Here is a 56326-nt window from a genome sequence, read left to right as displayed (position 1 = left end):
CGCGGCGGTCGGCGCCGCCGGTCTGCTCTACGCCGCCGGCTTCGAGGCCCGCTCGTTCCGGCTGCGACGTGTCACCGTCCCCGTACTGCCTCCCGGCTCCCGCCCTCTGCGCGTACTCCAGGTGTCCGACATCCACATGGTGAGCGGTCAGCGCAAGAAGCGCGCCTGGCTCCAGTCGCTGGCCGGGCTGCGACCGGACTTCGTGGTCAACACCGGTGACAACCTGTCAGACCCCGAGGGCGTACCCGAGGTCCTGGACGCCCTCGGCCCGCTCCTCTCCTTCCCCGGCGTCTACGTCTTCGGCTCCAACGACTACTACGGCCCCAAGCTGCGCAACCCGGCCCGCTATCTGCTGGAGAAGACGCAGGGGCGGCACGGGCTGAACGGCAACGCGCCCGCCGAGGGCGTCGTCCACAACCCCTGGGAGGACATCCGGGACGCCTTCGACGCGGCGGGCTGGCTGGACCTGACCAACACCCGGGGCAAGCTGAAGCTGGACGGCCTGGAGCTGGCGTTCACCGGTCTGGACGACCCGCACATCAAGCGGGACCGCTACGAGAAGGTGGCCGGCGGGCCCGACCAGGACGCCGACCTCTCGATCGGCGTCGTCCACGCCCCCTATCTGCGCTCCCTGGACGCCTTCACCGCGGACGGCTACCCCCTGGTCCTGGCCGGCCACACCCACGGGGGCCAGCTGTGCGTCCCCTTCTACGGCGCCCTGGTCACCAACTGCGACCTGGACACCGACCGCGTCAAGGGCCTCTCCACCCACCAGTCCGGCGGCCACACCTCCTACCTGCACGTCTCCGCCGGCTGCGGCACCAACCGCTACACCCCCGTCCGCTTCGCCTGCCCGCCGGAAGCGACCCTGCTGACCCTGGCCCCCCGGGAGGCGTAGCCGCCGGGCCCCTCCCGGCCCCGGGCCTCTGATCACGGTTGTTGATCACGGTTTCGTACGGTGGAGTGATGTCTGCCCCGTACTCGACGCATGTGCCCGCCTCCGCGGTCGTCCCCCCGGTACGCCGTCCGTACGCCGCCGTCTTCCGCCTGCTGATCGCGCTGGCGGCGGCCACGGGCATCGCCATCGACCTGTCGTCTTCTTCTCCGAGCCGGATGCTCGGCCACTTCACCATCCAGAGCAACCTGCTGGTCGCCCTCGTCCTGGCCGTCTCCGCCCGCCGCGCCTGGTCCGGCCGCCCACCCCTGCGGCCCGCGCTCACCACGGCGGTGCTCCTCTACGCCCTGACCGGCATCCCTCTGACGACGCCGGGCGCGGCCTCCGGCTGGCACACCCTGGCCGACCTGCTCCTCCGCACCGCGGTCCCGCTCGCCCTGCTGGCCGACTGGTTCCTGCTCACCCGCCCCGGCGGCCTGCGCGCCCACCACGCGCTGCTCTGGCTCCTCTACCCGGCCGCCTACCTGGCCTTCACCCTCATCCGCGGCGCCGCCCTCTCCCCCGGCACCCCCGCCCGCTACCCGTACCCCGTCCTGGACGTCCCCGCCCACGGCTACGGCGGCGTCCTTGCCGACGCCCTCCTCCTCGGCGCCTCCATCCTTGCCCTGGGCCTCGCCCTGGTCGGCCTCGACCGCCTCCGCCCGGCGGTGCGCGAGCCCATCAACCGGATTTCGCCTCCGGGCGCGGGTGGGCTAGAGTAAACGTCGTCGCCGAGAGACACGGCGACATCGGGGTGTGGCGCAGCTTGGCAGCGCGCTTCGTTCGGGACGAAGAGGTCGTGGGTTCAAATCCCGCCACCCCGACGCTGGTCAGAGGCCCATTCACGTGATCGTGAATGGGCCTCTCTCGTGCCCGGGGAGCCAAGCGTTTCCGATCCAGCCACTACGTCAGCCTCCCCGGAGTCATGCGCCTCGCCATCCTCTTGATCCCTCGGCAAAGATCACGTCCATTTACTCAGCACCCTTAGTGATCACGGGCCGGAGCTGCTTGCGGTAGAAGACCTCCGTGGTCGTCTGACTGCTGTGTCCGACCAACAGCGCGATGCTTTCCAGCGGGACGCCGTGGTCTGAGAGCAATGACACGAAGCTGGTCCGCGTTTCCCGGGTTATCCACTCGTCTGGCTTCAGGTCGACGCCCGGCGTCTTGACCGCTTTGACGATGATGGCGCGGAAGTCACGTCGGACGTTGGCCGCGTCGAATGGTTCGCCGCTCCGGGTTGTGAAGACGAGACCGGTTGCGCTCCATTCCTTCCCCTTGGACACACGTTCGTCCTTGTGCCATCGCATGTGTTCCTCGAGCGCTTCGACCACCATCCTCGGCAGCCGCGCCCCAAGCGACGCTGGGAAGTCAGGCCAGGTGCCGAACGACTTCTACCAACCGATCATCGCGGCCCTTTTCGGCACAGATTAACCCACGCGTTCTTCCCGGCACCCGCACGGCGGGATGGAGACGCGGTAGTCCTGGCAGCGTCCAGCATGCCGACGCTGGAGATCGCGAGCCGTCTCAACAGGTCCGATGACGACAAAGCCACGCTCGATGCTCTGCGGGTCACAGTAGACCGGCTGGCCTCAGAGTACCCGTTTACCGAGTGAACAGCTCCTCATTGAGGAACGGCAATTTCTGTGCCGTGTCGTCGAACTCCATACGAAAAGCCTCACGCTCGCGCAGCACCGCGAGGTGCTCGCGGTGTCTGGTTGGGTCGCCCTACTGGTCTGCTGTGTCGAGTACGACACCGGCGCACGCCACGCGGCTGAGTCGACGCGCCAGGCGACCCTCTCCCTCGCCAACGAGGCTGACCATGCGGAGGTCGCAGGGTGGGCGCACGAGCTGCGGGCGTGGTTCGCTCTCACCACCGGCGACTACCGCGGCGTCATCGCAGCGGCGCAAGCCAGGTCCGAAAGGGCAAAGCACCACGGCGTGGCCGTACGGCTTGCAGGCCAGGAAGCCAAGGCGCGAGCCCAGACAGGGGACCGTCGGCAAGTCGAAGTGGCATTGGACAAGGGCGGCGGTTGCTCGAAGGAATTCCGTACCTCGAGAACCTGGGTCCACCACTTCGTGATGGACCCAGCCAAATTCGAATTTTACGCCATGAACTGCTACCGCCTGGTAAGCGAAGGAAAACTTGCATGCACACTCACCGAAGAAGTGCTGAGGGCGGGACAGAATTCGACGGCACCGAGCCCTCACCGATGCACAAACACAGAAGTACGGGTCACCCTCGGAGTCACGGCCGCGCGTGAGGGCGACGAGGAGCAAGCACTCATCATGGGGGGAGCGGGCCCTCGAAGGGACCGTCAGTCGGTACCCTCGCTCATCAGGATCAGCCGCGAGCTCGCTGCCAATGAAGCATCGCTACACCTCGGAGCCAGCCGCACGGGCTACCTCGCTCGACTGCATGCGCTAGGGCAGAAGAAACCCGGGTTCCCGCCTCAGTACCCATCCAAGTCTTGCACAGGCCCGACTTAGTACTTGAATGGGTCGGCGCAACCACGGAGCCGCAAACGAACATGCGTGGGCAAGAAGTTCTTACACTCGCCGTACAGGTCATCCAGCCCTTTCTCTTGCAGTTTTCCTCTAAGGATGTCGTAGAGATCCAGTAGTCGAATCACATCTCCGACCGCATATTCAAGTTGCTCATCGCTCAGCGAATCAGCCGTCCAATCCGTAAAGCGAATACGCTTGTCAAGAAAAAGGCCAAAGTGGCGCGCCATAAGGTACTTCAGCGAATACTTCTCTGCCATTTCCCCTGGCGAAAGAATCTTAGCGGCGATCTTAGTGCAGGCCACATTATGCGGTTCGACATCCCACGCATGCGCCATGAAGGAAAGGTCAAACGGAGCGTGATGGAAAACCTTCTCCACACGCGCATCCGCAAGGAGACGTGCCAGCAAGGGCGGCACCCTGCCTGCTACACCAGTAACGATGAACGTTCCAACCCCAGGCGAATGTAGTTGACACGTTCCAATCATCGCCTCTGCCGGTTCCAAACCATTCGTCTCAATATCCCATGCCACGCGACCGCTCTCGGCCAATCGGCGATATATATCGAGAGTGAGGTCACGGGGCATCACGCGAACTGGCCCCGAAGCAGGAGCATCACGGGTAAAGTTTGGTACTGACACTGAGCACGCCCTCCAAGTCATCCTTGAAGAATTCATAAAGAGATCCGCCCTCGCGGCATGTGAGAGCCGGGACGGAACCACTACGACTGTCTTTGTGATGGTAGAGGGTGACCACGAAGCGCTTATCTATTCGATATGCGGTGAAGGCCCTAAAAACAGGAGTTGTATAGATCTCCACCCGTCCGGTGTGATTATTGCCATCAAGTTGCTTATACCCATCAATCGCCTCATTAAGCTTGCTACGGACATCGGGCTGAGACATATTGAAGCGGGTCGAGAGCAGCTTGACGCAGGCGTTGTCATTGGGGTCAGGGAGACACACTCTGATCTTCGTGTCGCTCTGTGTTGCCAGATGCTGAAGGTGCACGTGGTGTGTGTTCCGCCATGTCGTAGCCCATGCGGCGAAGACATCAAGCTGCTTCGCTGATCCCAACGAAGCGTCCCAATCGACAACCTTGGTGTAGTCGGTGCTGATGGACTCGACACCGGAGACGTAGATGTCGTGCTTCAGCCTGACCACTTCCAACATCTCTTCAAAGAACGAGCGGCGACCGACCAGATCCCAGATTGTGGCGAGAGCAACTGAAGCGATCAAGAGCCCGCCAGTCTGGTTGGCGAGAGTCCCGAGCGACTGGTGCTCCTTGAACCAGGCAATGCCCGAAGCCCACAGCAATGCCCCACCTACGGCTACGGTGATGCCGGCCACGAGCCAGTACTTCAGGTTCGTGACCAAGCGGTACACGTTGGGAGTCGCCATCCATCGCCCTCTCTCATCTCGGCAGACGCTATCTGCTGCCACTGACAACGAAGGCAGGCCGCTGCCACTGCCCCCTTGTGCGAAGCCGACTGTATCGGCAGGTGTCGGGTCGTCTGAGGTAGTTGTCCCAACTCGCGACACCGCGCAGCCCCCATGGGGGCGACCCCTCACAATGACTCCCAAGAGGGCGCAGGATGGGGGCGGGCGTCTGGGGCCAAACAAGACGGGCCCACCAAGTCCGTCCCAGACGGTAGTGGACGATGACGGAGCCGAACGCGCAGAGCAGCACTCCCAATGCAAAGTCGCACAAGGGCTGATCGCGTTCGGGACGAAGAGGTCGTGGGTTCAGGTCCCGCCGCCCCGACAGTGAAGTACCAGGTCAGGGGCTTGATCCAGTGAGTGGATCAAGCCCCTGAGAGTTCCTGGAAACCGTTGGGGAGAAATCTGGGAGAGGATTCTTTTCGGCTTCTTCCAGGAGCAGTCTGCAGTGCCCCAGAAAGAGCGGCGCCTACGCGCCCTCGGATCTGCGCCTTCGCGAATCCGGGGCTCGTAGCTGACCAGGAACACCGCGGAGGATCGCCCCAACGGCCGTCAGGAACACCGCACACGGCGGATCATCGCTCAGCGTCTCGTCCCGACCACGCCCGTGCGCTCGCATAGCGGGTAGGGGCATTGCGGGAGGACCGCAGCTGGCCACGGAGGCAGGCATCGCCGTCGGGACGCTGAGCCGTCTGGAGAGCGAGGGAGCGATCCAGCCAGGGTCGCGTCACCGTCAGCTCGGTCGCCGAGGCACTAGAGATCTCCCTCGATGAACTCTTCCACAAAGTCCGGGCCTCTGGTCCGCTGGGGACGAAGGCCGCATGCGCCCGGTGAAGGCTGAGGTGCCGCGACCGCCGGATCGGGGCGGTCGCGGCAGCGCGAGAGGGCGGGTCAGGACTCCGGGGTGCCGCCGAAGCGGGCGCGGTAGGAGTCGAGGTCTTCCTCGGTGATCTTGGCGAAGAGGACGGGGGGGACGGTGAAGGGGGTGCCGGGGGGGATGGAGGCGAGGGCGCGGGCCTGTTCGGGGGTGGCCCAGGTGGCGGTGTCGGACTCCAGGGCGAAGGCGCCGCGCATGGCGGCGGCCGTGGTGGGGATGAAGGGCTCGGAGACGACCGCGTAGAGGTGGATCAGGTTCATCGCGGTGCGCAGGGTGAGGGCGGCCGCGTCGGGGTCGGACTTGATCTCCAGCCAGGGCGCCTTCTCCTCCAGGTAGGAGTTGCCGGCGGACCAGAGGGCGCGCAGGGCGGCGGCGGCCTTGCGGAACTGAAGGGCGTCCATGTGCTCCTCGTACTCGGCGAGGAGGCGGGCGATTTCCTCGCCCAGTCGCGTCTCCGCCTCGCCTGCCGCGTGTCCGGCGGGGACCTCGTCGCCGAAGCGCTTGCGGGAGAAGGACAGGACGCGGTTGACGAAGTTGCCCAGGGTGTCCGCCAGGTCCTTGTTGACCGTGGCGGTGAAGTGCTCCCAGGTGAAGGAGGAGTCGTCGGACTCGGGGGCGTTGGCGATCAGGAAGTAGCGCCAGTAGTCGGCGGGGAGGGTGGCGAGGGCGGCGTCGGTGAAGACGCCGCGCTTCTGCGAGGTGGAGAACTTGCCGCCGTAGTACGTCAGCCAGTTGAAGCCCTTGACGACGTCGACCTTCTTCCACGGCTCCCTGACCCCCAGCTCGGTGGCAGGGAACATCACGGTGTGGAAGGGGACGTTGTCCTTGGCCATGAACTGGGTGTAGCGGACGGTGTCGTCGGCCTCGTACCACCAGGACTTCCAGTCCCGGGTCTCGCCCGCGGAGGCGGCGTCGGCCCACTCCTTGGTGGCGCCGATGTACTCGATCGGGGCGTCGAACCAGACGTAGAAGACCTTGCCCTCGGCGGCCAGCTCCGGCCAGGTGTCCGCCGGGACGGGCACGCCCCAGTCCAGGTCGCGGGTGATGGCGCGGTCGTTGAGCCCCTCGGTCAGCCACTTGCGGGCGATGGAGGAGGAGAGCGCCGGCCACTGGTCGCCGACGGTGGCGATCCAGGCCTCGACCTCGTGCTGCAGCTTGGACTGGAGGAGGAAGAGGTGCTTCGTTTCGCGGACTTCGAGGTCGGTGGAGCCGCTGATGGCGGAGCGGGGGTCGATCAGGTCGGTGGGGTCCAGGACGCGGGTGCAGTTCTCGCACTGGTCGCCGCGGGCCTTGTCGTAGCCGCAGTGCGGGCAGGTGCCCTCCACGTAGCGGTCGGGCAGGAAGCGGCCGTCGACGGGCGAGTACACCTGGCGGATGGCGCGCTCTTCGATGAAGCCGTTCTCGTGCAGCCGGCGCGCGAAGTGCTGGGTGATCTCGACGTTCTGCTGCGAGGAGCTGCGGCCGAAGTAGTCGAAGGCCAGCTCGAAGCCGTCGTACACGGCCTTCTGGGCGTCGTGCGCCTGGGCGCAGAACTCGGCGACGGAGAGCCCGGCCTCCTTGGCGGCCAGCTCGGCGGGGGTGCCGTGCTCGTCGGTGGCGCAGATGTAGAGGACGTCGTGACCGCGGCGGCGGAGGTACCGGGAGTACACGTCCGCCGGAAGCATCGACCCGACCATGTTGCCCAGGTGCTTGATCCCGTTGATGTAGGGAAGCGCGCTGGTTACCAGGTGTCGAGCCATCCTTGGATGCTCCATTTCATGGATGAGGGGGATGAGGGGGCGAGTGGGCCCCGGGGCCGTCGCGTGCGCGTCACGGCGGGTGACGGGGCGGTGCGGGCGGCAACCGCCATCGTAGCGAACGGGGCCCATCCCGATCCCCCGGGTTTCCACGCGGGCGGAAGGACGGTCAGCCGGTGGAGGGCTGGGTGGAGGGCTTGGTGAGGTGGCTGAAGGCGTCCAGGTTGCGGGTGGACTCGCCGCGGGCGGTCCGCCACTCGTACTCCTTGCGGATGGCGCTCGCGAAGCCCAGTTCGAGGAGGGTGTTGAAGGCTCCGTCGGCCGCCTCCAGGACGGAGCCGAGCAGGCGGTCGATCTCCTCGGGGGTGAGGGAGGAGAGGGGGAGGCGGGCGGTGAGGTAGATGTCGCCGAGGGGGTCGATCGCGTAGGAGACGCCGTAGAGCTTGAGGTTGCGCTCCAGCAGCCAGCGGTGGACGCCGGCCTCGTTCTCGTCGGGGTGGCGGATGACGAAGGCGTTGAGGGAGAGGGAGTGGTTGCCCACCCGGAGGGAGAGCGTGGTGGAGAGCTTGGCGGTGCCGGGGAGGGTGACCACGTAGTCGCCGGGGCGGGGAGACTCCCAGGTCAGCTCGGCGTCGGTGAGGGCCGACTCGATGACGGCCGCGGAGGAGACGGAGGAGTCGGAGGAGTCAGACATGGCGCGAGCGTACGTGACGGCGGTGTTCGTGCAGGGCGGCGGTGTAGACCTCGGCGGTGGCGGCCGCGGCGGTGTCCCAGCCGAAGGAGCGGGCGTGCCGCGCCGCCGCCCGGCCGAGGCGGGCCGAGAGGGAGGGGTCGGTGGTGAAGGGGCGCAGGGCCTCGGCGTAGGCGGCGGGGTCGTGGCCGGGGACGAGGAAGCCGGTCTCGGCATGGCGTACGGCGACGGGGAGGCCGCCGACCGCGGCGGCGACCACCGGGGTGCCGGCCGCCTGGGCCTCGATGGCGACCAGGCCGAAGGACTCGCTGTAGGAGGGCATGACCAGGACGGAGGCCGCGCGGAACCAGTCGGCGAGGCGGTCCTGGTCCACGGGCGGGTGGAAGCGGACCACGTCGGCGATGCCCAGCCGGGCGGCGAGCTTCTGGAGCTTCTCGGGCTTGGCCAGACCGCTGCCGCTGGGCCCGCCGACCACGGGGACCAGCATCCGGCCGCGGAGGGTGGGATCGTGGTCGAGGAGGAGTGCGGCGGCGCGGAGGAGTATGTCGGGGGCCTTGAGGGGCTGTATCCGGCCGGCGAAGACGGGGATGAAGGCGTCGGGGGGCAGCCCGAGGCGGGCCCGCGCGGCGGCGCGGCCGTCGGCGGGGCGGAAGCGGTCGAGGTTGACGCCGGGGTGGACGACGGCCGTCTTGTGAGGTTCGGCCTGGTAGAAGCGGACCAGCTCGTCGGCCTCTTCGGCGGTGTTGGCGATCAGGCGGTCGGCGGCGCGGACGATCTGGGTCTCGCCGATCACCCGGGCCGCGGGCTCGGGGGCGTCCCCCTCCGCCAGTGCGGCGTTCTTCACCTTGGCCATGGTGTGCATGGCGTGCACCAGCGGCACCCCCCACCGCTCGGCGGCCAGCCAGCCGACGTGCCCGGAGAGCCAGTAGTGGGAGTGGACCAGGTCGTAGTGGCCGGGCCGGTGCCCCGCCCAGGCCCGCATCACCCCGTGGGTGAAGGCGCACAGCTGGGCCGGCAGCTCCTCCTTGGCCAGCCCCTCGTACGGACCGGCGTCCACATGGCGTACGAGGACCCCGGGCGCGAGTTCGACGGCCGGGGGCAGGGCGCCGGTGGTGGCCCGGGTGAAGATCTCCACCTCGATGCCGATGGCGGCCAGCCGGCGGGCCAGCTCCACGATGTAGACGTTCATCCCGCCGGCGTCCCCGGTGCCGGGCTGGTGCAGCGGGGAGGTGTGGACGCTGAGCATGGCGACCCGGCGCGGGGTGCGCGTCCGGCCGGAGAGGCCGGCCAGGCTCGGCAACCGGAGCCGGTGGGGGGACGACAGGGAGCCGGCGATCCGGGACGCGTACTGGCTCACGGGGGCGCGGGTCCTTCCGCTGCGGGGAGAGGGGGAGACTTCAGGAAGAGGGGAGACTTCAGGAAGAGGGGGACTGCGGGGACTTCAGGAGAAGGGGACTGCGGGGACTGACGGGGCTGCGGTGGTCGGGCGGGACTGCGAGGACTGACGGAGACTGCGGTGGTCGGGCGGGTGGCACAAGGGCGCGGCACACGGGCGGTGTCATCAAGCTCAACAGCGAGCGGTCCTCCCCGCATTTCCGCTTTGCCAATTCGTTGCATGGGGCATGGGGCATGGGGAATGGGGCGTGCGTGCGGACGGCCTTCCGACCGCCGGGGGCCGGGTCCTGCCCCGTACCCTCGTGCCATGGCCCCGCGCACCACCCGTCCGGTCGGCACCGCCACCCGCGGGACCACCAACCCCAACCGCCTGCGCCGTATGGACCGCTGGATCGCCGCCGTGCACGGCCCGGCGCTGCGGCGGGCGGAGCGGGCGCCGGTCGCGGTGGACCTCGGTTACGGGGCCGCGCCCTGGACGGCCGTCGAGCTGCTGGCGCGGCTGCGCACGGCCGACCCGAGGGTCCGGGTGGTCGGGGTGGAGATCGACCCGGAGCGGGTGGCCGCCGCCGGGCCGTACGAGCGGGAGGGGCTGCGGTTCGCGCACGGCGGCTTCGAGGTGCCGGTGGACGGCCGGCCCGCGCTGATCCGGGCGGCGAACGTGCTCCGGCAGTACGAGGAGGACGAGGTCGCCGCCGTGTGGGCCCGGCTGTGCGGGCGGCTGGCGCCGGACGGGCTGCTGGTGGAGGGGACCTGCGACGAGGTGGGGCGGCGGCATGTGTGGGTGGCGCTGGGGCCCGAGGGGCCGCGGACGGTGACCTTCGCGACCCGGCTCGGCTCGCTGGAACGCCCCTCCGACCTGGCCGAGCGGCTGCCGAAGGCGCTGATCCACCGGAACGTGCCGGGCGAGCCGGTGCACGCCTTTCTGCGTGACTTCGACCGGGCGTGGGCGGCGGCAGCGCCGTACGCCTCGCTGGGGGCCCGGCAGCGGTGGATCGCGGCGGCCGGGGCACTGGCCGGCGACTGGCCGTTGGTGGACGGCCGCCGCCGCTGGCGCCAGGGGGAGGTCACGGTGCGGTGGGAGGCGTTGGCGCCGGTGCTCAGCTGACGCCGGGAGCGAGGGGAAGGTGGACGTGGACCACCTTGCCGTCGGGTGTGGCGGTGGTGGCGGTGTGCGCGGCCAGTCGGCGGACCGTGGCCCAGCCGTAGCCGCCGACGGCTCCGGGCGGGCGCGGCCCGGACGGTGAGGCCGGCAGGGCGCGGGAGCGGTCGGCGACCGAGACCACCAGGACCGGCTGTGGGCCGTCCCGGATGATCACGGCCGCGAAGCCGGTGATGCCGCCGCCGTGCCGGAGGGCGTTGGTCGCCACCTCCGAGGTGGCCAGCAGGGCGTCCGCCACCGCGAGCGGGTCGGCGTCCCCGGCCTGCTCGGCCAGCAGCGCCGCCACCAGGTCGCGGGCCTCGTCCGCCCGCCGGGGCACCCCGGCCGCCACCGCCGGCTCCCGGAGCCCGGGTCTCTGGTCCCCCCGGTCCTCCCGCGTTTCGATCACGGCCTCCCCCGTTCCGCCACCGTTCCTCCATCCTTCGTCCCCGGCGCGACATCATGGCAGCTCGCCACCGCCCAGCCCCAGGGGCGCCGGACCGGGACGGCGTACGAGGAGGGGCCCCGACCACGGCGGACGGGCCGGTGAGCGGGCGGTTCCACGGCCCGGAACCGGGCGGGGACGGTGCCGTAGCATCGGCCGTCGATACCGAGGAGCGTGAACGTGACCCACGACGGTGGAGCTCAGCGACTGGTCGATCTGCTGACCGCGCAGAGCGACGAATTCATTTCCCAATGGGTACGGTCCGTGGGCGAATCGCTCAGGGGGCGCATCAGCCTGACCGAGCTGGGCCAGGAGCTGAACGAGCTCTACGCGGCGATCCTCACCGGTCTGGAGCGCGGCGGTCTGGCGTCCCGCGGCGAGGGCTTCGCCGAGGTGCGCAGCCTGCTGATGGAGCTGTCCCGCAACCGCGCCCGCCAGGGGTTCACGCCGACCGAGACCGCCATCAGCGTCTTCGCGCTGAAGGACGTGCTGGAGAACGCGCTCGGCAAGGGCGGTGAGGAGGACGTACGCGCCTACCTCCAGTTCTCCCGGCTGCTGGACGACCTGGGCCTGTTCACCGTGGAGTCCTACGCCCGGACCCGGGAGGAGATCATCTCCTCACAGGCCGACCAGCTCCTGGAGCTGTCCACGCCGGTGGTCAAGCTGTGGGACGGGGTCGTCGCCGTGCCGCTGGTCGGCACGCTGGACTCGGCCCGTACCCAGGTGGTGATGGAGCGGCTGCTCCAGGCGCTGATCGACTACGACTCGACCCAGGCGATCATCGACATCACCGGGGTGCCCGCGGTGGACACCCAGGTCGCGCAGCACCTGCTGAAGACCGTGGTGGCGGCCCGGATGATGGGCGCCGAGTGCGTCATCTCCGGTATCCGCCCGCAGATCGCGCAGACCATCGTGGCGCTGGGCATCGAGTTCGGCGACATCCCGACCAAGGGCACCCTCGCGGACGCCTTGCGGCACGCGCTGTCCGCGATCGAGCGGGACAAGAAGCTCGCCGAGGAGTACGGGGGTGGCCTGCTGTGACCGAGCGTGTGCCGATCCTGCGGATCGGCGACGTCCTGCTGGTGTCCATCCAGGTGGACCTGGAGGACCGGGTGGTCATGGACCTCCAGGAGGACCTGTCCAACAGGATCGTGGAGACCGGCGCCCGGGGTGTGGTGATCGACATCTCCGCGCTGGAGATCGTGGACTCCTTCGTCGGGCGGATGCTGGCGACCGTCGCCGCGATGTCCCGGGTGCTCGACGCGGAGACCGTGGTCGTGGGCATGCGCCCCGCGGTGGCCATCACCCTGGTCGAGCTGGGCCTGTCGCTGGGCGGGGTCCGCACCGCGCTCAACCTGGAGTCCGGTCTCGCCGCGCTGCGCCGGGCCCGGGCCGCCGGCCTCGGGTACGTTCCGGGGCGTCCCACTTCCGGCTTCCGCCCGGACCGTACGTGATGAGCGGCCATCCGCCCGGCGGCACCGCGCAGCAGCGGGACGAGGTGGTCCTGGACAGCAGCGCGGGGGTCGTCAAGGCGCGCCAGCTGGCGCGCACCCTGGCCCAGGAGGCCAGGCTCTCGCTGGTCGACCAGACCAAACTGGTGACGGCCGCCAGCGAGCTGGCCCGCAACACCCTGGTCTACGGCGGCGGTGGCCGGATGCAGGCCGAGACGGTGGCGGTCAACGGCCGTTCCGGCGTACGGCTGGTGTTCACCGACACCGGTCCCGGCATCCCGGACGTGGAGCTGGCGCTCACCGACGGCTGGACCTCCGGCGGCGGTATGGGCCTCGGTCTGAGCGGCGCCCGGCGCCTGGTCGACGAGTTCGAACTGGAGACCGAGGTCGGCAAGGGCACCCAGGTCACGATCGTGAAGTGGGTTCGTTGAGCTCCCCGGTGAACTCACCCATCCTGACCGAGGCCGAGCACATCACCTGGCTCCGGGTGGATGTCGGGCTGGCGATGTCCGCCCGGCGGGAAGCGTCCCGGCTGGCCAAGCGCGTCGGGCTGCCGCCCGACCGGGTCTCGGCGGTGGAGCTGGCCGCGACCGAGGCGGCGACCAACCTCCAGAAGCACGCGGTGGACGGGGCGCTGGCGCTGCGGGTGACCCGTTCCGGGCCGCACGCCGGGGTGGAGTTCGTCGCCACCGACACCGGCCCGGGCATCGCCCATCTGGCGAGCGCGCTCAGCGACGGCACCTCCTCCACCGGCACCCTCGGGGTGGGCCTGGGGGCCATCGCCCGGCTGGCGGACGTGTTCGACATCCACACCCTGCCAGGGCGCGGCACCACGGTGCTGGCCCAGTTCTGGGCGGGCGAGGAGGCCCGCCGCGCGGAACCCACCGGGATCGACGCGGGCGGGCTGACCCGGCCGATCGGCGGGGAGGAGCTGTGCGGGGACACCTGGGCGCTCCGCTCGGCGAACGCCTCGTTGGGCCGGGGATCGGGGGGCGGCCCGGGACCCGTGGCAGCGCAGGGTGCGGGGGACGGCCGGGGGCTCGTACGGTCGCAGGGGCCGGGGGGCGGATCGGGACCCGTATCGGCGAACGGCCCGGGGCTCCTACCCGCGCAGGGGCCGGGGGACGGCCCGGAGCCCGTATCGGCGACGGGTCCGGGGGGCGGCTCCGCGCAGGAGGTCACGGCCCCGGGTCCGGCCGCCGGGCCGGTGCTGGCGATGATGTGCGACGGGCTGGGCCATGGGCCGCAGGCGGCCCGGGCCGGTGATGTGGCCCGGGAGGCCTTCCGGGACAGCGCCCACACCCGCCCGCACCGGGTGCTGGAGGACCTGCACCGGGCGCTGCGCGGCACCCGCGGCGCGGCGGTGGCCGTGGCCCGGGTGGACTTCGCCGCGGGCACCGTGGAGTTCTCCGGGGTCGGCAACGTCAGCGCCTTCCTGGTACGGGGCGAGCGGCGCTCCTCGCTGCTCTCCGTCCCGGGCATCGTCGGCCACCACATGCCGCACACCCGCTCGTTCACCGCCGAGGCGGGCCCCGGCAGCGTGCTGGTGATGCACACCGACGGGCTCAGCGACCGCTGGTCCCCGCAGACCTTCCCGGGGCTCTTCGCCCGGCGCTCCACCGTGATCAGCGCGCAGATCCTGCGCGAGGCGGGCGGCCGCCGGGACGACATCGGCATCCTGGTCGTGAAGGCGCCCCGGCCGTGAGCGGCCCCCCGGCCGACGACCGCCACGTCCCCGGCCACGGCCGTGTGGAGCACGTCCCCGGGCGCACGGCCGACGACCGCCACGACCCCGGGCCCGTGGACCTCGTGCTCGCGCGGGTGGAACTGGCCGGCCATCCCGATCTCTTCCGGCTGCGCCGCCACGGCCAGGCGCTCTGCCGCGCGCTGGGCCTGGCGGAGCCCGAGCGGGTCCGTCTGGTCACCCTGATCAGCGAGGCCGGGTCGAGTCTGCTGGGCGCCGCCGGGCTGTCCGCCGAGTTCGCCTTCCGGCCGTCCGCGCCCGGGCCGGACCGGCTGGAGGTGCGCTTCGGGTGGGCGGAGGAACGGGAGCCGTCGGCCGAGATCATGGCGGCCTCCCGCCGGTTGCTTGACCTGTGCGCGCACGACAGGCACCGTCTGGTGCTCGGGCAGAACCTGCCCGGCCCCCGTAGCGCCGAGGACCTGTCGGCGCGGGTCCAGGAGGAACTGGCAGCATTGCGCGGGACCGACATGAGCGAGGAACTCCGCAACCAGAACCGCGAACTGCTGGCCGCCTTGGAGGAGGCGCGGGCCCAGCGGGAGGAACTGCGGCGCCTGAACGAGGAGCTGGAGGAGACCAACACCGGGGTGATGGCCCTCTACAAGGAGCTCTCCAACGAGCTGGAGGAGACCAACCGGGGCGTGGTCGCCCTCTACGCCGACCTGGAGGACCGCAGCCGCCAGCTCCGCCTGGCCAGCGCCGCCAAGACCCGGTTCTGGGCCAATGTCAGCCATGAGCTGCGCTCCCCCGTGAACGCGGTGATCGCGCTGGCGCAGCTGCTGCTGGCGGCGGACGCCGACCCGCTCACCGGTGAGCAGCACCGCCAGGTGTCGCTGATCGCCTCCTCGGGCAACACCCTGCTCGCCCTGGTCGAGGAGCTGCTGGACACCGCCAAGGCCGAGTCCGGCCGGCTGGAGCCGCAGCTGGTGGAGACCGATCTGCGGACCGTGCTCTACCAGCTGCGCGGCACCCTCTCCACCGCCGCCGGGGAGGGGGTCGAGCTCGACATCGAGGATGTGCCGTTCCCGGGCCGGTTCACCACCGACGAGGTGATGCTCACCCGCATCCTGCGCAATGTGCTGTCCAACGGGCTGAAGTTCACCGCCGCCGGTTCGGTGCGGCTCACCATCCGGGGCGAGGAGCGCACGGACGGCCTGTGGGCAGTGTTCACCGTGACGGACACCGGTGTCGGCATCCCCGAGGACCAGCTCGACCGGGTCTTCGAGGAGTTCTACCAGGTACGCGGCACCCACCAGCGCGGCCGCTCCGGCACCGGGCTCGGGCTGCCGTACGCGCGCCGGCTCAGCGAACTGCTCGGCGGCCGGCTGACCCTCACCAGCCGGGTCGGCAGCGGTACCCGGGTGGTCATCGAACTGCCCGCCGACCCGCCGGCCCAGGGGCGGCCCGGCACCCTCGGCGAGGGCCCGCTGCTGCGCAGTGTGGTGATCATCGACGACGACCCCGACTTCGTACGGACCCTCGGGCCGGTCCTCGACAAGCTGGCCGAGCACACCACCGAGGTCACCGACAGCAGCCAGGCGCTGCGCATGATCCGCACCACCATGCCGGACGCGGTGCTGGTGGACCTCGCCATGCCGGCGCCCGACGGCTACCAGGTGCTCCAGCAGATCGCCGCCGTACCCGCGCTGTCCCAGGTGCCGGTGCTCGTCCTCACCTCGACCGACCAGGACACCCTGGACCGCTCGCGGCTCACCCGCGCCCGGGCCGTCCTCAGCAAGACCCATCTCACCCCGGAACGCCTCGCCGCGGCCTTGGACGTGGTCCGGCCCGACCGCGAGCCCCGGCCGTCCACCGGCACCGGCACCGGCACCGGCACCGGCTCGGACACCGGAACGGACACCGGCTCGGACAGCGGCGCCGAGACCGATACGGGGATCGCGTGACCCTCCAGCGGCAGAGCGACGAACGGCCGGCCCTGGTGCTGGTCGTGGACGACAACCCGACCAACCGCTACGTGCTCGGCACCACCCTGCGCCGCGCCGGGCACCAGGTCGTCGAGGCCGCGGACGGCACGGAGGGGCTGGCGCTGCTGGAGCGGGCCGACCCGCGCCCCGAGGCCGCCATCATCGACGTACGCCTCCCGGACATGACCGGCTTCGACGTCTGCGAGCGGATCAAGGCGGACGCCCGCACCGCGTACCTCCCGGTCATCCATATCTCGGCCTCCGCGATCACCGTCTCCGACCGCACCCAGGGCCTCAACCGCGGCGCCGACGCCTACCTCACCGAGCCGATCGCCCCGGACGAGCTGCTCGCCACGCTCACCGCCACCCTGCGCTACACCCGGGCCCGGCGGCGGGCCGAGGACCTGGCGGGCCGGCTGGCCCGGCTGAACCAGATCACCCTGCGGCTGTACGGGGCGATCACCACCGGCGAACTGGCGCGCACCGCCGCCGAGGGCGCCGCCGCGGTGCTGGACGCCCCGGCCGACGCCCTGCTCACCGCCCCTGACGGGGAGGTGACCCACCTGGCCGGCCCCGGCGCCGAACTCCCCGCCGAGGCGCTGCCGTCGGCGCCGGGGGCCCGCCCGTACTGGGAGGGGCACAGCCTGGGCGAGCGGGTCGGGGCCGCGGTGGACACGGTGGCCCGGGCCGACTGGCCCCTGCCGATCGGGCCCGCCGGCGCCGACAAGGACACCGGAGCCGACCGGTCTTCCGGCACCGACACGGACACCGACGACGACGGCGGTGGCGGTGGCGGTGGCGATGACGGTGACGGTGACGGTGACGGCGCGCTGGCCGTCGCCCTGGCGCGGACCAAGCCCGGCCGGCCGCCCGCCGCCGTGGTGGTGCCGGCCGCCGCCGTGACCACCCCGCACGACCGGGACCTGCTCACCCAGCTCGCCCACACCACGGCGCTCGCCCTGGACGCCCTGCGCTCCTACAACGAGGAGCACGCCCTCGCGCTCACCCTCCAGCGCAGCTTCCTGCCCGAGGCGCTGCCCGCGAGCGGCCGGGCCGACTTGGCCGTGCGGTACGCGCCGGCCAGCGAGCACGCGGAGATCGGCGGCGACTTCTACGAGGCGGTGGATACGCCGACCGGCCTGGTCATCGCGGTCGGGGACGTCGCCGGGCACTCGCTGGAGGCGGCCATGCTGATGGGGCAGGTGCGGCACGCGCTGCGCGCCTACGCCCTGGACGGGCACGCCCCGCACGAGATCCACCGCCGCCTCGAACGGCTCCTCGGCACCCATGAGCGGGTGGTCGCGGTGACCCTGTGCATCATCCACGTACCGCATGACGGAGAGGTGCTGCGGATATCGAACGCCGGGCACATCCCGCCGCTGCTGCGCGGCCCGGACGGCCGGATCCGCATGGTCACCGAGCACGGCCCGCTGCTGGGACTGAGCCTGCCGCACGCCCCGCCCACCGAGGTCACCGCTCCGCCCGGCACCGAGATCCTGCTGGTCACCGACGGGCTGATCGAGCGGCGGGGCATCGACATCGACACCAGCCTGGGGTTGCTCCAGAAGGCGCTGGCCGAGGCGCCGGAGGACCCGGAGCGGCTCTGCGACCACCTGCTGGAGCGCTTCCCGCCGGACGGCCAGGACGACGTGGCCCTGCTGGTCGCCCGGCTGCGCTGAGCGCGCACGGGGCTGTTCACCCGAACGGCCCCGTCCCGTCGCCGCCCCGGCCCGGCGGGGCCACCCTCGGAAGCATGAGCAACGCACCCCAGGACCCCACCGGGTCCGCCCAGCACGCGTACGCCCACCACAACGCGTCCGGGGCCGCCCCGGGCGACCGGAGCACCCAGGGCCGCTCCCCCGGCACCGGCTGGGCCGCCGGCGGGACGATGTTCGCCGGTGTGCTGATGATGGTGCTCGGCATCATCGACATGCTCCAGGGCATCGTCGGCATCGCCCGCAACGACGTGTACGCGGAGATCGGCGACTACGTCTTCGAGTTCGACGCCCGCACCTGGGGCTGGATCCACCTGGTGATCGGCCTGATCGTGGCCCTGGTCGGCGCGGGCATCCTGTCCGGCGCCACCTGGGCCCGGGCCGGGGGCGTGGCACTGGCGGCGCTGGCGCTGATCGCCAACTTCCTCTGGCTGCCGTACCAGCCGGTCTGGGCGATCATCTCCATCGCGATCGCCGTCTTCGTCATCTGGGCCCTGTGCGCCGACGACACCCCGCGCGGTGGCGGCGCGGCGACCGCCTGACCCCGGGGCCCGGCTCCTGACTCCGGGTCCCGCGGCGGTCCCACCGGCGCCCGTGGCGCGAGACCATGTGCGCATGACCGACAACAACCAGCAGACGCAGACGACGGCCGTGGACGCCGTACCCGAGTGGGAGCAGCGGTTCCGGGCGCCCCGGGTGTCGCTGCCGGAGTGGGCCGAGGACGCCCCCGCCCGCTCCCTCTTCGTGTCCAACGCGACCGGCACCTACGAGCTGTACGCCTGGGACCGCGAGAGCGGCGGGCAGCGCCAGGTCACCGACCGGCCGAACGGCACCACCGACGGGGTGCTGTCGCCGGACGGGGCGTGGGTGTGGTGGTTCTCGGACACCGACGGGGACGAGTTCGGCGTCTGGATGCGCCAGCCGTTCCACGGCGGCCCGGACGAGCCGGCCGTGCCGGGGCTCGCCGCCTCCTACCCGGCCGGGCTGGCGTTGGGCCGGGACGGCACCGTGGTGGTCGGCCGCTCCACCGACGAGGACGGCTCCACGCTGCATGTGGTCCGGCCCGGTGGCGGGGAGCCGGTGGAGATATACCGCCACCGCGAGTCGGCCGGGGTCGGCGACCTGTCGCACGACGGCACCCTGCTGGCCATCGAGCACACCGAGCACGGCGACGCCATGCACTCCGCGGTGCGGGTGGTGCGCCCGGACGGCTCGCCGGTCGCGGAGCTGGACGACACCGAGGGGGGTACCGAGGAGCTGGGCCTGTCCGTGCTGGGCTTCGCCCCGGTGGACGGCGACACCCGCCTGCTCCTGGCCCATCAGCGGCGCGGGCGCTGGGAGCCGATGCTCTGGGACGTGGCCACCGGCGAGCAGCGCGACCTGGGCATCGACCTGCCGGGCGATGTGTCGGCCGAGTGGTTCCCGGACGGCACCGGGCTGCTGGTGGCGCACGGCTTCGAGGCGCGCAGCGAGCTGTGGCGGTACGAGATCGCCACCCGCGCCCTGGTGAAGGTGGACACCCCGCCGGGCACCGTCTCCTCGGCGACGCCCCGCCCGGACGGCACCGTGGAGTACCTCTGGTCCTCGGCCGCCACCCCGCCCGCGGTGCGCTCCACCTCCGGTGAGGTGGTGCTGGAGGCGCCCGGCGCGCGGGCGCCCGGTTCGGTGCCGGTGGAGGACGTGTGGGTGGAGGGCCCCGGCGGCCGGATCCACGCCCTGGTGCAGAAGCCGGCCGGCGCCACCGGTCCGCTGCCCACCGTCTTCGAGGTGCACGGCGGCCCGACCTGGCACGACAGCGACGCCTTCGCCGCGGGCCCGGCGGCCTGGGTGGACCACGGCTACGCGGTGGTCCGGGTCAACTACCGGGGCTCCACCGGGTACGGCCGGGAGTGGACGGACGCGCTGAAGCACCGGGTCGGGCTGATCGAGCTGGAGGACATCGCCGCGGTACGGGAGTGGGCGGTCGCCTCCGGGCTCGCCGACCCCGCCCGGCTGGTGCTCAGCGGCGGCTCCTGGGGCGGCTACCTCACCCTGCTCGGCCTCGGCACCCAGCCTCAGGCGTGGGCGGTGGGCCTGGCGGCGGTGCCGGTCGCGGACTACGTCACGGCCTACCACGACGAGATGGAGGCCCTGAAGGCACTGGACCGCACCCTGCTCGGCGGCTCCCCGGAGGAGGTCCCGGAGCGCTTCGAGGCATCTTCGCCCATCACCTATGTCGACGCGGTGCGCGCCCCGGTGTACATCTCGGCCGGGGTGAACGACCCGCGCTGCCCGATCCGCCAGATCGACAACTACGTGGACCGGCTGGCCGCCCGCGGCGCGGTGCACGAGGTGTACCGCTACGACGCGGGGCACGGCTCGCTGGTGGTGGAGGAGCGGATCAAGCAGGTCCGGCTGGAGCTGGAGTTCGCCGCCCGGCACCTGACGCCGGGGAGCTGAGGGCGGGCAGCGGTCGGCGGGGGCTCCCCGGGGGCGGCGTCTGCGCGGCCTCCGGGGGCGGCCCCGCGCGAAGAGGGGCCGGGCCGGTTCCGTACCGTGGTGGTGTGTACCGGTTCCTGACGACGCCCCGCTGGTGGGGGATCAACATCTTCGTCGTGCTGGCGATCCCCTTCTGCGTCTTCATGGGGACGTGGCAGCTCGGCCGGTTCGAGGAGCGCGTGGACACCCACCAGGCGGCCGAGCGGCGTCCGGACCCCGCCTCGGTGCGGGCCGCGCCGCTGCGGGAGCTGCTGCCGGTCGACCAGGAGACCTCCGGCCGGATCGCCACGGCCACCGGGGAGTACGGGCGGCAGTTCCTCGTCCCGGGCCGGGAGCTGGACGGCAAGCCCGGCTCGTATGTGCTGACCCTGCTGCGCATGGAGGGCGGCCAGGAGCTTCCGGTGGTACGGGGCTGGCTGCCGTCGGGCGCCGAGGCTCCCGGCGTCCCGGCCGGCCGGACCACGGTGAGCGGGGCGCTCCAGGCCTCGGAGCACAGCGGCAGCCCGGACGTACGCCATGGGGCACTGCCGTCCGGGCAGGTCGGCATGATCAGCGCGGCCTCGCTGGTGAACCTGGTCCCGGGCGAGGTCGTCGACGCCTGGGTGACCCTGACCGACGCCCCGGCCGGGCTGACCCCCGTCCCGGCGACGGCGGCGGAGGGCAGCGGGCTGGATCTGAAGGCGTTCCAGAACCTGGGCTACACCGGGGAGTGGTTCGTCTTCGCCGGCTTTGTGCTGTTCATGTGGTTCCGGCTGTTCCGCCGGGAGGCGGAGGCCGCCCGCGACGCCGCCCTCGGCCTCACCCCGGAGGCGGATGCCCCGGCGGCCGGACCCGAGGCCGAGGCCCCGGCCGCCGGCCTGAGGTAGACGGCGGCCGGTCGGAGCCCGTCAGGAATCGTGGCTCCGTCAGGAGGGCGCCAGCACGCCCGTGTGGTAGATCGCGCCCGAGCAGGCCTCGGTGATCGTGGCGGCGGCCGTGGGGGAACCCTGCTCGGCGGTGTGGGTCACGGTGACCCCGCCGTCGGCGAGACCGCCGTCCGCCCGCTGGAGCTGGGTGGGGGTGCCGGTGTCGGCGGTGTCCGTCCCCCCGCCGGGCGTCGGCGGCTCCTCGGTGGGCGGGATGGTGGGCTGGGGAGACGGCTCCTGGCTGCCGTTGTCCACCGGACAGGTCTCGGCCGGGACCCAGGCGAACTTCACCTCGTAGCTCCCCGACGGCTGGAGCAGCAGCGGCGCCGCCGCCTCCTGCCCCGGGTCCGGCAGCCCGCCCGCGGCGTCGCCCGCCGCGTGCCGCACCACCGACACCTTGGCCGGATCGGCGGCCCCGGTGGTGGCGAAGCCCACCGTCCCGGCGGCGCCGACCGCGCAGGCGGTCGGGGAGGTGTTGGTCACCCGGAAGGTGCCGTACACCGTGCCCTCCGGGTCGGGGCGGCCGAGGTCCGCGAGGGCGGAGCCGAGCTGGTCGGCCTGGCACACCGGCGTACTCACCGGGGCCGCGGTGCCGACTCCCCCGGCGCCCCCGCCGACGGTGCCGTCGGCCGTGCTCCCGGTGGCCGCCTCCGCGGAGGGACGCGGGCTGGGCGTACCGTCGCGGTCCTCGCCGGACGGGCTCTCCTCCACGGCGCGCGGGCCGTCCTCCCCGCCGCCGGTGGTGCCACCGCCGCCGTCCACGCTCTTGGACGAGCCCTCCGGGCCGCCCTGGGCGTGCTGGCCGTGCCCGGCGTTCACCGGGAAGTCCTCGGTGGTGTCGGGGGAACCGGCGACATGCACCAGCGCGGGCACCGCCGTACCGAACAGCAACGCGGCGGCGGCCATCCCCACCACGGCCTGCCGCTTGCGGGCCCGCCGCGCGGGCACCGCCCGGCGCAGATGGTCCAGGCTGCCCTCGGTGGGCGTCAGCCCCCGGACGGCGCCCTGCAGCATCCGCCGCAGCTCCAGCTCGTCGTCCACCCTGGACCCCTCGCCCGAACCGGCCGCATCCCCCGAACCGACCGCATCGGCCGCATCCGCCGAACCGGTCGCACCCGCCGGCCCGAAGGAGAGGGGCTGGAAGCTCGTGAAGGGGCCGTCCGCCGGGGGGTGCTCACGCCCGCCGGGTTCTCGATCCTCGTCCGACGGCGCCTCGTGGTCCGGCGTGCCGAGCTCCGCCGCGTCGCGGTCCGGGCGCTCGCGCCCCGGGCCCTGGTGATCCGGGCTGTTGTTCACCGTGTCGTTCCCAGTTCCGTCCGGTCGTGCGGCGCACCGTCCGGCCGCCTCCGCGCCGTCCCTGTGTCCCTCGCTCATGCCGTGGCCCCCATGGCGACGCGCAGCGCCGCGATTCCGCGTGAGCCGTACGCCTTCACCGAGCCGAGGGATATCCCCAGCGTCTCGGCGACCTGGGCCTCGGTCATGTCCGCGAAGTACCGCAGCACCAGCACCTCGCGCTGCCGCCGCTGGAGCCCGCGCATCGCCTTGATCAGCGCGTCCCGCTCCAGCTGGTCGTAGGCGCCCTCCTCGGCGCTCGCCATGTCCGGCATCGGCTTGGACAGCAGCTTCAGTCCGAGGATGCGCCGGCGCAGCGCGGAACGGGAGAGGTTGACGACGGTCTGGCGCAGATACGCCAGCGTCTTCTCGGGGTCGCGGACGCGGCTGCGCGCCGAGTGCACCCGGATGAAGGCCTCCTGGACGACGTCCTCGCAGGAGGCGGTGTCGTCCAGCAGCAGCGCGGCGAGCCCGAGCAGGGAGCGGTAGTGCGCCCGGTAGGTCTCGGTGAGGTGGTCGACGGTCGTCCCGGCGGCGGCGGTCGGCCCGGCGGTCGCCCTGTCCTCCGCCACCGTCCCGCCGACGGCGCTCTCGGCGCCGCGCTGGGACGGTATCCGGGGCGCCGTCCGCCTAGCGGCGGGCATCGGCGCGATCACCGGCATGCCCCCGCCCCGCCGGGACGGCCGCCGAAGCGGTCGTACGGAACCGGCCTGCGGCCGTACGGAACCGGGCGCCGGTCGCACGGCACCGGCCGGCGGCCGTACCGTGCCGGGCGCGGCACCACTGCCGGCCGGCAGGGCGCCGATGAGCGCCGCCGGGCCGGCACCGCCCGGGCCGGTGCGTCCGGCGCGGAGCGGGACCACCGCTGCGATGTCGAGTACCTCTGCCACGCCTGTTGGACACGCTTCCCCCCGTCAGGGTTGTACGCCCACACCACCGCTTCTGACGGTGTGCCGTCTGCCCTCATGCGTACCCGCTCTTCCCGAATGCCCCGTTAGCGCGGCTGCACGATGGGGCGACCGCGGAGACGCCCGGCTCCCGGCCGCCGGTTGCGGCACAGGGGGACAAGCATCGACGAACATGCCATCGCCCCAGGTCGAGCGGTCAGGGCGGCGGAACTCTGCCAGCCACTCACAGGGCGTTCACAGATCCTACAAACCCCCACTGACACGGCGACGGCGGCGGTGGTCCGATCCGGACCACCGCCGCCGTGCGACGCCGCGGCGCGACGCCGTCAGGGTCTCAGCGCCCGGTACCGCCGTAGACGACGGCCTCGTCCGAGTCGCTGTCCAGCCCGAAGGCGGTGTGCACGGCGCGGACGGCCTCGTTCACCTCGTCGGCGCGGGTGACGACGGAGATCCGGATCTCCGAGGTGGAGATCAGCTCGATGTTCACCCCGGCGTCGGCGAGCGCCTGGAAGAACCCGGCGGTGACGCCCGGGTTGGTCTTCATGCCCGCGCCGACCAGCGAGATCTTGGCGATCTGGTCGTCGTAGCGGAGCGATTCGAAGCCGATCAGGCCCTTCTGCTTCTCCAGGGCGTCGATGGCCTTGCGGCCCTCCGCCTTGGGCAGCGTGAAGGAGATGTCGGTCAGTCCGGTCGACGCGGCGGAGACGTTCTGCACCACCATGTCGATGTTGATCTCGTTGTCCGCGATGGTCCGGAAGATCGCGGCGGCCTCGCCCGGCTTGTCCGGCACCCCGACGACGGTGATCTTCGCCTCGGAGGTGTCGTGGGCGACACCGGAGATGATGGCCTGCTCCACCTTGAGGTCCCCTCGCGGTTCGTTGCTGACCCATGTGCCCTGGAGCCCCGAGAAGGAGGAACGCACATGGATCGGGATGTTGTAGCGGCGTGCGTACTCGACGCAGCGGTGCAGCAGCACCTTGGAACCGGAGCTCGCGAGCTCCAGCATGTCCTCGAACGAGATCCAGTCGATCTTCCGGGCCTTCTTCACGACCCGCGGGTCGGCGGTGAAGACGCCGTCGACATCGGTGTAGATCTCGCAGACCTCGGCGTCCAGCGCCGCGGCCAGCGCGACGGCGGTGGTGTCCGAGCCGCCGCGGCCCAGGGTGGTGATGTCCTTCTTGTCCTGGGAGACGCCCTGGAAGCCGGCGACGATGGCGATGTTGCCCTCGTCCAGCGCCGTACGGATACGGCCCGGCGTGACGTCGATGATCCGCGCCTTGTTGTGGACCGAGTCGGTGATGACCCCGGCCTGGCTTCCGGTGAACGACTGGGCCTCGTGGCCCAGGTTCTTGATCGCCATCGCCAGCAGCGCCATGGAGATCCGCTCTCCGGCGGTCAGCAGCATGTCGAACTCACGTCCGGCAGGGATCGGGGATACCTGCTCGGCGAGATCGATCAACTCGTCCGTCGTGTCGCCCATCGCGGACACCACGACAACGACCTGATGGCCGTTCTTCTTGGCATCCACGATTCGCTTGGCGACGCGCTTGATGCCCTCGGCATCGGCAACGGAGGAGCCTCCGTACTTCTGCACGACAAGGCCCACGTGCGCTCCTCGCTCAGTCCGTTTGCGGTCAGCTCAGTTTAACGAGCGGCCGGGAATCGCCCCTGCCCAGTCACATCGTGAGATGTCCCGCTCACCACCTGACCAGCATGATCTTCGCGATCTCGCGATCAGCCTGCTCAGCACGGGGGCGCCACGGCCGCTCGACCGGTTCCTGCCCGGGGCGGCGCGGGCTACGCGCGATTGTGGGCCGGCTCACGCGAGCCGGCCCACGGGCGGACCTCACCGGCGGACCCCACGGGCGGACCTCACGGGCGGACCTCACGGGCGGACCGGAGGATCGGCGTGGAACCTACTTGACGGTACGCATCCCCAGCGGGCCGAGGATCTCGGCGGCCATCACCCGGCCCGCCTCCTCGGCGAGCGCGTCCTCGGCGAGGTCCTCGTCGGTGTCCAGCCCGTCCAGCTCGGCCAGCGGCTGGTCGAGGCGGACGTGCGAGACCAGGGACTGCAGCGCTCGCAGGGTGGCCGAGGCGGTCGGGCCCCAGTTGGAGAAGTACGAGAACTGCCACCACCACAGCGCCTCCGTGGTGCGGCCCGCCCGGTAGTGGGCCAGCCCGTGGCGGAGGTCCGCGACGATGTCGGCCAGGTTGTCGGAGATCCGGAACGGCACCGGGGCCTTGCGCGGCTCGTACGGGTCGAAGACCTCGGAGAACACGTCCACCGGGTCCAGCATCACCGCGAACCGCATCCGCAGCTCGTCCACGTCCATGTCCGGACCGGCGTCCGGCTCGTAGCGCTCGTCGGGGACGATGTCCTCGTGTGCGCCGAGCCGCCCTCCGGCCAGCAGCAGCTGCGAGACCTCCAGCAGCAGGAACGGCACCGCGCTGTCCGGTTCGTCCCCCTTGGCCACTTCCGTGGTGGCGACGATGAAGGACTCGATGGAGTCGGCGATCTGGACCGCGAAACTGTCCGGGTCCATCGCGTGCGCGTGCAGTGTGGCGTCAGACATCGAGGAGTCGTCTCCCTTCGAACGCACGCCCGAGCGTGACCTCGTCGGCGTATTCCAGGTCGCCGCCAACGGGGAGTCCGCTGGCCAGGCGCGTCACCTTCAGGCCCATGGGCTTGACCATGCGCGCCAGATACGTCGCGGTGGCCTCCCCCTCCAGATTGGGGTCGGTCGCGAGGATCAGCTCGGTGACCGTGCCGTCCGCGAGCCGGGCCAGCAGCTCGCGGATGCGGAGATCGTCCGGACCGACGCCCTCGATCGGGCTGATCGCACCGCCGAGGACGTGATACCGCCCTCGGAACTCGCGCGTCCGCTCGATCGCGACGACGTCCTTCGGCTCCTCCACCACGCAGACGACCGCGTCGTCACGGCGCGGGTCGCGGCAGATTCCGCAGCGCTCCTCCTGCGCGACGTTTCCACACACCGCGCAGAACCGCACCTTGTCCTTGACCTCCATCAGCGCGCCGGCGAGACGGCGCACGTCGGCGGGCTCGGCCTGGAGGATGTGGAAGGCGATCCGCTGCGCGCTCTTGGGACCGACACCGGGCAGTCTGCCCAGCTCGTCGATGAGGTCCTGAACCACGCCTTCGTACAACGGAACGCCTCTCGTGGAGTGCTGTGATGCTTACGGTAGTTGCTGCGTGCGGAGGTGAGAAGGCGGGGGCCGCCGCGGGAGAGGCGGAGTCGGCGCCGCCCCCGGGCGCCGTGGCCCCGGCGCCCGGAGCCGGTCCGGCCGCCGTGGGGCGGGCCCGGTGCTCAGAAGGGCAGGCCCGGCATACCGCCGCCGCCCAGCCCCTGGGCGAGCGGGCCGAGCTTCTGCTGCTGGAGCGCCTGGGCGTTCTCGTTCGCGGCCTGGATCGCCGCCACCACCAGGTCGGCGAGGGTCTCGGTGTCCTCCGGGTCGACCGCCTTGGGGTCGATGACCAGGTTCCGGATCTCACCGGACCCGGTCACGGTGGCCTTCACCAGGCCGCCGCCCGCCTGGCCGTCGACCTCGGTCTGCGCCAGCTCCTCCTGGGCGCGGGCGAGGTCCTGCTGCATCTTCTGGGCCTGCTGGAGGAGCTGCTGCATGTTGGGCTGGCCGCCACCGGGGATCACGGTCACTCCTGGCACTTCGACGGGAACGGTACGTAGGGCTGCGCGAGAGCGCATCAAGCAAGCGAAAAGCCACGCCGACTCGGAAACACTCTCGGCAAGCCGAGCCTACGTGGTCCCCGGTGGGTGTGCCCCCTCAGCCCGCTCTCACTCTTTCGGGTGAGAAACGGGCGCGTCCCTCACCGTCCGGCACCCCTCGTGAGGGCGGAAAGCACGCGGAAATCCGGGGTTCCGGGCCCGATGCCCGCCATTCGGCGGTAGGAAAGCGGGGTGCGCCTCCGTACGCGTACACGGTTCAGTACGCATTTCGCGCAGCCACGTTCCGTACCGCCCGTACCGCGCGCACGGCCCCCGCGCACTCCCCCGCGGACGGCGGTCGGGCCTTGGACAAGCCCTGAAGGAGTGCCCCGGTGAGTCAGCCGGAGATGCAGCCCGGCCAGCCCGGCCGACCCGACCAGCGCGGGGCGCCCGGCGGCCGGGGCGGTGATCTGGCCGGCCGGCCGTTCCCGCTGGGCGACTGGGGCGAGCCGGCCGCCCGGCTGGACGAGCTGTACCGCTGGGTCGAGCAGGACGCCCTGCGTACGGCCGACTGGTACCTGGCCGATCGCGGCTGGAAGCGGCGCGGCGCGCGGGCGCTGCGGGGCGGTACGGCGCTGGGCGCGGTAGCCGGGGCCGCGCTGCCGCTGCTGGACCTCACCGGAGCGCTCGCCGGGGCCGCCGGCTGGGGCTATATGTCGCTGCTGCTGGGCGCCGCCTGCCTGGCCTGCGACCGCTACTTCGGCCTCACCTCCGGCTGGATGCGGGATGTGGCGACCGCGCAGGCGGTGCACCGACGCCTCCAGCGGCTCCAGTTCGACTGGGCGGCACAGAGCGTACGGGAGGTGCTGGGCCCGGCCGAGGGCACGGCGGGCGAGGCGGCCGAACGGTGCCTGGCGGTGCTGCGCCGGTTCTCGGAGGAGGTGGCGGAGCTGGTGCGGACCGAGACGGCCGACTGGATGTCGGCGTTCCGTTCCGGCCCGGCGCCCCTGGTGACGTACGCGGTCCCGGCGTACCCGCCCTCCCCCGGCGTACCGGACTCCGCCCCTCCGGCAGGCGGCTGCCGGCCGCTGCCCCCGGGCACCCGCCCCAACATGCCGCGCCAGCGCCCGCCCGAGCCGCGCTGAGGCGGACCGCGCCAAGCGGAACGCGGTCCGGGCGGCGGGCGGCAAGCGGCCGGCGGCGGATCCCGCCGTCAGCTGACCGAGGATCCGGCCGTCAGCTGAAGATGATCATCGAGCCCTGGCCCAGGCTCCGGGTCGCGGCCGCGTGCAGCCCCAGCCAGACATGGCGCTCCCGGGCGAACGGGCTGTCGTCGTACGGGACGGGGCCCGCCGGCTCCTCCAGGGCGGTGGGCCGCTCGGGGGGCCGGGGCGCGGCGGGCGGGTTGGCCGGGTCGATGCCGATGGCGGGTGCCACGTACTCCAGCTCGCGCAGCAGCCCGTGCGCGGAACCGAGCGGTCCGCCCCCGGCCAGCAGTGCGTCGTTGGACAGTGGCGCGCGGAAGTCCAGCGGGACGTACGCGCCGGCGTGGTCGTAGTGCCAGACCAGATGGGACTGTTGAGCGGTGGACTCGAACATCTCCAGCAGCTGCTCGTAGTCCCCGCCCAGTGCGTCGACCGGGGTGACGGCGAGGCCGCACAGCTGGAGCAGATAGGCGCGGCGCAGGAAGTGCAGGGCGTCGTAGTCGAACCCGGCGACGGGCGCCACGTCGCCGGAGAGCCCCGGCATATAGGCGAAGACCGGCACGGTCGGCAGACCGGCCTCGGTGAGCGCCGCATCATAGACGGCGATCTCCTCCGCGAAGGGGTTGTCGGGACTGTGGCAGAGGACGTCGACAAGGGGGACCAACCACAGGTCACAGGCCAAGGGGGACTCGCTCTCCTTCGGTCGCGGGTCGGGACAGCGTAGTGCGCGGTGGACGACGGCCCGCATCCGGCGGCCGGCGGATGCACGTCCCCTACCCACCGCGGGGGGCCGGTAGCCGCGGCGCACCGCGGCCAAGGACCGTCAAGGACGGTCGAAGCAGATCAGGGACGCTCAGGAACAGCGCTCCAGATGGTCGGCCCACCGCAGGGAGTGCGCGTTGTACGCGTCCATGACGGTGCTGACCGCCTCCGGGTCGGCCAGCGCCACCGCGTCGACCAGTTCCTCGTGCCCGCTCCACAGCCACCGGTCCCGCCGGGGGTCGGCCCGCAGATGGGGAACGGCGAACACCCAGGCCTGGACGCGCAGCCGATGCAGGAAGCCGACGATGTAGGGGTTGGCGACAAAGCCGCTGAGCTCCCGCCAGAACCGCAGGTCGTAGCCGATGAGGATGTCCAGCTCCCCGGCGCGCGCGGCCCGTGCCGCCTCCTCGCCCCGGCGCCGTACCGCCACCAGCCGCGCCCCCTGCGGCGGGGTGCGCACGGGGGCCCGCCGGACGGCCCCCTCGCCCGGCATCGCCCCGAGCGCCTGCCGCTCCTCCGGCCCGCGAGCAGGCACCGGCGGCCGCTCCTCCGGCGACCGGGCGGGCGCGGGCAGCGGCGTACCACCCCCACCGCCGTCCCGATCCCGACCCCCGTCCCGTTCCTGCTCCTGGTAGGTCTCCCCGTACACGCACAGCCGCCGGAAGACCCCGTCGACCACCAGGGCGCGGGCCTCGACCATGCCCCGGTAGTCCTCCACCGAGTAGCGGTGGACGCGGAAGCCCCGGTGCTGGTCGGAGTCGAGCAGCCCCTGCGCGGTGAGGTCCACCAGCGCTTCCCGGACCGGGGTGGCGGAGACCCCGTACTGCTCGGCGATCTGCTTGACGGTGAATTCCTCGCCCGGACCGAGACGCCCGGCGAGCACCTCGTCACGGAGCGCGTCCGCGATCTGCTGGCGCAGAGTGCTGCGGGTGACGGCTCCGCTGGCGGGCATGGGTCGGGCCCCCTCCTCGTGCATGGTTCCGGACACTTTAAGGCAGCCGGAGGAGGGGGCCGGGGGCTCGTGACGGAGGTCTCCCGCCCTCACGAGCACCGCCACGAGCCGGGCGGGGGTGCCCCGGCGCGGCGGGGGCTCAGGCCGCGGTGGTGTGCTCGTCGGCGACCGAGAGCGCCGCGTCCAGGGCGGCCAGGCCCTCCTTCGCCTCCGCCTCGGTGATGTTGCAGGCGGGCACGGCATGGGTGCGGTTCATGTTGACGAAGGGCCACAGGCCGTTCTTCTTGCAGGCCGCGGCGAAGGCGGCCATCGGGGCGCCCGCCTCACCGGTGGCGTTGTACGGCACCAGCGGTTCGCGGGTCTCCCGGTCCCGGACCAGCTCCAGCGCCCAGAACGCGCCGAGGCCGCGCACCTCGCCGACCGAGGGGTGCCGCTCGGCCAGCTCCCGCAGCCCGGGGCCGAGGATCCGCTCGCCCAGCCGGGCGGCCTGCTCGACGACCTTCTCCTCCTCCATCAGCTCGATGGTGGCGACGGCCGCGGCGCAGGCCAGCGGGTGACCGGAGTAGGTGAGTCCGCCGGGGTAGGGCCGCTTGTCGAAGGTGGCGGCGATCTCCGCCGAGATCGCGACCCCGCCCAGCGGCACATACCCCGAGTTGACGCCCTTGGCGAAGGTGAGCAGGTCGGGCACGACGTCGAAGTGGTCCACGGCGAACCACGCGCCGGTCCGGCCGAAGCCCGCCATGACCTCGTCCAGCACGAAGACGATGCCGTACCGGTCGCAGAGCTCGCGGACGCCGGCCAGGTAGCCGGGCGGCGGCACCATGATCCCGGCGGTGCCGGGGACGCTCTCCAGGATGATCGCCGCGATCGTCCCGGGCCCTTCGAACGCGATGGTGTCCTCCAGATGTGCGAGCGCGCGCTCGCACTCCTGCGCCTCGTCCGCCGAGTAGAACGGCGAGCGGTACGCGAAGGGGCCCCAGAAGTGGACGACGCCGGCCGAAGCGGTGTCGGACGCCCAGCGGCGCGGGTCGCCGGTGAGGTTGATCGCGGTGGAGGTGGCGCCGTGGTACGAGCGGTAGGCGGACAGCACCTTGCTGCGGCCGGTGTGGAGGCGGGCCATCCGGATGGCGTTCTCCACCGCCTCGGCACCGCCGTTGGTGAAGAAGATCTTGTCGAGGTCGCCGGGGGTGCGCTCGGCGATCAGCCGGGCCGCCTCGGACCGCACGTCCACGGCGAAGGCCGGGGCGAAGGTGGCCAGCTTCCCCGCCTGCTCCTGGATGGCCGCGACGACCTTCGGGTGCTGGTACCCGATGTTGGTGTAGACGAGGCCGCTGGTGAAGTCGAGGTAGCGGTTCCCGTCGTAGTCCCAGAAGTACGCACCCTCGGCGCCGGCGACCGCGAGCGGGTCGATCAGGCCCTGGGCTGACCAGGAGTGGAACACGTGCGCGCGGTCGGCGGCCTTGACGGCCGCCCCGGCCTGCGGATCGGCATGAGGGGTCAGAGGGGTCATGCGGGCCAGGGTAGGTAACCGCGGACGGGTGCCGGTATGGCCATCTTGTATGGCGGAAAGGGCCTGGATCGGCAGGGTGTCGTCCTCTACGGACGGCGCTCGGCCGCTCTGGAGAAAAGTACAGGCAAGGCGCCTCTCTGGAGAGAAGCACAGGCAGGGCGCCTCCCTGAAGAGAAGCACGAGAAGGGCGTTGACAGTGTCCTGCCTTCATGACAGCATTATGTCATCACCCACCGAGGAGGCACCCATGACCGGCACCGACTCCCGCACCTCCACCACTTCCACCACCACGGCCGCTGACGGCGAGGCCACGTCCGCCCCCGCCGCCCGCAAGCCCGTGTACCTCGCGGTCTACGACACCCTCGCCGACTGGGAGACCGGCCACGCCACGGCCTGGCTGGCCCGCTCCGGCTTCGACATCCGCACGGTCGGCCCCAGCACCGACCAGGTCACCAGCCTCGGCGGCCTGCGCATCTCCCCCGACCTGGCCCTCTCCGAGCTCCGCCCCGAGGACGCCTCCCTGCTGATCCTCCCGGGCGCCGACCTCTGGGACGCCGGGGACGACCTGGCCCCCTTCACCACCACGGCCCGCGCCTTCCTCGACGCGGGAGTGCCGGTCGCCGCCATATGCGGCGCCACCCTCGGCCTGGCCCGCGAAGGGCTGCTGGACGAGCGCCGCCACACCAGCGCGGTCTCCTTCTACCTGGCCCAGAGCGGGTACGAGGGCGGCAAGCACTACGAGGAGAGCGACGCGGTCACCGACGGCGACCTCATCACCGCCGGCCCGACCGAGCCGGTGGCCTTCGCCCGCGAGGTCCTGGGCCGGATGGGCGCCTTCGAGGGCAGCCGGCTCGACGCCTGGTACCGGCTGTTCCACAACTCCGACCCGGCCGCCTTCGAGGAACTGAACGCGGAGGACTGACCCCATGAGCACCAACGCGGCGAGCACCAACGCGGCGAGCACGAACGCGGCGAGCGAGTACAAGGGCGCTGACGAGGACGAGGTACGGGACCAGCCCCCGGGGTCCCGGCCCTCGGCGCCCCCCACCGAGCTCACCCCGGTGGAGGCCCATCTCGCCCGGCAGTTGCTGTCCCGCACCGCCCTCGGAGTGTTCCGGCTGAACGGCCAGTTCCTCGCCGAGTCCGAGCGGCTGGCCCGCCCGGCCGGCCTGACCGCCGCCTGGTGGCAGGTGCTCGGCGCCGTCCTGCCGGAGCCCCAACCGGTCTCCGGGATCGCCCGCACCATGGGCATCACCCGGCAGAGCGTGCAGCGGGTGGCCGATCTGCTGGTACGGGAAGGGCTGGCCGAGTACCTGCCCAACCCGGCCCACCGCCGGGCCAAGCTCCTCGCCCCCACGGCCGAGGGCCGCGCCTCGATCGCCCGCATAGAACCAGCCCACGCCGACCTCGCGGGCCGCCTGGCGGCCGAGTTGGGCAAGGAGGCGTTCGCCGAGACCGCCGCGGCGCTGGAGCGGCTGACGCGCGCCATGGAGCGGGTGATGGAGACGGAGGAGGCAGCCGGCTAGGCCGCGGGAGTCGTTCACCTGCTCCCCTGAGGTGCAGCTCTGACGGCTGTGGCGGCACCGGTCACGCAGCCAGAGGCGGGTCGCGGGGACGGTCGCCTCCCTTCTTGGTACCGGGGGGAGGCGGTCGCCTCCCTCCTGGTACCGGGGGGAGGCGTCAGTGCCGCTGGAGGCCCAGCGGGACCCCTCTCCACAGCTCCCGTACGTCCGAGGTGGCGTCGTCCGCCAGGTGGTCCGCCGGGACGGCCCAGAGCTTGACCGGGGTGGCATCGGGGGTGATCGGGGGCCAGCCCGGGTCTCCCGAGGCGGCGAAGTCGGCCCATGCGCGCAGCATGCGGCGGGACAGGGCCCGGTCCTGTTCGTCGGGGGCGCCGCCGATGAGGAACGCGGCGCCGTCGGCGTCCAGGTTGCCGAAGGCGAACGGGATGTCCGCGGTGTGCCAGGGCCGGGTCCAGCCGTCCGGGGTGGCCCGCCTGCGGGCGAAGCGCGAGAGGTACGCCCGTCCACCGGACGAGGGCCGCCCCTCCTCGCCTGCCACCGCCGCCGCCCGCCCACCGGCCCTCGCGTGGTGTTCGGCCAGCCGGGCGCCGTACTCACCGAACTGCGCGTCGCCGAGCAGCGCGAGATAGCGGTCCAGCACCGGGGCGCCGGGCATCAGCGCGCGGTAGCCGTCGAGCAGGTCGGCGGGGAGCCCCAGATCCCGGGCGCAGTCGGTGAGTTCCGCCTCCGAGGTGATCTCCCGCACCGCCCCGACCTCGTGCAGGAACCAGTACTCCTCCAGGGCATGGCACACCAGGAGGTCCACGTCCCCGGAGCTGCCCGCCTCCAGCGCGGAGAGCGGATCCATGGGCAGCACCTCGCCATCGACCACGGGCTGGAACACCACCGGGTCGTACGCCTGGATCGCGGTCACGGGGTCGTCCCCGATCACTCCGCCGACCCGGTCGGAGGCGTCCACCAGTCGCCGCGGTGAGGCGGAGAGCAGCCCCTCGCCCGTGGGCGCCACCCCGGCCTCGGCCGCGATCCTCGCCGCGGTCGCCGCGGCGACGCCGACGGTGAAGAAGGCGGCGGGCACGCTGTGGGCGATGGCCCGCCGGAACAGCCCGCGCGCCCGCTCCATCGCCATCAGGCACACCACCGACCCGGCTCCCGCGGAGTGCCCGGCGACCGTGACCCTCTCCGGGTCGCCGCCGAACGCGGCGATGTTCTCGCGCACCCAGCGCAGCGCGGCCACCTGGTCGAGCAGTCCCCGGTTCTCCGGGAAGCCCGGCACATGCCCGAAGCCCTCGAAGCCCACCCGGTAGTTGCAGCTGACCACCACCATCCCGGCACGGGCCAGGGCGCTGCCGTCGAAGTCGGGCTGGGCGGAGGAGCCGAAGGTGTAGGCGCCGCCGTGGATCCAGAACAGCACCGGCAGCGGCCCGCCGCCCGGCTCCGACGGCACCCATACGTTGACAGTGAGCACGTCCTCGTCCTCGGGGCGCCATACCGGTGCGCCGGGCAGCTCCGCCGACTGCGGGGCGATGGGCCCGAAGTCCCGGCAGTCGCGCGGCTCGCTCCATCCGGCGGCGGGCTGGGGCGCGCGGAAGCGGTGCGGACCGAAGGGCGGGGCGGCGTACGGGATGCCGAGGAGGGCGGTGACACCGCCGGGCGCCCGCCTCCCGCGCACCGGCCCGCTCATCGTGAGGAAAGACAGGGAGGGCGGGGATATCCGGGACCCCGTGCTCGGCTCTGGCGTGGCGCTCATATGCCGCCACCCTTCCACGCGCTCCCGGGCCCCCACCAGCGGTTTGCCGTGCCCCCCGCCGGGGCCGCGCCCCGGACAGGCGCCGTGTAAGGTCGGCCAGAACCCCGCGCCATCGCGGCGCCGGGTGCCGGACCGACAGCGCACCGAGGAGGTGAGTCCCCATCAACCGCAGGTCAGAACGGGTGCTCGCCTTCTCCGTTGACGCCTTCTCCGTCGGTTCTCGCACCGTCGGCTAGGGATACACGTCCGTACGGGAGCACCCGCGGTGCATCCCGAAAGGCTTCCCATGTCCTCCGTGCCCCAGCCCTCCCCTGAATCGTCGACCGCGGCCCTCCGCCCGCACCGTGCGACGACCGTTGCCGCCCTCCGCACCGCCGGGTGCGTGTTCGCCGAGGAGGAGGCGGAGTTGCTGCTCTCGGCGGCCCGCACCGCGGAGGAGCTGCACGCGATGGTCGCGCGCCGGGCGTCCGGGCGGCCGTTGGAGCATGTCGTGGGCTGGGCCGAGTTCAGAGGGCTGCGGATCAGTGTGGACGAGGGGGTGTTCGTGCCGCGCCGCCGTACCGAGTTCCTGGTGGACCGGGCCGCCGCGCTCGCCCCGGCGGCGGGGGCGGTGGTGGTGGACCTGTGCTGCGGTTCGGGTGCGCTGGGGGCCGCGCTCGCGGCCGGCCTGCACCGGCCCGAGCTGCACGCGTCCGACATCGACCCGGCCGCCGTCCGGTGCGCCCGTCGCAACATCGCCGCACCGGGGTCGGTCCACCTGGGTGATCTGTTCGCCCCGTTGCCGCCCCGGCTGCGCGGACGGGTGGACGTCCTGCTCGCCAATGTGCCGTATGTACCGACGGAGGAGGTGGAACTGCTTCCGGCGGAGGCCCGGGCGCATGAGGCGCGGGTCGCCCTGGACGGCGGCCGGGACGGGCTCGACGTGCTGCGCCGGGTGGCCGTCGAGGCGGCCGAGTGGCTGGCGCCCGGCGGCAGTCTGCTCTTCGAGACCAGCGAGCGGCAGGTCCCCGCGGCCACGGCGATCGTCACCGCCGGGGGGCTGGTGGCGTCCGTCGAGACCTGCGAGGACCTGTGGGCGACCGTGGTCGTCGGAACCCGCCGGGCCGCCGACGACCGGACCTGAGCGAACCGGGGTTACTTCACCGGGTCGAGGCAGAGGACGAACTTCTCGGACTCCCACTGCTGGGCGAGCGCGGCCTCGCCGACGGTGCCGCAGCTGTTGGTGTCGAAGGTGTCGTCGACGACCTTGACCACCTTGTAGTTGGCGTCCTTGTCCGAGCAGTCCTTGGTGTCCACCTCGGGGCTGTTCTCGCTGCCGGTCACCCGCACACAGTCGCCCGCCTCGGCGTGCACCGGGGAGTTGAACAGGTACGAGATGCCGAACTTGACCGCGATGGCCACGACGATCAGGGCGACCACCCGGAGGAACTTCTTGCCCTTGCCGCCCTTGGGCTTGGCGGCGGGGGCGGGAGCGGCCCCGTCGAAGGCGGGCGGCTGCGGCTGCTCGGCGGGGGCGGCGGGCGGCTGCTCAACGGCCATGGCGGATACGTCCTTGCGTGAGGTTCCGGTGATGATCGGGGAATCCGACAGCCGGAAGATCAGGTGATCGAACGGGCGTACGTTACTGAGACCGGGGGTACCCGAGACGCGCTATCGCGCCTTTACGCCGTCCTTATACCTCCCGATTACCAAACCGTGACGGCACGCACGCGGAACCGTGATGCAATCAGGACCTGACGCCCCGTCCGGGCCGAGAAGACGACGGTGCCGCCGGCCCCGCGGGAGGACGTTCACCGCGGCACCGACGGCCGTTCGCAGGTCCGGTGGCAGGGCCGGACCCCGGGCTCAGCAGCTCAGGTTGGACCCGGTCGGCACACCCAGGATCTGGGTGAAGCTCTGGTACTTGTTGATCCGGCTCTGGACCTGCGCCGGGTTCTTGCCGTCGCACTCCAGGGAGCCGTTGATGGAGCGGATGGTCTGGCCGAAGCCCGCGCCGTTGACCATGGCGTTGTGCGGGGTCATGGTCCCGGGGCCGTTCTGGGTGTTCCAGTACCAGAGGCCGGTCTTCCAGGCCACCGCCGGGTCGCGCTCCACCTTGAAGGGGTCGCGCAGCAGGTCGATGCCGAGGGCGTCACCGGCCGCCTTGTAGTTGAAGTTCCAGCTGAGCTGGATCGGCCCGCGCCCGTAGTACGCGGCCTGCCCGGCCGGGCACCCGTACGGCTGCGAGGAGTCGCAGTAGTGCGGGTAGTTGGCCTGGTTCTGCTCCACCACATGGACCAGTCCGCCGGTCTCATGGCTGACGTTGGCGAGGAACGCCGCCGCCTCCTGCCGCTTCACCGTGTCGCTGCCGGTCTTGGCGAACGCGGGGAAGGCGCTGAGCGCGTCGGTCAGCCCCTTGTACGTGTAGAAGGCGTTCCGGTTCGGGAACATCTGGTTGAACTGCGCCTCGCTGACGACGAAGCCGCTCGGGTTCGGGTTGGGCCCCGGCCCGGTACCACCACCGCAGGCACCCTGGTCGGCCCAGACGTCGGACGAGCCGGGCCGCTCGTTCTGCGTCCACCACTTCGCCTGCCAGTTGCGGCCGTTGTACGAGGCGGTCTTGCCGCCGGTGTAGACGGTGGACGCGCTCCAAGGGGCCACGCAGTCGGCAGCCGCGACGCCGGCCCCGGCAGGAGCGGCGGCACCCGCGCTCGGCGCGAACATGGCGATACCGGCGGCCGTACAGACCCCGGTGACCAGGGCGAGCATCCGCCGGGACAGGCGTCGGGACATACGTCGGGACATGAGGAAGCCCTTCCGTGGGGGGAGACCCGTGGGGATTGCGGGTCCGTAGATCGACCGACAGGTCGATCGGTGGGGGGATGGGCACAGCTCACCGGAATGGTCTGAACCTGTCAAGGTCTAGACCAGAACTCGCCATCGGTGTACGCGGCCAGCAGCGTGTCGATCCGCAGCCGCAGATCGGGGTGGTGGGCGCCCGCGACGACAACGGACAGCGCGTCGCCGTCCGCGACTCTCGCGAGCCGGATGTCCAGCGCGGCCAGGCCCCCCTCAAAGGAGTATGTGGACCAGCTGTCCACGTCCTCGTCCTCGGCGGCCTCCAGACCGCCCGCCACGGCGTCCCAGTCGGTCTCGTCGGCGCCGTACCAACCGATGTACTCAAGCAGCAGACCCACGAACGGAGCCAGGTTCCGCCGCGCGATCCGCCCGCCGAGGTCATGCAGCCTCGGGTCGGCGGTATCGTCCACCGGGGGATCCGCACGGAGGCCCGCGCTCACGGCGTGCTTGTCCTCGCCGCTGAGGCGCAAGTGCGCCCAGAGGTCCAGTCGTCGGCACGCGCGCTCGGGGTCGTAAGCCGCCCTCGGCAGTTGCGGGAGGCGTTTGCGGCCGGTCTCGTCCAGGCGATAGGGCATCGCGAACGCCGTGTCCCACCGGTCGAGTTCGGGGGTGAAGCGTTTCGCTGCCGCCGCGCTGTCCATGTCCAGGTAGCGGGCGATGTCCTCCCAGGAGCTACCGCGCTCGCGCTCGTAGACCACGGCGTCGACAACGAGCCGGTCCGCGAGTTGAGCGACGGTCAGCGCCTCGCCGGCACGACCTCCCGGGCCCGTGTAGGCGTCGAAGCGGGTGACCGCCAGATGCGCGGCCGTGTCGGCCAGGCCGACGGCGCGGTCACATAGGACAAGGCGCGCCAGAGCGGACCGGGAGAACCGGTCACGCTCGTGGTCATAGGGTGTGGTGTCCGTCATCGGGCACAGCGTGGCACAGCGACCAGGCCGGACAGTACGCGTTTTCCGCCCACCGCCCGGCTTCCCCCGCGCCGACAACCGGTCGCCGTCAGCGCGGGTGGCGGTCGAGGATCGCCTTGCGGCAGTCCGGACGTTCGGGCAGCGGGACGAGGTCGGCGGTGGTGTCGTCCAGCGCGTAGCAGAGCTGGGCGTGCAGCACCTCCGCCTCGGCGGGTGAGAGCCGCAGGGTGGCGTCCGACTCGAAGACCCGCTCGCGCCGCAGCCACAGCTCGATGGCGATCGACCCGTCCTCCTCACGCCGTACGGGCTTGCTGGGAACCCGACGGACCTGTACGGGCGGGGTGTTGCTCATACCGCCACCCCCAACGGGCAGACCGGGACGAGGTCGCCCTGCGGCGGCTCCGGCGGATGCGGTACGCGTACGGGCTCGGGCTCCGGCTCCCGTACGGGCGCGGGCGCGGCGGGCGCGGGACGGGCGAGTGCGAGACCGAGGCCCGGGCGGATACGGTGGGACATGCTGACGCTCCTGTGAGGGGTGGGTTGGCCACGCCCCGGGGTGCCGCTAACACCGCCGGGGCACTCTTGTCCGCCACCCGGCTACTCTCGGGGAGGCGACCGCTACACACGGTACGCCTCACTCGAAGCGTAAAACAACATGTTGCCTGATGTGGCATATGCCAGCTCAGACGAGGTCGTCGAACTCCCCGGCCTTGGCGCCCGCGAGGAAGGCGGCCAGCTTGGACTTGGTGGTGCGCACGACCACGCCCGGGTCGTCGCTCTCCCTGAGCAGCACTTCGCCGTCCGCGGTCGCCATCTCGATGCAGTTGTTCGCCTCGCCGGAGTAGGACGACTTCCGCCACTCGATGTCCATGGTCCTCATCGCTCTCATAGTTCCTTCTGCACCTGCCGGACGAAGTCCCGCGACAGCTCCGGGGTGAGAGCCCGCCACTCCATGCGGCCAACGGCAGCATGGTAGTTGGCGAGGTGGGTCGCGGAGTCCAGGAACATCAGCCCGCTGGGCACATCGATCTGCACGGTGTCGAGCTGAGCCACGGGCCCGTGCGCGTACAGGGTCGAACTCGCCGCGCTGGGAAACGCTCCGGCCGAGAACGGCACGACCGTAAGGGTCACCGCCGGGTGCTCCGAGTAGGTCAGCAGGTGATCCAACTGGCGTCGCGCCACGGTCCGGTTGCCGAAGAGCATGCGCAGCGACGCTTCATGGAGCACGAACGAGCACCGCGGCGGCTCGGCGCGCTCCAGGAGCGCCCGTCGGCGCATGCGGAACTCCACGTGCGTCGCTATGGCCTCAGCCGTCGGCGGCGGGATGGCCTCGGCGAAAACCGCCCGGGCATAGTCCTCGTGCTGCAACAGACCGGGCTGGTTGGTGATCTGGACGTGCCGCAGGCTCACCGCGTGGTGCTCCAGCTCGGCCAGGTCCAGCATGAACGAGGACATGGAGTCCCGGAAGTCGTCCCACCAGTTCCAGTCTCCCGACCGCTCCCGGGCCATCTCGGCCAGCGCGTCGATCAACCCCTGGTCCGGGCAGGAGTAGTTGGCCGCCCAGACCCGTACCCGGTCGGCGCTGACGCCCGAGCGGGCCGCCTCGGTGTTGCTCACCGTCGTCCGGTCGGTGCGGTGCAGGGCGGCGGCCTCGTTGATGGACATGTTCACGTGCTCGCGCATCCTGCGCAGCTCCGTGCCCAGGCGGCGCTGCCGCTCGGTGGACGGCTTCCTCACAGGCATGCCGTCACCCTATGCCCACCCCCCGACACACCACGGCGGCCGGTGGGCGTCACACCCACCGGCCGCCGTCAGGCGAACGCACGTCCTAGAGGAAGGAGTTGATCTCGATCGTCTCGGTGCGGCCCGGGCCGACGCCGATCGCGGAGATCGGGGCGCCGGACATCTCCTCCAGGGCCTTCACATAGGCCTGCGCGTTCTTCGGCAGGTCGGCGAAGGTCTTGGCCTTGGTGATGTCCTCGGACCAGCCCGGCAGGTACTCGTACACCGGCTTCGCGTGGTGGAAGTCGGACTGCGAGTACGGCAGCTCCTCGACGCGCTTGCCGTCGATCTCGTAGGCGACGCAGACCGGGATCCGCTCCCAGCCGGTGAGCACGTCCAGCTTGGTGAGGAAGAAGTCGGTCAGGCCGTTGACGCGGGTGGCGTAGCGGGCGATGACCGCGTCGAACCAGCCGCAGCGGCGGTCGCGGCCAGTGGTGACGCCGCGCTCGCCGCCGATGCGGCGCAGGTCCTCGCCGTCCTGGTCGAACAGCTCGGTCGGGAACGGCCCGGCGCCCACACGGGTGGTGTACGCCTTGAGGATGCCGATCACGCGGCTGATCTTCGTCGGGCCGACGCCCGCGCCGGTGCAGGCGCCGCCGGCGGTCGGGTTGGAGGAGGTGACGAAGGGGTACGTCCCGTGGTCCACGTCCAGCAGGGTGCCCTGGCCGCCCTCGAACAGGACGACCTTGCCCGCGTCGATGGCGTCGTTCAGGATCAGGGTGGTGTCGGCGACGTAGGGGCGCAGCTCCTCCGCGTACCCGAGCATCTCCTCCACGATCCGCTCGGCCTCGATGGCGCGGCGGTTGTAGACCTTGGCGAGCAGCTGGTTCTTGCCCTCCAGCGCCGCCTCCACCTTCTGGGCGAGGATCGACTCGTCGTAGAGGTCCTGGACGCGGATGCCCACGCGGTTGATCTTGTCGGCGTAGGTGGGGCCGATGCCGCGACCGGTGGTGCCGATCTTCCGCTTGCCGAGGAATCGTTCCGTCGTCTTGTCGAGAGTGACGTTGTACGGGGTGATCAGATGGGCGTTGCCGCTGATCATGAGCTTGGATGTGTCGATGCCGCGCTCGTTCAGTCCGCTCAGCTCGGAGAGCAGGACCGCCGGGTCGACCACGACGCCGTTGCCGATCACCGGGGTGCAGCCCGGCGAGAGGATGCCGGAGGGGAGCAGGTGGAGCGCGTACTTCTGGTCACCGACGATGACGGTGTGGCCGGCGTTGTTGCCGCCCTGGTAGCGGACCACGTAGTCGACGGAGCCACCGAGCAGGTCGGTGGCCTTCCCCTTGCCCTCGTCACCCCACTGAGCACCGAGCAGCACAAGTGCGGGCACAGGCGTACACCCCTTCCGGGCGGGGCATGTCCAAGTGGCGGGCGCGGCGGCATCCGCCGTACGTGTGTGCCGTACGCCGGTGTACGCCACCAACCGAGCCGTCGAACCGGTGCCCCGGAATAGACGAAGCCCCTGGGCGCAATCGCGCAAAGGGGCTCTTGCACAAAGATGCTACCCGAGGAAGGACCGACGTGTCGGCTCCCGACCAGCTGCTGGTCATCATCGACCCGGTCGCGCGCCGTGGCGACGGTGAGTCCGTACGCATCGCCAAGGACGTGCTGTGTGCCCGCGCCGATGTGCGGATCAGCCTTCCGGACGGCCCGGCGGAGTTCGCCCGGGCGCTGGACCGGTGCGGTTCGCGGCGGCCGGTGGTGGTCGGGGACGACCGGGCGCTGCTGCGCGCGGTGGACCGCCTGCACCGGGGCCGGGGGCTGGCGGACGGCGCGCCCCTGTCGGTGGTGCCGGTGGGACCGCCGGGCTCGGTGCAGCTGGCGGGCGGGCTCGGGGTGCCGCTGGGCGCGGTGGCCGCGGCCCGCTCGGTGCTGGAGGGGGTGGCTCGGCGGCTGGACCTGCTGGTGGACGACAGCGGCGGGGTGGTGCTGCGGGGTTTGCGGATCCCGGCCGGGGCGGCCGGAGTGCCCGCGGTCGTGGACGGGGTGCCGTACGGGGCCGGCCCGGCGGGCGGGGTGTGGGACACCTGCCGCTCGCTGGTACGGACCCTGGTGCGGCCGCCGGTGGTCGCGGCCGCGCCCCGGGCGGCGGTGCGCCCCGCCCGTACCCACCGGCTGCGGGTGGAGGCGGACGGGCAGCTGCTGAGCGACCTGGACGCGCCGGTGGAGGATGTGACGGTGGTGTCCCGTAACGGCGTCGCCGAGGTGGTGGTACGGCCACGGGCCGGTGCCGACCCGATACGGCGGGAGGCGTCCGCGATCACCGTCTCGGGTGCGTCCTTCCGCTACCGTGCCGACACCGCGCAGGTCACCGGCCCGGTGTGGACCCGGACCTGGACGCTGCGCCGCTCGGCGTGGGCGCTGACCCTGCCCGCGGGGAGCCAGCTCCCGGCCCCGTAGAGCTCAGCCCCGTAGGGCTCAGCGGGGTGGGGCGGAGAGGGAGAGGACGGCGTCCGCCACCTTGGTGCGCTTGCCGCCGCGTTCGCGGTGGAGGGTGCCGGTGTTGCAGTAGGTGACGGTGTCGGCCGGACCGAGTGCGTCGATCCGGCCGACGCAGTCCGGGATGGTCAGCACCATCCGGGTGCCCCGGTCCAGCGGGCGGACCACGGTGGCCGGCTGGTCGCCCGCGCTCACCCAGCGGTCGCCGTCCAGCCGGAACAGGGTGGCCGGGCGGTGCCGCTTCTTCTTGTCGTCCTCGGTGCGCCGGCTGTTGTCGCAGGTCCAGGCCGCGATGGTGGCGTACAGATGCCGGTCGGGGCCCCACCAGAGATCTCGTACGTCGATTCCGCCGGTGACACCGGCGATATAGCCGGGGGGCAGGGCCGCCGTCTGGTCGCTGCCGCCCACCTCGCCCCGGAGCCCGAGCGGATGGATCGGGAACGGGGCGACGCAGCCGCCGGGGTTGTTGCGGGCGGCGACGGCTATCCGGTCGCGGCCGCCGACCGTGGCGAGCGCGGCGGGCATGTTCGCGTTGGAATCGAAGGGCGGGCGGTAGGCGGCGGTCTCCCGGCCGTCGGCGTCGAGGAGCCGCAGGTCCATGCCGGTGTCCCCGTCCGCCGTGATCGTGTACTGGGCGGTCAGCAGATGGTCGCGGGTGCCGCCGAGGAAGCGGATCTGCCAACTGCTGCCGTTGCCGGCCGGGGTGGTGATCCTGGTACCGGTGGCGTCGGGGTCGGGGTCGGTGAGGTCGAAGCGGAGTGCGCGGGTGTCCCCGTCCTGCCATCCGAGGACGGCGACCTCGTGGTCGCCCACGGGCGCCAGGTCGTAGCAGCCGGGGCAGGGCAGCCGGCGTATCCCGCCGGTGCCGGCGTCCACGGTGATCAGCCGGGTCTCCTCGGGCTGCTCCAGCATCGCGTCGTCGGAGAGGAACACCACCCGGCGGCCGTCATGGGTCCACACCACCGTGTTGTTCAGCGGGTCGGCCAGGTCGAAGACGCGCGGGACGCGGACCGGCGGCCGGCCCTCGCGCATCAGGACGAGCCCCTTCTCGGTGGTGTACGCATACGAGGCCCCGGCGGACTGGGACGCGGGAGGGGGACGGCCGGAGCCGGGCCCTCCCTGCCCTGCCCTGTCGCCTCCGCTCCCGCCCCGGCCGTCTCCGGCCCCGTCGCTCCCGGCGCGGGTGACGAGCAGCGTCGCGGCGACGGCCAGCACCACGGCGAGGGCGACGAGGACGGCGAGCCGCCCGACGGTGATCCCCTTCGCCCCGGTCATGAGCCCGCCCCGATCACGGCGATCCCCCTCATCTCGATCATGAGCCCGCCCCGGTCATGGTGATCCCTTTCGCCCCGGTCATGAGCCCGCCCCGCTCACGGTGATCCCCTTCGGCCCGGTCGTGAGCCCGCCCCGGTCGTGGTGATCCCTTTCGCCCCGGTCATGAGCCCGCCCCGCTCACGGTGATCCCCTTCGGCCCGGTCGTGAGCCCGCCCCGGTCGTGGGCCCGGATCCGGTCGCGGACCGGGGGTCCACCCGGTGCCAGCCGTCCACGCGCTGCTCGTACGCCGCGCCATAGCCGGCGGGCGGGCGGCCGCCCGGGTCGGCGGGGCCGGTCAGCTGGAAGGGCTTGCCCGCGTGGTCGATCCGCTGGGTGAGGACGCCATCCGCGGTGGCCACCACCAGCTCCAGGCTGAACGAGCAGTGGTGGCGGACGGTGGTGACGCCGATGGAGAGCTTCTCCAGCTCACCGGGCTTCACGGTCAGGGTCTTCTCGTCGAAGTAGTTGCGCTCTGTCCATTTCAGGCCCCCGGTGGTGTGGGCCCGCAGTTGGGGATACGGGTCGGCCGCGTCCAGGTCGAAGCCGAGCGCCACCGTGTCGCCGGTGCCCTGCGAGCGGTAGACGAAGTGCGTGCCGTCCAAGGGGGGCCCGCACTTCTTGATCACATTGACGTCCGTGATCTGGACCTGCTCGGCCGCGTTCCCCCGGAGAGCGACGGTGATGGTGCCGGCCCCGGTCACCACCGCCTTGTTCCGCTCACGCCAGTCGTCGTAGGCGTCCGAGTCCTGTGTGACCTTGGAGTTGAAGTCCCCGAGCTCGGCGTCGGTCATCCGCAGGATGCCCGGCAGCGCGAAGTCCTTGCCCGGCAGATCACTGACCGGGCCGCTGACGGAGGTGACCAGCACCGGAGGCGCCCCGGACGGGGCCGGACGGGGCCGGGTGTCCACGCTGGGGCGGGAGTGGGCGGGGACGCCGCCGTCCCGGCTCTGCCACCACAGCGTGCCGCCGACCGCGAGCCCGATGACCAGCAGCAGGCAGACCACGGTGGCCAGCGGGCCGACGGTGCGGCCCGTCGCGGGCGCGGGGCCGTGGACGAAGAGGTTGTGGGTGGAGCCGACCGCCAACCCGCCCTGGGAGGCATGCGCACTGCCGGGCGTACGGCGGCCGCCGTGCCCGTCGTCCTCCGGTCCGTGGACCGCTTGGGGGGCCTGGTCGGCGGGGGCGCCGCCGGGGGCCGGTCCGGCTAGCCCTCGGGCCGGACCGGCGGCGGAGGGGGGCTGAAGCTCACGCCCCCGTTGATCAGGGCGGCGGCGAGTGAACCCTGCTCGGCGTGGACCCGGATACCGCCCTGGACATGCTGGTCACCGCCGCGGACCTCCCGCGCGGCCGGCTCCCGCTCCACCAGCCGGTGCAGCTCGGCGGCGGCCTCCTCGCGCTCCGGGCCGTCCAGCCGCTCCAGGGTGGTGATGACCCGGTCCCGCCAGGCCGCCCCGTACCGCTCCAGCTCGGCGCGGGTCGGCGTGCCGTCCGCCAGCAGCTCGGCGGCACCGGCGTCCAGCTCGGCGAGGGCGCCTTCCCCGCCTCGGGCGTCACCCCGGCCGAGCCAGCCGCCGAGGCGGGTGCGCAGCCCTTCCCAGGCGTCGGTGCCGGCGGCGGTCGCCACCGCGGCGCCCGCCGCCGCGGCGAGTGTCAGCAGTTCTTCGGTCAGCATGGTGCGGCCCCTCCCCGCGGGCGTACGGCCGCGGTGCCGTCCTCGGCACCCGCCCCCCGTACTTTCTGTATACGCACAGTAACCGACCCGAACCGCCGCGTCAGCGGAATAGCGGGATATGGCGATGATCCGCCACGCCCCTTCCCACCGAGCCGCTCAGACCTCCACCATCAGCGCCTCCAGCCCCCGGATCACGAACCCCGGCTGCCAGGTCGGCTCCGCCACCAGTCGCAGCCCGGGGGCGCGGCGCAGCAGCTCCGCGAAGGAGGCGGTCAGCTCCAGCCGGGCCAGCGGGGCGCCCAGGCAGTAGTGGATGCCGGCGCCGAAGGAGACATGCGGGTTGTCGGCGCGGGCGAGGTCCAGGCGCTCCGGGTCGGTGAAGCGGGCCGGGTCGCGGTTGGCGGAGCCGAAGAGCAGCGCCACCTCGGAGCCGCGCGGGATGACGGTGCCGTCGATCTCGATCTCGTCCAGCACCCACCGTTCGAAGAGCTGGAGCGGGGTGGCGTAGCGCAGCAGCTCCTCGACGGCCGTGTCCAGCGCGACCCGGCCCTCGCGCAGGGCGGCGAGTTGCTCGGGGTGGCGGAACAGGGCCCACCAGCCGTTCGCGGTGGTGTTGACGGTGGCCTCGTGGCCGGCGTTCAGCAGCAGGACGCAGGTGGAGACCATCTCCTGCTCGCTGAGCCGGTCGCCCTCGTCGTGGGCCGCGATCAGGGCGCTGATCAGGTCGTCGCCGGGGGCCTTGCGGCGTACGGCGATCAGTTCCCGTAGATACGCCGAGAACTCCTCGGAGGCGGTGACCGCCCGGCGCGCGGTTTGCTCGTCCGGGTTGAGCTCGTACATCCCGCAGATCGCCGCCGACCAGGGGCGCAGAGGGGCGCGGTCGGCGGCGGGGATGCCGAGCATCTCGGCGATCACGGCGACCGGGAGGGGTTCGGCGACGGTGGAGAGCAGGTCCCCGCCGCCGTCCGCGAGGAGCCCGTCGACCAGCTCCGCGGCCAGCCGCCGTACCACCGGCTCCAGCCGCTCGACGGTGCGCGGGGTGAACGCCTTGGCCACCAGGCGCCGGATGCGGGTGTGGTCCGGGGCCTCCAGGTCCAGCAGCCCGTTGCCGTTGAGCACGGTGAACGGCTCGTGCACGGCGGGCGGCGGGGTGCGGCCGAACTCCTCGTGGGTGAAGCGGTGCAGATAGGTGCGGCCAAGGCGGCGGTCGCGCAGCAGCGCCGAGACGTCCGCGTGGTGCGGGACGAGGTACTGGCGGGACGGCTCGAACCAGTGCACCCGGCCCCGGGCGCGCAGCTCGGCGTAGGCCGGGTACGGGTCGGCGAGGAACGCGGGTGACCACGGGTCGAAGTCCATCAGCGGACGATAGGCCGTCCCCCGGGGCGGCCGAAAGGGGCGGACCCGCCACCAGAGCGGGCCCGTCACCTGAGCGGCGGGAGGCGCCCGCTCACCACGGGATGGCCAGGCGGGGCCGGTTGACCTGGTCGGGCCCGCCGCCGGAGCGGCCGGGGGCCCGCTCAGCCCGGGGTGGCCAGGCGGGCCCGCCCACGCCGTCGCCACCAGCCTCGCCATGGGCGCTCACCCCGGGGTGACCAGCCGGAGCCGGCAGACCGGGCCGGGCCGGCCGAGAGGGGCGGGCCCGCCACCAGAGCGGCGGACGGGGGGCCCACCCAGCCCGAGTGACCAGCCGGGCTCGCCATCGCCATCAGGGCTCAGCCCGGGGTGACCAGGCGGGCCTCGTAGGCGAAGACCGCCGCCTGGGTGCGGTCGCGCAGGCCGAGCTTGACCAGGATGCGGCTGACATGGGTCTTGATGGTCGACTCGGCCACCACCAGCCGGGAGGCGATCTCCCCGTTGGAGAGTCCCTGGGCGATCAGCACCAGGACCTCCGTCTCGCGCTCGGTCAGGTCCCCTATCTGGGCCTGGGCGGCCGGGCGGGACGGTTCGACCGACTTGGCGAACTCGGTGATCAGCCGCCGGGTGACGGTCGGGGCGAGCAGCGCCTCGCCTTCGGCGACCACCCGCACGCCCTCCGCCAGCTGCCGGGCCGAGGCGTCCTTGAGGAGGAACCCGGAGGCCCCGGCGCGCAGCGCCTGGTACACGTACTCGTCCAGGTCGAAGGTGGTGAGCACCAGCACCTTGGCGTCGCCGTCCGCCGCGATGATCTCCCGGGTGGCGTCGATGCCGTTCATCTCCGGCATCCGGATGTCCATGAGGACCACGTCCGGTCTCAGCGCGGCGGTCTGGGTGACCGCCTCCCGCCCGTTGACGGCCTCCCCGGCGACCTCGATGTCCGGCATGGCGTTCAGCAGGACGGAGAAGCCCTCCCGGACCATCACCTGGTCGTCCACGATCAGCACTCGGATGGTCATGACAGCTCCTCGGCGCGGTCGGCCCGGTCGTCCCGGGGGGTCGGCACGGCCGGTACGGGGAGCCAGGCGGCCACCTCGTAACCGCCCTCCTCGGTCGGACCGGCCGTCATCTCGCCGTCCAGCATCGCCACCCGCTCCCGCATCCCGGTGATGCCGTGCCCGGCGCCCGGCGAGGGCTTGACCAGTCCGCGCGGCGGCCCGTTGACCACCCGCAGCCCCAGCCCGCCCAGGACGTAGGACACCTCCACCCGGGCCTCGGCCCCCGGTGCGTGGCGCAGCGCGTTGCTCAGCGCCTCCTGCACGATCCGGTACGCGGAGAGCTCCACGCCCTGCGGCAGCTCCCGCCGCGCCCCGGTGACCGCGGCCTCCACGCTCAGCCCGGCGTCGCGGACGTTGGACAGCAGCCCGTCGAGGTCGGCGAGGGTCGGCTGCGGGGCCTCGGGGGCCTGGTAGTCCTCGGCGCGGACCACACCGAGGATGCGGCGCAGCTCGGTGAGGGCGGAGACCGCGTTCTCCCGGATGGTGGCGAAGGCCTGCTCCAGCTCGGGCGGAGGGTTCTCCACCCGGTAGGGCGCGGCCTCGGCCTGGATGGCGACCACCGACATGTGGTGGGCCACCACGTCGTGCAGCTCGCGGGCGATGGTGGTGCGCTCCTCCAGCAGGGTCCGGCGGGAGCGCTCCTGCTGGGTGACGGTCCGCTCGGCGGTGACCTCCTGGGTGGCCTGGCGGCGTACCTGGAGCAGGGCGACGACCAGCAGGAAGAAGGCGGAGAGGGCGGTCATCGCGAAGGCGTTGGAGGTGATCCCCCGGCCGAAGACGAAGTGGGCGACCGGGCCGTAGAGGGCGGTGATCACCCACATCCAGGCGGCCGCCCGGGGCCGGGTCCGCGCGGCGGCGACCACCAGGACCATCAGATGGGCGACGAAGGAGGCGGGCGCCCAGGGCCAGTCGTCCCAGTACCCCTGGCCCAGTACGAGGACGAACGGGGCGGAGAGCATCGACAGCCAGAACGCGGCGACCGGCCGGACCAGGGTGAGGGCGATCGCGGCGGCGGGCACCACCCCGCCCAGCCCGGCGCCGGTGCTCCAGGCGAAGACCGCCAGCCAGAACGCCGCGGCGATGATGACGGCGTGCGGCAGATAGCCGGCGTAGGCGCGTATCCGCACCGGCAGGCGGCGGGTCACCGGGCCGTCGGTGCGCATCCGGGGAAGCAGCCGGTAGTCGAGGACGTCCTGGAGGAGCTCCTGGCGCAGGCCCTGGAGCAGGCCCTGCGCCATGACGTACTCGGGGCTTCTGGTCTTGGTGTCGGTCACAACGAAAACGGTAAGCCGGGACGAGGACGCGGTCGTCACCTTGGATACGGATCCTTCCGCGTCCGTCCCAGGTACTACTCGGTGACCAGGTACTACGCGGTGAAGGCCCCGGCGTGCTCGGCGGCCCACCGGGCGAAGGTGCGCGGGGGCCGGCCGGTGACCTTCAGCACGGTGTCGTTGGGGGTGCGGCCCTCCGCCGGGGTGTCCCCGTACACGCCCAGCAGGAAGTCGATGACCTCCTGGCCGTGACCGGCCGCCCGCCACCGCGCCTCGGCCTGCTCGGGGGTCAGCTCCACCAGCCCGATCGCCCGGCCGCGCGCCGCACCGAGGAGGTCCACCTTGTCCTGGACGGTGAGCGCCTGCGGCCCGGTGATCAGGTACGACCGCCCGTCGTGGCCGTCCCGGGTGAGCGCGGCGGCGATCACCGCGCCGATGTCGGCCTCGTGGACCATCGCGCTGAGCCGGCCGGTGAACGGCTCGCGCACCTCACCGGTGGTGCGGACCGGCTCCGCCCACTCCAGGGCGTTGGCCATGAACTCCACCGGCATGGCCACGGTCCAGGCGATCCCGGCCGCCCCGGCGCCCTCGCGCACCGCCTGCTCCAGCGGGGTGTCGCCGCCGCCGTGGAGGACGGTGATCCGGCGCACCCCGGCCTCCCGGGCCAGCTCCAGGATGCGCGGGCCGGTCGTCAGCGGGGAGAAGTAGGCGTCCCCAAAGGTGATCAGATGCAGCCCGGTCGCCCCGGTGAGCGGGCCGGCCAGCGAGTCCGGGTCGTTGAGGTCGCCCCGGACGACCTCGACGCCCTCGGGGAAGTCGGCCTTGCCGGGGTCGCGGGTGAGCGCCCGGACGGGCTGACCGAGGCGCAGCAGTTCGAGGACGACCTGACGGCCGACGGTTCCGGTTGCTCCGGCTACGAGATTCGTCATACCGGGAAAGCTACGGAGACTTGCGGTCAGCTCCGGTCCTGAAAGGGCCGGCCGAGTCGGTGCTCACCAGCCGAGTCGGTGCTCACCCTGCGATCCGTCCTCACCAGGGGACCCGTCCTCACCAGGCGAGCTGGGCGATCTCCTCGGCGACCACCGCGCAGGCGTCCGCGGCCGGGTCGATCAGCGGAAAGTGGCCCACGCCGTCCAGCAGCGTGAGACCGGTGCTCTCACCCGCCATGGCCGCCGCGTCCGCGTAGGCCTCGGCGATCTCGGCCGGGACGACGGTGTCCGCGCGGCCCTGGACCAGGGTGGTGGCGATGCCGGTCGGCAGCAGGGCGGCCGGGTCGGCGTGCGCGGCCCGCTCCTCGAAGAGGCCGCCCGTGCCGAGGAGCTGCCGCACCGCTCCCCCGCACAGCTCCAGCTCGGCGGCGCGGGCGAGGTGCGCGAGCGGCGCGAGGGCGACCACCCCGCGCAGTGCGGGCGGCGCCGGCAGCCGCCACGGGGAGCCGGGCGGTAGTACGTGCCGGGCGGCCGCCCACAGCACCAGGTGCCCGCCCGCCGAGTGGCCGGTGAGCACCAGCCGCCGCGGATCGGCGTCGGGCAGATGCCGCTCGGCGAGGCCGGGCAGCGCGTCCAGCGCGGCGGCCGTGTCGTCGAAGGTCTCCGGCCAGCGCCCCGCGAGCGGTTCGCCGTCCGTCGCCGTCTCGCCCTCGGCGCCGCCCCGCCGGTACTCGACGGTGGCGACGGCGAACCCGCGCCGGGCCAGGAAGTCCGCGAACGGGGTGATGTGCCGGCGGTCGTAACGGGCCCGCCAGGCACCGCCGTGCACCACCGCGACGAGCGGCGCCCGGCCGCCGGGCCCGCCGCCCCCGGGCGCGTAGAAGTCCACGACCTGGTCGGGGTGGTCGCCGTACGCGGCGGTGGAGTCCGGGGCGACGACCGGGTGCGAGAAGGCCGACGCCTCCTCAGCGGCATCGCGGGCGGCGGCATCGCGGGCGACCTCACGGGCGGCGACCTCGCGGACGGCGACCTCAGGGACGGCGGCCTCACGGGCGGCGGCATCGGGCATGCGGCGGAGCCTTTCGGTGACGGGCCGGACCGGCCTGGGCTGCGGGGACGGTACCAGGGCGGACCGGTTACGAGGACGGCCAACGGTGCACGGAGGATGCGGGCCCCGGGGGCGCGAGCCGCCGGTGCGCTGCCACCGGTGCACTGCTGCCGGTGTACTGGGGCGGAAGGCATCGCGGGTGCGGGCCCCCAGGGGCGAGCCACTGGTGCGCTGGGGCGGAGAGCCACCGCGAGTGCGGGCCCTGCGGCCGCGAGCCGCCGGTGCGCTGGGGCCGGCGCGCTGGGGCGGAGGACCGTAGACCGTCGGGACAGGGGCGGAGGCCCGTGGGCCGTCGAGACAAGGGCCCTCCCCACACCCGGAGGCCCGGGCCACTCGCCCCCACGCCCGCTCCGGGCACCCCGCAAGCCCGGACCGCCGGCCCCCACGGCCCTCCTCACACCCGGAGGCCCGGACCGCTGCGTCTGCCGCGCGGTCCGGGCCTCGGGCGGGAGTCCGCCGTTATCGGGTGCCTACGAGGCGCCCCCGGCCGTCACTCTGGCCGCCGCCCCGGCCCCGGCCGGGACCTCCGCCAGCACCTCGGCGAGGGTCCGCGCCGCCCGCTCGGCGTCCGCGAAGCCCACGTACAGCGGGGTGAAGCCGAACCGCAGCACATCCGGGCGGCGCAGGTCGCCCACCACACCGCGGTCGATCAGCCGCCGCATCACCTCCGGCGCCTCCGGGCAGCTCAGCGAGACCTGGCTGCCGCGCTCGGCGTGGACCTCGGGGGTGACCGGGACGACCCGGCCCGCCGGAACGTACGCGGCGACGCACTCCAGGAAGAAGTCCGTCAGCGCCAGGCTCTTGGCCCGTACCGCCTCCACCGCGACCCCGTCCCAGACGTCCAGCGCCGCTTCCAGCGCCAGCATCGAGAGGATGTCGGGGGTGCCGACCCGGCCGCGTACCGCGCCGTCCGCCGCCGCGTACTCGGGGGTCATCCCGAACGGGTCGGCGTGCGAGGTCCAGCCGGGCAGCGGCGAGTCGAAGGCCGCCTGGTGGCGCTCGGCCACATACAGGAAGGCCGGGGCGCCCGGCCCGCCGTTGAGGTACTTGTAGGTGCAGCCCACCGCCAGGTCCACGCCGTGCGCGTCCAGCCCGACCGGCAGCGCCCCGGCGCTGTGGCACAGGTCCCAGATCGCCAGCGCCCCGGCGGCCCGGACGGCGGCCGTGATGCCCGGCAGGTCGTGCAGCCGGCCGGTCCGGTAGTCGACGTGGTTGAGCAGCACCGCCGCCGTACGCGGCCCCACCGCCGAGGCCGCCTCGCCCGGAGCCACCGGGACCAGCCGCTTCCCGGTGAGCCGGGCGGCGGACGCGGCGAGGTAGCCGTCGGTCGGGAAGGTGGTGGCGTCGACCAGGATCTCGTCCCGCCCCTCCCCCGCCAGCCGGACCGCCGCCACGACCGCCTTGAAGACGTTGACGCTGGTGGAGTCGCCGACCACGATCTGTCCCGGCGCGGCGCCGACCAGCGGGGCGATACGGTCGCCGATCCGCTCCGGCGCGGTCCACCAGCCGCTCTCGTCCCAGGAGCGGATCCGCAGCTCGCCCCACTCCCGGCCGATCACCTCGGCCATCCGGGCGGGTACGTGCGCGGGCAGCGCCCCCAGCGAGTTGCCGTCCAGATAGACGGTCTCCTCGTCCAGCGCGAACAGCTTGCGGTGCCCGGCGAGCGGATCGACCGCGTCCAGCTCCCGGGCCGCGTGGCTCTCAGAGCTCTCGACGGTCTCAGACATGGCTGCGCGCCGTCCACAGCTCGGGGAAGACGTTCTTCCGGGCGCGCTTCTCCAGCCAGGCCACGCCCGCCGAGCCGCCGGTGCCGGTCTTGGAGCCCATCGCCCGGCGGGTGGCCATCAGATGGTCGTTGCGCCACCGCCAGACCAGCTCGCCGACATCGGTGAGCGCCTCGCCGAGCCGGATCAGCTCGCCGTTCTGGTCCGGGTCGGCGTAGATCCCGGCCCAGATCTCCTCCACGGCCGGGGACGGCTCGTACCGCTGGGAGAGGTCGCGCTCCAGCACCTCGCGCGGCACCGGCAGCCCGCGCCGGGCCAGCAGCCGCAGCGCCTCGTCGTACAGGCTGGGCTCCTGCAGGGCCTTCTCCAGCTCGGCGTGGACCCGGGGCGCGCCCCGGTGCGGCACCAGCATGGACGCCGACTTGTCGCCGAGCAGGAACTCCATCCGCCGGTACATCGCGGACTGGAAGCCGGAGCCCTCGCCCAGCGCGGCCCGGTAGGAGTTGAACTGCGCGGGGGTGAGCTGGCCGAGCGGGGTCCAGGAGGCGTTCAGCGCCTCCAGCTCGCGCACCGACCGCTTCAGCGCGTCCCGCGCCACCGGGATCCGGTCCTCGCGCAGCGCGCGGCTCGCGGTCTCCCACTCGTGGACGATGACGGTGAACCACAACTCCATGACCTGGGTCGTCACCAGGAAGACCATCTCGCCCGGGTCGTCCGAGAGCGGATGCTGGAGGTGGGTGAGGACGTCCGCCTGGACGTAGTCCTCGTACGGCGTGGTGCCGGCGAAGTCCAGGTTCGGGGTGTCCGAACCGGCCGCTGCGGCATCGGGGGCAGTAGACATCGCTGTCTCCATCAATGCGTGCTACCGGGTAGCGGTCCGCTCCGTCCAGTCGACTGGAGAGCCCCGGTCCCCTCGGGGCCCCGCCACCCTCGGTGCTAACGGCGGCCCCGATCGCATCATGACACGGTTCGCCCGACCGTGTGTGCGAGCCGGGGCACGAGCCGGAACGCGCGAAGCCCCGGGCGCGCGATCGCACCCGGGGCTTCGTACACCGTCCCCAGCCCTCAGCTCAGGGAGTCCCCCGCAGTCCCCCGCACTCAGCTCAGGGTGTCGGCGGCGAGCGGCGAGGAGTCCCGCAGGAACTGCGAGCAGCGCTCGAACTCCTCCTGCTCCCCGATGGCGCCGGCGGCCCGGGCCAGGGCGTGCAGGGCCCGCAGGAAGCCGCGGTTCGGCTCATGCTCCCAGGGCACCGGGCCATGGCCCTTCCAGCCGCTGCGCCGCAGGGAGTCCAGGCCCCGGTGGTAGCCCGTCCGGGCGTAGGCGTACGACTCGACGACCCGGCCGCCCTCGAAGGCGTCGTCGGCGAGCTGCGCCCAGGCGAGTGAGGAGGCGGGGTACTTCGCCGCGACGTCCGAGGGGGCGGTGCCGGCGGCCAGCAGCTCACGCGGCTCGGGATCGTCGGGCAGACGGGTGGGGGGAGGTCCCCCCAGCAGGTTCTCGTGGATGGCCATGCCCCCAGTGTCACCCACCGCCACCCGGCGCCCGCCACCAGCCCGCACGCGGAAAGGCCGCAGGCCCGGCACCGCATCCGCCTACGCCACGGGCCCGGCACCGTTGTCCATCGGTGCCGGGCCCGTGCCCGGGGTCCTGCGGGTGCTACGGGTGCTACGGGTGTTACTTCAGCTTGGTGCCGGTGGAGCGCAGCGCGGCGCAGGCCTCGGCGACCCGCTTGGCCATGGACTCCTCGGCCAGCTTGCCCCAGGTGCGCGGGTCGTAGGTCTTCTTGTTGCCGACCTCGCCGTCCACCTTCAGCACGCCGTCGTAGTTCCGGAACATATGGGCCGCGACCGGGCGGGTGAAGGCGTACTGGGTGTCGGTGTCCAGGTTCATCTTCACCACGCCGTTCTCCAGCGCGGTGGTGATCTCCTCGGCGGTGGAGCCGGAGCCGCCGTGGAAGACGAAGTCGAACGGGTTGGCCTTGCCGTACTTGGCGGCCACACCCTCCTGGAGGTCCTTCAGCAGCTCGGGGCGGAGCACCACGTTGCCCGGCTTGTAGACGCCGTGCACATTGCCGAAGGAGGCGGCCAGCAGGTAGCGGCCCTTCTCGCCCAGGCCGAGCGCCTCGGCGGTGCGGATGGCGTCCTCGACGGTGGTGTACAGCTCGTCGTTGATCTCGTGGGTGACGCCGTCCTCCTCGCCACCGGTCGGGGTGATCTCGACCTCAAGGATGATCTTGGCGGCGGCGGCCTTGGCCAGCAGCTCCTGGCCGATGCTCAGGTTGTCGGCGAGGGTCTCGGCGGAGCCGTCCCACATGTGCGACTGGAAGAGCGGGTTCTCACCGCGGGCCACCCGCTCGGCGGAGACCTCGATCAGCGGGCGCACATAGCCGTCCAGCTTGTCCTTGGGGCAGTGGTCGGTGTGCAGCGCCACGGTGATGTCGTACTTCTTGGCGACGATGTGCGCGAACTCGGCCAGCGCGACCGCGCCGGTGACCATGTCCTTGCTGTGCTGACCGCCCAGGAACTCCGCACCACCGGTCGAGATCTGGATGATGCCGTCGCTCTCGGCCTCCGCGAAACCGCGCAGCGCGGCATGCAAGGTCTGCGACGAGGTGACGTTGATGGCCGGGTAGGCGAACTTGCCTGCCTTCGCCCGGTCGAGCATCTCGTTGTAGATCTCGGGGGTTGCGATGGGCATGGTCCGCTCCTTGTGATCCGCGGGTGGTGTTGCGTTGGTGTCCCTGACCTGGGGGCGACGTCATCGTCGCCCCCATCTTTCCAGATGGCCCCGGAGGGTCCACCCGGCGCCCGAGCGGCCACCGAGCAGCGGCCGAAAAGGGCACCCGAGTGGGGCATACGGGTGGGGGCGGCACTCCACCGTCTGGGCCAGCGGCACCCCCGCCTCGGCGGCGAACCGCCGCAGCAGCCGGGCCT

54 protein-coding genes and 1 tRNA gene (1 of these 55 cut by a window edge) are annotated in these 56326 nt (G+C 72.4%); 18 read left to right on the top strand and 37 right to left on the bottom strand.

Features of this window, described 5'->3' with window-relative positions:
* The 3 genes from ABZ945_RS10825 to ABZ945_RS10815 form a co-directional block, all read left to right on the top strand.
* A protein-coding gene (locus ABZ945_RS10825; RefSeq protein ID WP_361266868.1) for a metallophosphoesterase crosses the window boundary here: on the top strand, positions 1 to 898 show its 3' portion. 44 nt of this gene lie to the left of the window's left edge; the window shows 898 of its 942 coding nt (coding positions 45-942); its start codon lies beyond the left edge, outside the window; its stop codon occupies positions 896 to 898.
* Positions 899 to 966: 68 nt separating this feature from the next.
* Positions 967 to 1656 carry a Pr6Pr family membrane protein gene (locus ABZ945_RS10820; RefSeq protein WP_361266866.1) on the top strand — a complete coding sequence of 230 codons (690 nt, stop codon included), beginning with the start codon at positions 967 to 969 and terminating at the stop codon, positions 1654 to 1656.
* A gap of 28 nt (positions 1657 to 1684) precedes the next feature.
* A tRNA-Pro gene (locus tag ABZ945_RS10815) sits at positions 1685 to 1758 on the top strand.
* A 147-nt stretch (positions 1759 to 1905) separates the two neighbouring features.
* Here the strand turns inward: ABZ945_RS10815 and ABZ945_RS10810 are convergent.
* The 6 genes from ABZ945_RS10810 to mshA form a co-directional block, all read right to left on the bottom strand.
* Positions 1906 to 2268 (bottom strand): tyrosine-type recombinase/integrase, encoded by a 363-nt coding sequence (locus tag ABZ945_RS10810; protein ID WP_361266864.1) that lies wholly within the window; start codon positions 2266 to 2268, stop codon positions 1906 to 1908.
* Between the two features lie 1149 nt (positions 2269 to 3417).
* Positions 3418 to 4023: a ribonuclease D gene (locus ABZ945_RS10805; RefSeq protein ID WP_361266862.1), complete on the bottom strand. Its 606-nt coding sequence runs from the start codon at positions 4021 to 4023 to the stop codon at positions 3418 to 3420.
* Between the two features lie 28 nt (positions 4024 to 4051).
* Entirely contained in the window at positions 4052 to 4834 is a 783-nt protein-coding gene (locus ABZ945_RS10800) for a hypothetical protein (protein WP_361266860.1), read from the bottom strand.
* A gap of 930 nt (positions 4835 to 5764) precedes the next feature.
* Positions 5765 to 7489, bottom strand: a complete 1725-nt coding sequence (gene metG, locus ABZ945_RS10795; RefSeq protein ID WP_361266858.1) for a methionine--tRNA ligase — start codon at positions 7487 to 7489, stop codon at positions 5765 to 5767.
* Between the two features lie 166 nt (positions 7490 to 7655).
* Positions 7656 to 8180, bottom strand: coding sequence for a YbjN domain-containing protein (locus ABZ945_RS10790; RefSeq protein WP_361266856.1), 525 nt, complete (start codon positions 8178 to 8180; stop codon positions 7656 to 7658).
* Positions 8173 to 9534, bottom strand: a complete 1362-nt coding sequence (gene mshA / locus ABZ945_RS10785; RefSeq protein WP_361266854.1) for a D-inositol-3-phosphate glycosyltransferase — start codon at positions 9532 to 9534, stop codon at positions 8173 to 8175. The genes ABZ945_RS10790 and mshA overlap by 8 nt, the downstream gene beginning before the upstream one ends.
* A gap of 345 nt (positions 9535 to 9879) precedes the next feature.
* Here mshA and ABZ945_RS10780 point away from each other — a divergent pair, with 345 nt between their 5' ends.
* A complete protein-coding gene (locus tag ABZ945_RS10780) occupies positions 9880 to 10677 on the top strand; it encodes a class I SAM-dependent methyltransferase (protein WP_361266852.1) in 798 nt (265 codons plus the stop codon).
* Here ABZ945_RS10780 and ABZ945_RS10775 read toward each other — a convergent pair.
* Entirely contained in the window at positions 10670 to 11119 is a 450-nt protein-coding gene (locus ABZ945_RS10775) for an ATP-binding protein (protein WP_361266850.1), read from the bottom strand. The two genes, ABZ945_RS10780 and ABZ945_RS10775, sit on opposite strands and share 8 nt — an antisense overlap.
* A 216-nt stretch (positions 11120 to 11335) precedes the next feature.
* On the opposite strand from ABZ945_RS10775, the gene ABZ945_RS10770 reads away from it, so the two are divergent.
* From ABZ945_RS10770 to ABZ945_RS10730, 9 genes are all read left to right on the top strand, one after another.
* Positions 11336 to 12196 carry an STAS domain-containing protein gene (locus tag ABZ945_RS10770; protein WP_361266848.1) on the top strand — a complete coding sequence of 287 codons (861 nt, stop codon included), beginning with the start codon at positions 11336 to 11338 and terminating at the stop codon, positions 12194 to 12196.
* Entirely contained in the window at positions 12193 to 12609 is a 417-nt protein-coding gene (locus ABZ945_RS10765; RefSeq protein ID WP_361266846.1) for an STAS domain-containing protein, read from the top strand. The genes ABZ945_RS10770 and ABZ945_RS10765 overlap by 4 nt, the downstream gene beginning before the upstream one ends.
* Entirely contained in the window at positions 12609 to 13037 is a 429-nt protein-coding gene (locus ABZ945_RS10760; protein ID WP_361266844.1) for an anti-sigma regulatory factor, read from the top strand. Before ABZ945_RS10765 ends, ABZ945_RS10760 begins: the two co-directional genes overlap by 1 nt.
* A gap of 8 nt (positions 13038 to 13045) precedes the next feature.
* On the top strand, positions 13046 to 14311 hold the full coding sequence (locus ABZ945_RS10755; protein ID WP_361266842.1) for an ATP-binding SpoIIE family protein phosphatase: 1266 nt from the start codon (positions 13046 to 13048) through the stop codon (positions 14309 to 14311).
* A complete protein-coding gene (locus ABZ945_RS10750) occupies positions 14308 to 16251 on the top strand; it encodes an ATP-binding protein (protein WP_361266840.1) in 1944 nt (647 codons plus the stop codon). Before ABZ945_RS10755 ends, ABZ945_RS10750 begins: the two co-directional genes overlap by 4 nt.
* Positions 16248 to 17951, top strand: a complete 1704-nt coding sequence (locus ABZ945_RS10745; protein ID WP_361266838.1) for a fused response regulator/phosphatase — start codon at positions 16248 to 16250, stop codon at positions 17949 to 17951. The genes ABZ945_RS10750 and ABZ945_RS10745 overlap by 4 nt, the downstream gene beginning before the upstream one ends.
* 209 nt (positions 17952 to 18160) lie before the next feature.
* Positions 18161 to 18529, top strand: coding sequence for a hypothetical protein (locus ABZ945_RS10740; RefSeq protein WP_361267127.1), 369 nt, complete (start codon positions 18161 to 18163; stop codon positions 18527 to 18529).
* Between the two features lie 73 nt (positions 18530 to 18602).
* Entirely contained in the window at positions 18603 to 20426 is a 1824-nt protein-coding gene (locus ABZ945_RS10735) for a prolyl oligopeptidase family serine peptidase (protein WP_361266836.1), read from the top strand.
* A 104-nt stretch (positions 20427 to 20530) separates the two neighbouring features.
* Entirely contained in the window at positions 20531 to 21331 is an 801-nt protein-coding gene (locus ABZ945_RS10730) for an SURF1 family protein (RefSeq protein ID WP_361266834.1), read from the top strand.
* A gap of 39 nt (positions 21332 to 21370) precedes the next feature.
* Here ABZ945_RS10730 and ABZ945_RS10725 read toward each other — a convergent pair whose 3' ends face one another.
* From ABZ945_RS10725 to ABZ945_RS10700, 6 genes are all read right to left on the bottom strand, one after another.
* A complete protein-coding gene (locus tag ABZ945_RS10725; RefSeq protein WP_361266832.1) occupies positions 21371 to 22411 on the bottom strand; it encodes a hypothetical protein in 1041 nt (346 codons plus the stop codon).
* A 329-nt stretch (positions 22412 to 22740) separates the two neighbouring features.
* A complete protein-coding gene (locus ABZ945_RS10720) occupies positions 22741 to 23364 on the bottom strand; it encodes a SigE family RNA polymerase sigma factor (protein ID WP_361266830.1) in 624 nt (207 codons plus the stop codon).
* A gap of 580 nt (positions 23365 to 23944) precedes the next feature.
* On the bottom strand, positions 23945 to 25216 hold the full coding sequence (locus tag ABZ945_RS10715; protein WP_248635915.1) for an aspartate kinase: 1272 nt from the start codon (positions 25214 to 25216) through the stop codon (positions 23945 to 23947).
* A 310-nt stretch (positions 25217 to 25526) separates the two neighbouring features.
* Positions 25527 to 26186: a DUF5063 domain-containing protein gene (locus ABZ945_RS10710; protein ID WP_361266828.1), complete on the bottom strand. Its 660-nt coding sequence runs from the start codon at positions 26184 to 26186 to the stop codon at positions 25527 to 25529.
* Positions 26179 to 26778 carry a recombination mediator RecR gene (gene recR / locus ABZ945_RS10705; RefSeq protein WP_248635913.1) on the bottom strand — a complete coding sequence of 200 codons (600 nt, stop codon included), beginning with the start codon at positions 26776 to 26778 and terminating at the stop codon, positions 26179 to 26181. The genes ABZ945_RS10710 and recR overlap by 8 nt, the downstream gene beginning before the upstream one ends.
* A gap of 161 nt (positions 26779 to 26939) precedes the next feature.
* Complete coding sequence (locus ABZ945_RS10700; protein WP_361267125.1) at positions 26940 to 27281, bottom strand: YbaB/EbfC family nucleoid-associated protein; 342 nt, start codon at positions 27279 to 27281, stop codon at positions 26940 to 26942.
* 422 nt (positions 27282 to 27703) lie between these two features.
* On the opposite strand from ABZ945_RS10700, the gene ABZ945_RS10695 reads away from it, so the two are divergent.
* Positions 27704 to 28441, top strand: a complete 738-nt coding sequence (locus ABZ945_RS10695) for an SLATT domain-containing protein (protein ID WP_361267123.1) — start codon at positions 27704 to 27706, stop codon at positions 28439 to 28441.
* 91 nt (positions 28442 to 28532) lie between these two features.
* Here ABZ945_RS10695 and ABZ945_RS10690 read toward each other — a convergent pair whose 3' ends face one another.
* The 3 genes from ABZ945_RS10690 to ABZ945_RS10680 all read right to left on the bottom strand — a co-directional run bounded on the left by ABZ945_RS10690 (position 28533) and on the right by ABZ945_RS10680 (position 31725).
* A complete protein-coding gene (locus ABZ945_RS10690; RefSeq protein WP_361266826.1) occupies positions 28533 to 29183 on the bottom strand; it encodes a hypothetical protein in 651 nt (216 codons plus the stop codon).
* A 171-nt stretch (positions 29184 to 29354) separates the two neighbouring features.
* A complete protein-coding gene (locus ABZ945_RS10685) occupies positions 29355 to 30215 on the bottom strand; it encodes a GntR family transcriptional regulator (RefSeq protein WP_361266824.1) in 861 nt (286 codons plus the stop codon).
* Between the two features lie 139 nt (positions 30216 to 30354).
* On the bottom strand, positions 30355 to 31725 hold the full coding sequence (locus tag ABZ945_RS10680; RefSeq protein ID WP_361266822.1) for an aspartate aminotransferase family protein: 1371 nt from the start codon (positions 31723 to 31725) through the stop codon (positions 30355 to 30357).
* Positions 31726 to 31972: 247 nt separating this feature from the next.
* Between ABZ945_RS10680 and ABZ945_RS10675 the strand changes: the two genes are divergently transcribed.
* The gene (locus ABZ945_RS10675) at positions 31973 to 32647 is read left to right on the top strand and encodes a DJ-1/PfpI family protein (protein ID WP_361266820.1); all 675 of its coding nucleotides are present in this window, start codon (positions 31973 to 31975) and stop codon (positions 32645 to 32647) included.
* A 139-nt stretch (positions 32648 to 32786) separates the two neighbouring features.
* A complete protein-coding gene (locus ABZ945_RS10670; RefSeq protein ID WP_361267121.1) occupies positions 32787 to 33251 on the top strand; it encodes a MarR family winged helix-turn-helix transcriptional regulator in 465 nt (154 codons plus the stop codon).
* A 154-nt stretch (positions 33252 to 33405) separates the two neighbouring features.
* Here the strand turns inward: ABZ945_RS10670 and ABZ945_RS10665 are convergent, their stop codons facing one another.
* Positions 33406 to 34929 carry a carboxylesterase family protein gene (locus ABZ945_RS10665; protein ID WP_361267119.1) on the bottom strand — a complete coding sequence of 508 codons (1524 nt, stop codon included), beginning with the start codon at positions 34927 to 34929 and terminating at the stop codon, positions 33406 to 33408.
* A gap of 352 nt (positions 34930 to 35281) precedes the next feature.
* On the opposite strand from ABZ945_RS10665, the gene ABZ945_RS10660 reads away from it, so the two are divergent.
* The gene (locus tag ABZ945_RS10660; protein ID WP_361266818.1) at positions 35282 to 36118 is read left to right on the top strand and encodes a putative protein N(5)-glutamine methyltransferase; all 837 of its coding nucleotides are present in this window, start codon (positions 35282 to 35284) and stop codon (positions 36116 to 36118) included.
* An 11-nt stretch (positions 36119 to 36129) separates the two neighbouring features.
* On the opposite strand, the gene ABZ945_RS10655 is transcribed toward ABZ945_RS10660, so the two are convergent.
* The 8 genes from ABZ945_RS10655 to ABZ945_RS10620 all read right to left on the bottom strand — a co-directional run bounded on the left by ABZ945_RS10655 (position 36130) and on the right by ABZ945_RS10620 (position 41853).
* A complete protein-coding gene (locus tag ABZ945_RS10655; RefSeq protein ID WP_361266816.1) occupies positions 36130 to 36534 on the bottom strand; it encodes a hypothetical protein in 405 nt (134 codons plus the stop codon).
* A gap of 306 nt (positions 36535 to 36840) precedes the next feature.
* On the bottom strand, positions 36841 to 37767 hold the full coding sequence (locus ABZ945_RS10650) for a glycoside hydrolase family 19 protein (protein WP_361266814.1): 927 nt from the start codon (positions 37765 to 37767) through the stop codon (positions 36841 to 36843).
* A gap of 122 nt (positions 37768 to 37889) precedes the next feature.
* A complete protein-coding gene (locus ABZ945_RS10645) occupies positions 37890 to 38741 on the bottom strand; it encodes a hypothetical protein (protein WP_361266812.1) in 852 nt (283 codons plus the stop codon).
* A gap of 88 nt (positions 38742 to 38829) precedes the next feature.
* The gene (locus ABZ945_RS10640; RefSeq protein ID WP_361266810.1) at positions 38830 to 39093 is read right to left on the bottom strand and encodes a hypothetical protein; all 264 of its coding nucleotides are present in this window, start codon (positions 39091 to 39093) and stop codon (positions 38830 to 38832) included.
* Positions 39090 to 39257: a hypothetical protein gene (locus ABZ945_RS10635; protein WP_361266808.1), complete on the bottom strand. Its 168-nt coding sequence runs from the start codon at positions 39255 to 39257 to the stop codon at positions 39090 to 39092. The genes ABZ945_RS10640 and ABZ945_RS10635 overlap by 4 nt, the downstream gene beginning before the upstream one ends.
* A gap of 166 nt (positions 39258 to 39423) precedes the next feature.
* Entirely contained in the window at positions 39424 to 39612 is a 189-nt protein-coding gene (locus tag ABZ945_RS10630; protein ID WP_361267117.1) for a DUF397 domain-containing protein, read from the bottom strand.
* Positions 39613 to 39626: 14 nt separating this feature from the next.
* Positions 39627 to 40484 carry a DUF5753 domain-containing protein gene (locus tag ABZ945_RS10625; protein WP_361266806.1) on the bottom strand — a complete coding sequence of 286 codons (858 nt, stop codon included), beginning with the start codon at positions 40482 to 40484 and terminating at the stop codon, positions 39627 to 39629.
* A gap of 85 nt (positions 40485 to 40569) precedes the next feature.
* Complete coding sequence (locus tag ABZ945_RS10620; RefSeq protein ID WP_361266804.1) at positions 40570 to 41853, bottom strand: adenylosuccinate synthase; 1284 nt, start codon at positions 41851 to 41853, stop codon at positions 40570 to 40572.
* Positions 41854 to 42044: 191 nt separating this feature from the next.
* Here ABZ945_RS10620 and ABZ945_RS10615 point away from each other — a divergent pair, with 191 nt between their 5' ends.
* Positions 42045 to 42923, top strand: coding sequence for a diacylglycerol kinase (locus ABZ945_RS10615; protein WP_361266802.1), 879 nt, complete (start codon positions 42045 to 42047; stop codon positions 42921 to 42923).
* 18 nt (positions 42924 to 42941) lie between these two features.
* Here ABZ945_RS10615 and ABZ945_RS10610 read toward each other — a convergent pair whose 3' ends face one another.
* The 12 genes from ABZ945_RS10610 to fbaA all read right to left on the bottom strand — a co-directional run bounded on the left by ABZ945_RS10610 (position 42942) and on the right by fbaA (position 56090).
* Positions 42942 to 44237: a hypothetical protein gene (locus ABZ945_RS10610; RefSeq protein WP_361266800.1), complete on the bottom strand. Its 1296-nt coding sequence runs from the start codon at positions 44235 to 44237 to the stop codon at positions 42942 to 42944.
* A 177-nt stretch (positions 44238 to 44414) separates the two neighbouring features.
* Positions 44415 to 45362, bottom strand: coding sequence for a hypothetical protein (locus ABZ945_RS10605; RefSeq protein WP_361266798.1), 948 nt, complete (start codon positions 45360 to 45362; stop codon positions 44415 to 44417).
* A 119-nt stretch (positions 45363 to 45481) separates the two neighbouring features.
* The gene (locus ABZ945_RS10600; RefSeq protein WP_361266796.1) at positions 45482 to 45949 is read right to left on the bottom strand and encodes a hypothetical protein; all 468 of its coding nucleotides are present in this window, start codon (positions 45947 to 45949) and stop codon (positions 45482 to 45484) included.
* A gap of 156 nt (positions 45950 to 46105) precedes the next feature.
* Positions 46106 to 47305, bottom strand: a complete 1200-nt coding sequence (locus tag ABZ945_RS10595; protein ID WP_361266794.1) for a cytochrome P450 — start codon at positions 47303 to 47305, stop codon at positions 46106 to 46108.
* Positions 47306 to 47661: 356 nt separating this feature from the next.
* Positions 47662 to 48321 carry a response regulator transcription factor gene (locus ABZ945_RS10590; RefSeq protein ID WP_361266792.1) on the bottom strand — a complete coding sequence of 220 codons (660 nt, stop codon included), beginning with the start codon at positions 48319 to 48321 and terminating at the stop codon, positions 47662 to 47664.
* Positions 48318 to 49598, bottom strand: a complete 1281-nt coding sequence (locus ABZ945_RS10585) for a histidine kinase (protein WP_361267115.1) — start codon at positions 49596 to 49598, stop codon at positions 48318 to 48320. Before ABZ945_RS10585 ends, ABZ945_RS10590 begins: the two co-directional genes overlap by 4 nt.
* A 128-nt stretch (positions 49599 to 49726) precedes the next feature.
* The gene (locus ABZ945_RS10580; RefSeq protein WP_361266790.1) at positions 49727 to 50560 is read right to left on the bottom strand and encodes an NAD(P)H-binding protein; all 834 of its coding nucleotides are present in this window, start codon (positions 50558 to 50560) and stop codon (positions 49727 to 49729) included.
* 118 nt (positions 50561 to 50678) lie between these two features.
* Positions 50679 to 51629 (bottom strand): alpha/beta hydrolase, encoded by a 951-nt coding sequence (locus ABZ945_RS10575; protein WP_361266788.1) that lies wholly within the window; start codon positions 51627 to 51629, stop codon positions 50679 to 50681.
* 509 nt (positions 51630 to 52138) lie between these two features.
* The gene (gene kynU, locus ABZ945_RS10570; protein WP_361266786.1) at positions 52139 to 53395 is read right to left on the bottom strand and encodes a kynureninase; all 1257 of its coding nucleotides are present in this window, start codon (positions 53393 to 53395) and stop codon (positions 52139 to 52141) included.
* Positions 53388 to 54233 (bottom strand): tryptophan 2,3-dioxygenase, encoded by an 846-nt coding sequence (locus ABZ945_RS10565; RefSeq protein ID WP_361266784.1) that lies wholly within the window; start codon positions 54231 to 54233, stop codon positions 53388 to 53390. The genes kynU and ABZ945_RS10565 overlap by 8 nt, the downstream gene beginning before the upstream one ends.
* Positions 54234 to 54490: 257 nt before the next feature.
* Complete coding sequence (locus ABZ945_RS10560; protein ID WP_361266782.1) at positions 54491 to 54904, bottom strand: DUF3151 domain-containing protein; 414 nt, start codon at positions 54902 to 54904, stop codon at positions 54491 to 54493.
* A 163-nt stretch (positions 54905 to 55067) separates the two neighbouring features.
* Positions 55068 to 56090, bottom strand: coding sequence for a class II fructose-bisphosphate aldolase (fbaA, locus tag ABZ945_RS10555; RefSeq protein WP_361266780.1), 1023 nt, complete (start codon positions 56088 to 56090; stop codon positions 55068 to 55070).
* Between the last annotated feature and the right edge of the window lie 236 nt (positions 56091 to 56326).

Source organism: Streptomyces sp. NPDC046887, assembly GCF_040644755.1.
Classification (GTDB): Bacteria; Actinomycetota; Actinomycetes; order Streptomycetales; family Streptomycetaceae; genus Streptomyces; species Streptomyces lichenis.
Note: the sequence above shows the minus strand (reverse complement) of the source record. Positions and strands in the feature narration are given on the sequence as shown.

Coding starts and splice junctions, on each gene's coding strand:
- ABZ945_RS10820 (WP_361266866.1), top strand. CDS start 967: ATGTCTGCCCCGTACTCGACGCATGTGCCCGCCTCCGCGGTCGTCCCC.
- ABZ945_RS10810 (WP_361266864.1), bottom strand. CDS start 2,268: ATGGTGGTCGAAGCGCTCGAGGAACACATGCGATGGCACAAGGACGAA.
- ABZ945_RS10805 (WP_361266862.1), bottom strand. CDS start 4,023: ATGCCCCGTGACCTCACTCTCGATATATATCGCCGATTGGCCGAGAGC.
- ABZ945_RS10800 (WP_361266860.1), bottom strand. CDS start 4,834: ATGGCGACTCCCAACGTGTACCGCTTGGTCACGAACCTGAAGTACTGG.
- metG (WP_361266858.1), bottom strand. CDS start 7,489: ATGGCTCGACACCTGGTAACCAGCGCGCTTCCCTACATCAACGGGATC.
- ABZ945_RS10790 (WP_361266856.1), bottom strand. CDS start 8,180: ATGTCTGACTCCTCCGACTCCTCCGTCTCCTCCGCGGCCGTCATCGAG.
- ABZ945_RS10780 (WP_361266852.1), top strand. CDS start 9,880: ATGGCCCCGCGCACCACCCGTCCGGTCGGCACCGCCACCCGCGGGACC.
- ABZ945_RS10760 (WP_361266844.1), top strand. CDS start 12,609: ATGAGCGGCCATCCGCCCGGCGGCACCGCGCAGCAGCGGGACGAGGTG.
- ABZ945_RS10740 (WP_361267127.1), top strand. CDS start 18,161: ATGTTCGCCGGTGTGCTGATGATGGTGCTCGGCATCATCGACATGCTC.
- ABZ945_RS10735 (WP_361266836.1), top strand. CDS start 18,603: ATGACCGACAACAACCAGCAGACGCAGACGACGGCCGTGGACGCCGTA.
- ABZ945_RS10720 (WP_361266830.1), bottom strand. CDS start 23,364: ATGCCGGTGATCGCGCCGATGCCCGCCGCTAGGCGGACGGCGCCCCGG.
- ABZ945_RS10710 (WP_361266828.1), bottom strand. CDS start 26,186: ATGTCTGACGCCACACTGCACGCGCACGCGATGGACCCGGACAGTTTC.
- ABZ945_RS10695 (WP_361267123.1), top strand. CDS start 27,704: ATGCAGCCCGGCCAGCCCGGCCGACCCGACCAGCGCGGGGCGCCCGGC.
- ABZ945_RS10685 (WP_361266824.1), bottom strand. CDS start 30,215: ATGCCCGCCAGCGGAGCCGTCACCCGCAGCACTCTGCGCCAGCAGATC.
- ABZ945_RS10680 (WP_361266822.1), bottom strand. CDS start 31,725: ATGACCCCTCTGACCCCTCATGCCGATCCGCAGGCCGGGGCGGCCGTC.
- ABZ945_RS10675 (WP_361266820.1), top strand. CDS start 31,973: ATGACCGGCACCGACTCCCGCACCTCCACCACTTCCACCACCACGGCC.
- ABZ945_RS10665 (WP_361267119.1), bottom strand. CDS start 34,929: ATGAGCGGGCCGGTGCGCGGGAGGCGGGCGCCCGGCGGTGTCACCGCC.
- ABZ945_RS10660 (WP_361266818.1), top strand. CDS start 35,282: ATGTCCTCCGTGCCCCAGCCCTCCCCTGAATCGTCGACCGCGGCCCTC.
- ABZ945_RS10655 (WP_361266816.1), bottom strand. CDS start 36,534: ATGGCCGTTGAGCAGCCGCCCGCCGCCCCCGCCGAGCAGCCGCAGCCG.
- ABZ945_RS10650 (WP_361266814.1), bottom strand. CDS start 37,767: ATGTCCCGACGCCTGTCCCGGCGGATGCTCGCCCTGGTCACCGGGGTC.
- ABZ945_RS10645 (WP_361266812.1), bottom strand. CDS start 38,741: ATGACGGACACCACACCCTATGACCACGAGCGTGACCGGTTCTCCCGG.
- ABZ945_RS10640 (WP_361266810.1), bottom strand. CDS start 39,093: ATGAGCAACACCCCGCCCGTACAGGTCCGTCGGGTTCCCAGCAAGCCC.
- ABZ945_RS10635 (WP_361266808.1), bottom strand. CDS start 39,257: ATGTCCCACCGTATCCGCCCGGGCCTCGGTCTCGCACTCGCCCGTCCC.
- ABZ945_RS10630 (WP_361267117.1), bottom strand. CDS start 39,612: ATGGACATCGAGTGGCGGAAGTCGTCCTACTCCGGCGAGGCGAACAAC.
- ABZ945_RS10625 (WP_361266806.1), bottom strand. CDS start 40,484: ATGCCTGTGAGGAAGCCGTCCACCGAGCGGCAGCGCCGCCTGGGCACG.
- ABZ945_RS10610 (WP_361266800.1), bottom strand. CDS start 44,237: ATGACCGGGGCGAAGGGGATCACCGTCGGGCGGCTCGCCGTCCTCGTC.
- ABZ945_RS10600 (WP_361266796.1), bottom strand. CDS start 45,949: ATGCTGACCGAAGAACTGCTGACACTCGCCGCGGCGGCGGGCGCCGCG.
- ABZ945_RS10595 (WP_361266794.1), bottom strand. CDS start 47,305: ATGGACTTCGACCCGTGGTCACCCGCGTTCCTCGCCGACCCGTACCCG.
- ABZ945_RS10590 (WP_361266792.1), bottom strand. CDS start 48,321: ATGACCATCCGAGTGCTGATCGTGGACGACCAGGTGATGGTCCGGGAG.
- ABZ945_RS10585 (WP_361267115.1), bottom strand. CDS start 49,598: ATGGCGCAGGGCCTGCTCCAGGGCCTGCGCCAGGAGCTCCTCCAGGAC.
- ABZ945_RS10580 (WP_361266790.1), bottom strand. CDS start 50,560: ATGACGAATCTCGTAGCCGGAGCAACCGGAACCGTCGGCCGTCAGGTC.
- ABZ945_RS10575 (WP_361266788.1), bottom strand. CDS start 51,629: ATGCCCGATGCCGCCGCCCGTGAGGCCGCCGTCCCTGAGGTCGCCGTC.
- kynU (WP_361266786.1), bottom strand. CDS start 53,395: ATGTCTGAGACCGTCGAGAGCTCTGAGAGCCACGCGGCCCGGGAGCTG.
- ABZ945_RS10565 (WP_361266784.1), bottom strand. CDS start 54,233: ATGTCTACTGCCCCCGATGCCGCAGCGGCCGGTTCGGACACCCCGAAC.
- ABZ945_RS10560 (WP_361266782.1), bottom strand. CDS start 54,904: ATGGCCATCCACGAGAACCTGCTGGGGGGACCTCCCCCCACCCGTCTG.
- fbaA (WP_361266780.1), bottom strand. CDS start 56,090: ATGCCCATCGCAACCCCCGAGATCTACAACGAGATGCTCGACCGGGCG.